Raw genomic sequence first — 56,960 nt, 5'->3', positions numbered from 1 at the left:
CCAGCTGGCCGAACGCTTCGGGGCGGTGTCGATGACGCTGGAAATGCCCTTCAAGGACCACGACGACGCCGCCGACCCGCGTCAGGGCTGGAGCCCCGAGCGTTCGGCGCAGCTTGGCAAGGACTGCATGGGGGCCTTGCTCGAGTGGTTTGTCGAGCGAGAGAAGAAGTAAGTTAAGGGAAATGCAGGGGTTATTACCCCTGCACCCCGGTACTGTCGGCGTTGCGCCCTGCACTATCGGTTGGCGCGCCCCTTGCGCCGGGAGACAAAATGGCTGCGCCGCAGGGAGCGCACTACGGATAGGTGGTGCGCGACGACGACATTCCGAGGGTCCGGGGGATCATCCCCCGGGCCTTCTCTTCTCTTAAATCCCAGCCCACTGCCGCAAAGCCTGCCTTACGGCCAAATTCTCATCATAGCTCCACGCCGGAGCCACCGAAGCCGCGGGCACTTCGCCCAGCAGGTCCTGGAGCATCATCCAGCCCCCGGCCCAGTCCCCGCGCGTATCGTCGCAGACCGGGGATGAACCCCAGTCCTTGGCAAGCCGGATCATCGAGCGTTGCTGCGATGCGGACGCGTCGAGGTCCCCGACCATGAACGACATGAACGGCAGCGTCTGGCGCGGACAGGCGCCGAAGCGGGAGAGGCGGCGGTCGGCGCCGGGCAGGTCCATGTTCGGCGGGTTGACGACGATGGCGCCGAGCACCGGGTTTTCCGGCCCCACGCCTTCGAATTCCACCCACCAGGCCAGCGCCAGAGCGGCGATATCGTCGGTGACGATCGCCACCGGGCGGTCAGCGCGGCGGATGGCGAGGTTGAGCTTGTTGACCCAGGTGTTGCGGTGCGGCTCGTCCCAGAGGCCGAGTTCCAGCACGCGGCAATGCTCGCTCCATCCGGCCCAGCGGTTCATCCAGTGCCCTTCGGTGAGCGGAGCACCGGGGACCAGGAGAATCAGCGGCAGATGGTCCTGTGCACGGGGATAACGGTAGTGTGTCATGGGGTGCTCCAACGCTGTTGGGGGAACCGCCGGTCGACTCTGTCTACGTCCCGACTATGCGCACCATAACTCAACCATTTAAGTTGACAATACGATTTCGACGAAGCGATGCCTTGCCGCGTCGCTCCGAAACGGCGGAAACGACGCAGGCTTGGACTTTCTGAAAATTACCTGATTTTTACAGGAGGTTAGCCGGCCCGAAAGCATGGGGCAGCAGCTCCGACAGGCGCGTTTCCAACACACCCTCGGCGCCGTCGCACCAGACGACCGGGTCGGAGCCGCCGATCTGCGCGATCTCGTTGAGGATCTGGCGGCAGCGTCCGCAGGGGGTGACGGTGTCGCCCTGCCCTGCTGCGCCCGGCGCGCCGCCGGTCACGGCGACGGCCTCCAGCTTGCCGTTCTGCTCGCGGAAGGTGCCCGAGGAGAGGATGCCGGAGACCGCGACGGTCTCGGCGCAGAGCGAGAGGCCGTAGCTGGCGTTCTCGACATTGGCGCCGGTGACGACCGAGCCATCCGCCAGCAGCAGCGCGGCACCGACGTGGAATTTAGAATAGGGCGCATAGGCGCGCGTGGCGGCCTCGCGGGCGGCGGCGATCAGGGCGTCGCGCTGCTGGGTGCTGAAAGTCATGGCTGCACCACTACCCAGCGCAGGCCCCCTTGCGCAATCTCGCTCGCAAGCGATTGGTTGGCCGTCCACAGCGACCACGGGCGGCCACCATAGTCGGGCAGCAGGCGGTCGCGGACCAGCCAGAGATTGCGGTCGAGCTTGGCGGCGATGCGATAGCGCTGCTCGAAGGCCCGACTGACCTTGAGGATCACCGGCTTTCCGGCGTGGGTCTCGATCTGGTTGATGAAAGTCATCAACTCGCTTTCGACTTTGGCGTCGGAGACATTGGTCGGGCAGCCGTCGGCGAGGATGTCGAGGTCGATCGCGGGCGGCAGCAGGGCCGCGTCGCGCGGGACGGTGGTGACGAAGTTGGCCGACTGCATGTCGGCAGGCTGGCAAGGGTCGTAGCGGTGGACGGCGCCGACTTGCAGGCCCGCCGCTTTCGCCGCCACGAAGTTCGCGACGAAGCGCGGATCGCGGGCGAAAGCGCTGACGCTTGCGCTGGCATCGATATAGGCGAAATCGACGCCCACGGCCTTGAGCGACTTCCAGTTCACCTCGCCGTCGGCGGCGCCGATCTCCACGCCCTGCACGGGATAGATCGCGCGCTCGGGCGTCCAGTGGCGCAAGTACCACCAGCCCCAGGCGCCAGCCAGCATCGCCAGGAGCAGCAGCACGGCGGCGATTCGCCAGAGGATGCGCCCGCGCGCCCTGGCCGCCGAGCCTTTCCCAGAACTGCGTGCCATTCGAAAAGCCCCCTCAGCCGCGAATGTGCAGGACGCAGATCAGCGTGAACAGCCTGCGTGCGGTGGGATGATCGGTCTCGACTTTGCCGTCGAGCCGTTCGAGGAGGAGTTCCGCCGCCTGATCGTGGATGCCGCGCCGGGCCATGTCGATCGTCTCGATCTCCTGCGCGGAGGCCTTGCGAATCGCCTGGTAGTAGCTCTCGCAGACGGCGAAATATTCCCGCACCGGCCTGCGGAACCGGGCGAGGCCCAGCACCATCGTCTCCAGCGCCTGCCCCTCCGCATCGCCAAGGTCGAGCGAGAGGCGACCGTCACGAACCGACAGCTTCAGGCGGTAGGGTCCCTCGTGCCCCGCCTCGAAGGCGCGAACCGGCTTGAAGACATTGTCCTCGATAAGATCGAAGATGGCGATGCGCCGTTCCTGCTCGATATCGGCGTTGCGCCACAGGATGGTCGCTTCGTCCAGCTCGATATGGGAGATGCGCGGATCGGACATGTTCCCTTGCCCTTTACGCGCTCGCAGCATGGGGTCGCAAGGGAGAGTCTTCGCGAAAATCCGGTAAAAGCCCGATTTTCGGCGTTCCCTGCCGCCCTATTGCACCCCGGCAACACGGCATGGCGGCAGGTGCAGGCGCATGCGGGCACCGTTCCGGCCCGATTCCGGCGGCATGTTCTCCAGCACGAGCTGCGCTTCCAGCTGGCGGCTAAGCACACGGGATATGCGCAGGCCAATCGATTCGGCCCGTTCCGGCTCGAAACCGGGCGCGAGTCCGACCCCGTCGTCCTCTACCGTGAGCGCGATCCCTTCGCCGTGGCGGCGCACGTCGATGCAGATCAGGCCGCTTTCGCGCGCGGCCAGCCCGTGCTCCAGCGCATTGGCGATCGCCTCGGACAGGATCAGCGCCACCGGCACCGCCGCGTCCGGGCGCAGGACGATGCCCGATTCGACCGCGACATGGCAGGCGATGCTCTCCCGCCCGCCGGACTCCATGACTTGCTCCGAAAGATCCTGCACGAAGCGGCCCAGCGGAACAAGTTCCCCATCCGACTTGTAGAGCCGGCGCTGGATGCGACCGATGACCTGAAGCCGCCCGGCGGCATTGGCGATGGCGCGGCGCGCGATGGGTTCCTCCAGCCCCCGCATCTGCAACGAAAGCACCGCGCCGATCATCTGGAGGTTGTTGCCGACCCTGTGCTGAAGCTCCTGGAACAGCAGTTCGGTGCGCTCGGCCAGCACGCCGCGCTCTTCCGCCAGCTTGCGCACTTCTGCCTGCGCGATATGCAGCCGGGCATTGGCGCGCTGCATCAGGTGGACCAGCGCGATATCGACCGCGACGACGCCGATATAGAACGCCAGCGACACCAGCGTCCTGTCGTCCAGCGCGAAGCCATAGCGCGGCGGGATGAACAGATACCACGCGAACAGACCGCAGATCAGCGCCGCCGCCATGCCGGGGCGCGGGCCGAACAGGAACGAGGACAGGATCACTGCCGGAAAGAACGTCAGGTAGGGATAGCCCGGCGGAAAGGCGTCATCGAGAGTCCAGCGTAGCCACAACGCCAGCAGGCACAGCAGCACCGTCGCGCCATACCTCACTACCGGACGCTCGGGAATCAGCGGAAACCGTTCGAGAAACCGGGTCTGGAAACGGGCGGATCGGTTCACGTCGGGCAAGTCTTTCGCTGCGCGGGGACAGTCGGCATCTCCCCGTCAAGGCAAAGACGCGCGATCCCGGCGGCGGTTCCCGGACGATGTCCTCGCGTCTTGCCCTCTGGCCCGGTTCGTCCAAAGTGGAAGCGACACCGAGAACGAAGGCAATCGAATGAAGACAGCAGGCCGCATCCACCCGGTCTACGCGGACATGGAACGCACCGTGTTCGACCGCATGTCGGCGCTCGCCCGCGAGCACGGCGCGATAAACCTCGGGCAAGGCTTCCCCGACGGCCCGCCGCCGCCCGCCCTGATCGAGGCGGCGAGCCGCGCCCTGCACGAAAGGTCCAGCCAATATCCGCCGGGCGCCGGACTTCCCGAACTGCGCGAGGCGATCTGCGGCTACTATGCCCGGCGGCAGGGACTGGCGCTCTCGCCCGAGCAAGTGACGGTCACGTCCGGCGCTACCGAGGCGCTGGCCGCCGCCGTCTTCGCCCTGGTGAAGCCGGACGACGAAGTGATCCTGTTCCAGCCCGCCTACGATGCCTACGCACCGCTCGTGCGCCGGGCAGGCGGCATCCCCGTCTCGATCCCGCTCTCACCGCCCCACTTCCGCTATCCGACAGAAACGCTGGCAGCTGCCGTCACACCGCAGACCCGTGCGGTGATGCTCAACGATCCGCTCAATCCCGCAGGTACGGTCGCCAGCCACGAGGAACTCTCCGCGCTCGCAGAGGTCTGCGCCGCGCACGACCTGATCGCGATCTGCGACGAAGTCTGGGAAGACGTGCGCTTCGATGGCATAGCCCACCGCTCGCTCATGAGTTTCCCCGGCATGGCGCAGCGGACGGTGAAGATCGGCTCCGCAGGCAAGATTTTCGGCCTGACCGGCTGGAAGATCGGCTGGATGATTGCGACGGGAGACCTCGCGACAGCCCTCTCCCGCGCGCACCAGTTCCTGACCTTCTCGACTGCCGTGCCGCTGCAATGGGCCGTCGCCGAGGGCCTCTCGCTCCCCGATGCAGTGCTGGACGAACAACGCGCCGAATGGGCCGCCTCGCGCGCGCGCCTGAAGGCCGGGCTGACCGAGGCGGGCTACATGGTGCTTCCGAATGCGGCGACATGGTTCCTGACCGTCGATCTCGCGGCCTCGGGCCTTGCCCTCAAGGACAACGACTTCAGCGAACGCGCCGTGCTGGAGGCCGGGGTGGCGACAGTGCCGGTCTCCGCGCTTTATCAGGGGGATCAGGTGCCCGAGCATCTCGTGCGGTTCTGCTTTACCAAGCCGGACGCCGTGCTGGATGAGGCTGTTCAGAGGCTTGAGGCGTTCAGGAAGAGAATAAGTCCTAGGGGATGATCCCCCAGACCCTCGGAATGTCGACCTTGCGCGCCACCGATCCGTTATGCGCTCCCTGCGGCGCAGCCAATAAGTCTCCCGACGCAGCCGTGGGCGCACAACGGATTTGGTCCGCGTAACCTAGACAGTTTTGGGGGTGCAGGGGGGCTTAGCTCCCCTGCTTAACCTTCTCCCCCCTTCAAGCATTCAACCCACCATTCACACTGATAACCTGCCCGGTAATCTTCGCCGCCCCGTCCGAGCACAGGAATAATGCCAAGGGCGCGATATCGTCCGTGCTCGGCAGCCCCAGCCCTGCTTTCCGCGCCGCGCGGGCCATGCGTTCGGCGCCCATGCGGACGGCGCTTTCGCTGCCTTCGACAAAGCTGGTGGAGATCGCGTGGGCGCGGATGCCGTCGCGCGCGGCTTCGAGGGCGAAGTTGCGGATGAAGCCGATCGTTCCCGCCCGCGCCGCGCCGATCAGGCTCTGGCGCGGTGCCGCGTAGATGCCCGCGTCCGAAACCAGCGCGATGAACGTGCCGCCCTGCGTCGCGAGGAAGCCGTAGCTGGCCAGCGCGAGCCGTTCCACCCAGCCCACCGAGACATTGAGGAAGTCCCCGAAGGTCTCGGGCGCGGTTTCCGGGAGGAGGCCGGTGATGCCGAGCGGCCCGGTGGCCACGCAGTCGATCACCGCGTCGATCCGGCCGTACTGCTCGCCCACTTCGGCGATCAGCGTCTCGGCTGCGTCCTCTTCCCAGGCGTCGGCGATGAAGCCGTCGATGGTGCCGAGGTAGGACAGCCCGGTAACGAGCGCGGCGACCTTTTCCTGCGTGCGACCGTGGAGAGCGACCTTCCAGCCATGGGCCAGCGCCTGTCGGGCCACGGCGCTGCCGATGGAACCGCTGCCACCGGCGAGGAGCAGGACTTTCTGGTCGCTCATCCTTGTCCTTTGATAGGGAAGATCAGTCGCTTTCGAAGGCCGCGCGCATGTCGTCGTCGGCAAGGTCGGAGAACTTGGTGATCCGTGCCTCGAAGCGCAGGCGCACTTTGCCGGTGGCGCCGTGGCGCTGCTTGGCGATGATCAGTTCGGAGAGCCCGGTGACGCGCTCCATGTGCTCGCGCCATTCGTTCCACTTGGCGTGGACGTCGGGCGGATCGTTGTCGCCGGGTTCGCGCGGCTCGGCGCCCTTGGCGTAGTAATCCTCGCGGAACACGAACCAGACCATGTCCGCGTCCTGCTCGATCGAGCCCGATTCGCGAAGGTCGGAGAGCATCGGGCGCTTGTCCTCGCGCGATTCCACCGCACGCGAGAGCTGCGAGAGCGCGATCACCGGAACGTGGAGTTCCTTGGCCAGCGTCTTGAGGCCGCGCGAGATTTCCGAGATTTCGTTCACGCGGTTGTCGGTGGCGCGACCGGAACCTTGCAGCAGCTGCAGGTAGTCGATGATGACGAGGCCGATGTTGTGGCGGCGCTTGAGGCGGCGGGCACGGGTGCGTAGACCAGCGATGGTGAGGCCCGGCGTATCGTCGATATAAAGCGGCAGTTCGGCCAGGCGCTGGCTGGCGAAAGACAGCTGCTGGAAGTCCTCACGGCTGATCTTGCCCATGCGCAAGGCTTCCGAGCTGATGCCCGACTGCTCGGCAAGGATACGCGTCGCGAGCTGGTCGGCGCTCATTTCGAGGCTGAAGAAGGCCGTCGCCGCGCCGACCGATTTCTCGACCGGGATGCCATCGGCCAGATCGCGCTGGAGCCGGTCGGCGGCATTGAACGCGATGTTGGTGACGAGCGAGGTCTTGCCCATGCCGGGACGTCCGGCGAGGATGATAAGGTCGGAATCGTGCAGGCCGCCGATCTTGCCGTTGACCGAGTTGAGGCCGGTAGTCTTGCCCGAGATGTGACCGCCCGAATTGAACGCCTTCTCGATGGCGCTGATGGCGGTGCGGGTGGCGCTGGCGAAGCTCTTGGCCTCGTTCGCGGTGGAGGCGCCTTCGGCCACCTTGTAGAGTGCGGCTTCGGCGCGTTCCACCTGCTCCATCGGCTCCACCGATTCGGAGGTGTCCATGGCCTCGGCCACGAGATTGCGGCCCACCGAGATCAGTTCGCGCAGCAGGGCGAGGTCGTAGATCTGGTCGGCGAGTTCGCGCGGGGCGAGCAGGCCCTGCCCGTCGGCGGTCAGGCGGGCGAGGTAGGACACGCCGCCCAGCGCCTTCAGCGCCTCGTCCGATTCGAAATAGGGGCGCAAGGTAACCGGCGTCACCACCGCCTTGCGATCGAGCAGCTGGAGAATGCGCTCGTAGATGCGGGCGTGGACCGGCTCGTAGAAATGGGTCGGCGAAAGCTGCGTCTGCAGTTCCTCGATCACCCGGTTGTCGATCAGGACGGCGCCCAGGAATGCGGCCTCGGCCTCGACGTTGGCGGGCAGGCTGCGGGCTTCGGCCTCGGGTGCGAGGGCAATGGCGGCTTGTTGGGACATGAGGGGACATAACATGCCCCATCTCGCCCCCCGCCAGCAAGCGAGCGAAGCGACGATATTAATCCACAGGCTGTTGATGCGGAAAAGCCTGTGCGGGCCGAAATCGAGCCGTTCACATTTTCGGACGGACAGGAAAGGCCGAAACGGTTACACTGACGGGCTATGCAAACTTGCGATGCAACTTGCGATTCAGGCGCCCCACCCTACATTGGCGGGCGAAAGGACGGTTATTCCTAAGATGAACGACGACCAGCCCAACGGCAATCCATGGGTCAAGAGCCTGCTCGTATGGGGCGGCATCTTCCTGGCACTCCTGATCGTGGTGTCGATGTTCAACACCCGTACGGAAGGCGGGCCGCTGATTGCCTATTCCGATTTCCGCGCCAAAGTTGCCGAAGGCAGCGTCCAGAGCGTCGAAGTCGGGCAGGACAGCATCGACGGCAAGCTGAAGAACGGCGATTCGTTCCGCACCGTCCCGGTTCCGAACGACACCACGCTGGCCCCGCTGCTCCAGCAGAGCGGCGTGCAGTACGCGGGCAAAACGCCTGAGGAAGGCAGCCTGCTGGTCTATATCCTCGCGCAGACCCTGCCCTTCCTGCTGATCGTCGGCATTGCCTTCTTCGCGCTGCGCCAGGTCCAGAAGGGCGGCGGCTCGGGCGCGATGGGCTTCGGCAAGTCCAAGGCCAAGATGCTCACCGAGCGTTCGGGCCGCGTCACGTTCGACGATGTCGCCGGTATCGACGAAGCGCGCGAAGAGCTGGAGGAAATCGTCGAGTTCCTGCGCGACCCCACCCGCTTCTCCAAGCTCGGCGGCCAGATCCCCAAGGGTGCGCTGCTGGTCGGTTCGCCCGGCACCGGCAAGACCCTGCTCGCCCGCGCCATCGCGGGTGAGGCAGGCGTGCCGTTCTTCACGATCTCCGGTTCGGACTTCGTCGAGATGTTCGTCGGCGTCGGTGCATCGCGCGTGCGCGACATGTTCGAGCAGGCCAAGAAGAACGCGCCCTGCATCGTCTTCATCGACGAAATCGATGCGGTCGGCCGCCATCGCGGTCACGGCCTCGGCAACTCGAACGACGAACGCGAGCAGACGCTGAACCAGCTGCTGGTCGAGATGGACGGCTTCGAGGCCAACGAAGGCATCATCATCATCGCGGCGACCAACCGCCCCGACGTGCTCGACCCCGCGCTGCTGCGTCCGGGCCGCTTCGACCGTCAGGTCGTGGTGCCGGTGCCCGATATCGAGGGCCGCGAGAAGATTCTCGCCGTGCACATGAAGAAGGTGCCGCTGGCACCCGACGTCAATGCCCGCGTAATCGCCCGCGGCACACCGGGCTTCTCGGGCGCGGACCTCGCCAACCTCGTGAACGAGGCCGCTCTGCTCGCCGCGCGCCGCAACAAGCGCCTCGTCGCCATGCAGGAATTCGAGGACGCCAAGGACAAGGTCATGATGGGCGCGGAACGCCGCTCCATGGTCATGACCGACGACGAGAAGAAGATGACCGCCTATCACGAGGCGGGCCATGCCATCGTCTCGCTGCACGAGGCCGCTTCGGACCCGATCCACAAGGCCACGATCATCCCGCGCGGCCGCGCGCTGGGCATGGTCATGCGCCTGCCGGAGCGCGACAGCTACTCGTACCACCGCGACAAGATGCTGGCGAACCTCTCGGTGGCGATGGGCGGCCGCGTGGCGGAAGAATTGATCTTCGGCTACGACAAGGTGTCCTCGGGTGCCTCGGGCGACATCCAGTATGCTACCAGCCTGGCGCGCAACATGGTCACCAAGTGGGGCATGTCCGACAAGCTCGGCCCGATCCAGTACGAGGAAAGCCAGGAAGGCTATCTCGGCATGGGCGGTACACAGCGCACCATGGGTTCGGGTGAGACCAACAAGCTGATCGACGCGGAAATTCGCATCTTGATCGACAACGCCCATGCCCGCGCCACGCAGTTGCTCAACGACTACAGCGAGCAACTCGAAGCGCTGGCCCAGGCCCTGCTCGAATACGAGACGCTTTCGGGTGACGAGATCAACCAGCTTATCGAAACCGGCCATATCGACCGTCCCAGCGAACCGCGCGGCCCCGGTGCCCCGCGTCCGCTGACCGGATCGTCGATCCCCAAGGCCGGTCGCCGCTTCTCGGGCAGCGTCACGCCGCAGGGCGCCTGAGCGACAATCCCGACTTCGCCAGTTCTCCTTCGGGAGAATGCAGGAGGGGGCGCAAGACTTCACGGTCTTGCGCCCCTTTGCCGTTCGCCCTCCGTTTCCGGCCCTACACGACCACCAGCACGGGATGATCGACGTAGATGTCCGCGGAACCCAGAGCGTAATGGTTGTAGACCTCTCCGCCGATAAGGGTCTGTCCCTGATAGACTGCGCCAGTGATCGTCACGCGATCATTGCCGTCGCCCAGGATCGTCAACTGGTGGGTGCCGCCTTCGGTGGTGGCGCGCAGGACGCCCGCCTCGGTCAGCACGATCTGGCGGCCGGCATCGCCAGTCCCGAGGTCGATCCGCTCGATATTGCGGATGTTCGTTGCCGTATCGAGATTGAGTACGAGTCCGGTACCGCTGTCGATCAGCAGCGTGTCGGTGCCGCTTCCGCCGTCGATGAGGAGATCGGCGGCATCGTAGACCAGCGTATCGTTGCCCGCCCCGCCGTTGAGCGTATCCGCACCCGCACCGCCCCGTAACAGGTCGTTGCCGCCATTCCCGTTGAGGACATCGTTCCCGCCGTAGCCGTAGAGCCGGTCGTTGCCCGAAGTGCCGTTCAAGGTGTTGGCGCCGGAACTCCCCTCGATGACATTGGACGATCCGGCGGCATTGAGAAGGCTCACATCGAGCAGCGAACCCGTGCCGGTGCTCGCGGTGAGCCCGGCAGCATCGGTCACGGTGATCGTGGTGGAGTTGAGTACGTCGAGACCGAGCAGGGACAGGTTCTGCTGGAAATGCACGGTATTGAGCAATTCGTTGACGGCAAGGTTATCCATGGTGCCGCCAACGATAGCGGTAATCGTGAGGGTCGAGGACGGGGCAATGATCCCCAGAATACCCGACGAGTGCGAAACCGCGATCTGCAGGCCCAGTTCGGCAGCCAGGGCGGCGGATGCGGTCAACGTATAGGCGCCGAGCGACACCGAAAGCAGCGGCGCGTAACGAACCTGGACGCTCTTGAGATTGTTGTTGGGATCGACGGCCGTCAGCGACTGGGTGCCGAGATCGATGAGGTTCAGCACTTCCAGCCCGACAAGGCCAAGCAGGGACGAACTGCTTGCCTGAACGATCGGCGCCTGCTCCGGCACCGCAGTGATCGTCACGGCATGCGACGCGCTGCTGCCGATATTGCCCGCAGCATCGACGATGCGGACCGCCAGACTATGCGAACCCGTTGCGAGTCGGCCCAGCCCGTAGAACCAGGTCGCCCCCGAAGTTCCCGCCGTGATCCAGCTACCGGCATCGACCTGGATCTGGACCTGTTCCCCCGCACCCAACGCGGCGCTGAGGGTTCCGCCGACAGTGGGGCTATGATCGTAAGTGCTCCAGTCTCCCTGGATGCCGGTATCGGTCGCCAGGGTCGTGATCGCGATCGTCGCCGTGGGCGCCGCGCGGTCGAGCGTCATCGCATAGGCATTCGAGGCCGCGCTGGCATTGCCTGCCGCATCGACGGCAACGGCGGTGAAGCTGTGCGCGCCATCCGCCAGCGACGTCGCCGGTGTGAAGCTCCAGACGCCCAGGCCGTTGGCCAGGGCGCTGCCCAGCGCGGCGCCGTTGTCGTAGATGACCACGGTAGTGTTCGCGGTCGCCGTACCCTGCAGTTGCGGGGCCGCATCGTTCGACGTGCCGCCGTCGGCAACCGTGCCGGTGTTGGGCGCCACATCGTCGACGATAGAGGTGATGACCGGCACCGCCGGCGGCGTGGTATCCACCGTGACCAGGAAGCTGTTGGAACCGCCGCCCTGATTCCCCGCCGCATCGACCGCCGTCACGCTCACGGTGGTTCCATGGGCAATGCCGGTCGCGGGTGTATAACTCCACTTGCCGTCGGCGCCTGCGGTGACCGTGGCGTCCACCGTCCCGTCGCCGTTGATATCGATCCGGACGGTCGAGCCCGGCTCCGCCGTTCCGGAGAGCGTTCTGCCGTTGCTGGGCGTAACGATCGGCGCGGCGGGAGGCGTCGTATCGATCGGCGGCGTGGGCGAGCTAACCCCGCGACCTCCACCTCCAGCGCTGGCCGCCGCAACGATGCCGCCCGCAAGCGCCAGTCCGCCGAGACCGATCAGCGCGACATGCCCGAAGCTTCCTCCCGTCGCGGCGGCGGCTGCCTGCCAGGGCATCATCTGAAACGAAACAGCTTCACTTCCGGTATCCAGCGGCGCGAAGCATCCCGTTTCGCTGATTTGCGCAAGCCACTGCCCCGCACCGTCAGGGTCGGAAAAGGCCAGTTGTCCGAGTTCGTCGGCGGGGCAGGCGAAGTACCCCTCCAGCCGAATGCTCGATCCATCCGTGAAGGCAACGATCAGATCATCCCCATCGCGCTGCATCGATATGACGGACGACGGCTTCGTCCCGATCCTGAGGACGCTCCGGCCTGCACGGGTATTGCCGAAAGCCCCTCTCCTGCAACTGTGGTGCTGACCGCCTTGCCCGTGCGACTGGTGATTTCGACACGCTTTTCCATCAGATGTCTCCCAACGGCCTTGGATGGAATCCCGCAGAAGCGCTGCTACATGCCCAGCATTTCAGGTTCTTGCAGGAACACTCGAGGATCTATTATTGAATTAAATAGAGCGATGAATTCCGATTATCGGCCAAAAATCGCGGCAATTAAGGTATTTTATTGAGTATATTTACTTATATACGTATCATTAGGAGCAAATCACTCTGGCGTTTCAAGCGGTTAATTTTCATCTTTACCAAGATACAGCACTTTAAGGCCCGTATCGGACCAAATCGTTCGCCAACAATTCGGAATGAAATCCGATATTCTGGGTATTTGGCCGCCTAATACACGCGCCTTCGCCCAAACTCCGGCGCGGCGTGCGATTGCTCCGATGGAGATGCGTCTTGAACGGACAAAAAAGAAAACCGGCCCAAATGGCCGGCTTGGAATGTCCTGAATAGACGCGCCAAAGAGGTAACCGCGCCCTGCACTGCACTCTGCGAGAACAGGACCGCAAGGCACGCAGTCCTGCCGGGCATTCACCCCGTTTCGACTGTCATCCTCAGGAGATAGACATCCATGATCCATCCGTTTTCGGCGCGAAGTTCTGCCCGGCACCGGACGATCTCGGCTGCAACCTCGCTCAGCGGTCCGGCGATAAGGCACTGCTGCGCCATGCCCAGATAGGCGCCCCACCAGATATGGACGTTCTGCGCGGGCAGTGCCGCGAAAGCACAGGCCGCATCGAGCATGACGACCAATGTATCGCTACCCTCCGGCCATCCGTCTCGGCGCAGCCTGCGGCCGGTCGTGATCGTGAGCGGCGCGGCCAGCGTATTGAGGGTTATGCCATGCGCCGCCGTCAGCGCCTGGATGCTGGTGATCCCCGGCACAACCCGCACGTTCAGCGCCATTCCTGCCGCCAGCAGCCGCTCGGCGATGCGCAGGGAGCTGTCGTAGAGCGAGGGATCGCCCCAGACGAGCAGCGCCAGCCTGCCGCCCTGGGGAAGATGCGCCTCGATCTCCCTCGCCCAGACCCCGGCAATCGCCTGGTGCCAGTCGTCCACGGCATCCAGATAGGCCGCATCGGCAGAGCGTTCGGGCAAGTCGAACTCGGCGATCCGGGTTGCGCCGGTCAGCACCGAGCCGCAAATCGTCCGCCGCAGATCGAGCAGGTCGGACTTGGCATCGCCCTTGCGCGGCAGGAGGATCAGGTCGGCCTCGTTCATCGCCCGGATCGCCGCGAGCGTCAGGTGCTCCGGATTGCCGGTGCCGATGCCGATCAGGTCGAGATCGATCATGCCCCGTTCCTCAACGCGGCCCTCAACCCGGCTCTCCGGCAAAGCGCGATTCCGCCGATTGCGGCCTGAAGCGGCGGTCGTAGTCCTGCGAATAGAGGCTGCTGCGCACCTCAGCGCCCGCATCCGGGGCCAATCCCGGTCCCACAAGGATCAGCGCGGTGCGCTCCATGCTGCCGTCGACTGCCTGCTCGACCGTGGCGAGCGTCGCGCGGACGACCCGTTCGTCCGGCCAGCTTGCGCGCCAGATCACCGCAACCGGGCAGTCCGGTCCATATTCCGGCGAAAGGTCCTCGACGACTCTCGCAAGGTTATGAATCGAGAGATGGATCGCCAGCGTGCTGCCGGTCGCGGCGAAGCGGATCAGGCTCTCCCTTTCAGGCATCGCGCTGGCACGCCCGGAAGTGCGGGTGAGCACCAGCGACTGGGCGATCGTCGGCACCGTCAGCTCGGCCTCCAGCGCGGCGGCGGCGGCGGCGAACGCCGGAACCCCCGGTGTGACGGTGAAGGGGATGCCCAGCGCGCGCAGGCAGCGGATTTGCTCGCCCATGGCCGACCAGATCGAGAGGTCGCCCGAATGGAGGCGGGCAATGTCATGGCCTTCGCCGTGGGCCTCGACGATAGCGGCGATGATCGCGTCGAGGTCCATCGGCGCGGTGTTGACGATGCGCGCGCCCGGTGGGCAATGGTCAAGCACCGCGGCGGGCACCAGCGAACCGGCATAGAGGCAGACCGGGCTGACGGCGATCAGGTCTCGCCCGCGCAGGGTCAGGAGGTCTGGCGCGCCGGGACCGGCGCCTATGAAGTGAACGGTCATGTCGAAATCCCCTGGGCGATGGCGCAAGTCGCCATGCGATCGGACGAAACCCGGCGGGCCATGAGCAAGCGGGCACCGGGACCTGCTGCGGCCATCGCTGCGGCCTCGGCCACGCTTCCGGTGCGGCGGGCGGCGAAGCTGGCGAGCGAGACGGTCGCGGTAGGCATCCGTTCGAGCACCTCCGGCGCGACGGCGATGACCGGCAGGCCGAGTTCGGCGGCAAGCGGCGCCAGCGGCTCCACTTTGTCGGTCGGCGCGACCAAGGCCGTGACCGCAAGCCCGCAATCGGCACGGGCCATCTCGAAAGCATCGCGCAGCGAGGACGGTGCCGCGCCCGTCCGAAAGCCGAAGCCCGCCACGATCACAGCGTGACGCTCCACTGCACCACCGGATAATGCGCCTTCCAGCCGCGCCTGCTGCCGAGCGGTGCCGATTGCGCCAGTTCGATACGCAGCAGGTTTCCGCCCATTTCGGACTGGCACTGTGCCAGCAGCGCTTCCGATTCCAGCGTGACGGCATGGGCGACCACCCGGGTTCCCGACCGCAATTGCCGCAAGCGCTCGACCAGCGGCAGCGAGAGGCCGCCGCCGATGAATACCGCATCGGGCTGCGGCTGCCCGTCGAGGACCTCGGGTGCCGGTCCCTCGACGACCTCCAGATGGCCCACCCCGAGCGCCTCGGCATTGCTGCGCGCGCGAAGGGCGCGCTCGGGGTCGCGCTCGAAAGCCAGAGCCTTCAGGTCCCGCCCCGACAGCAGCCATTCGATCGCGATTGAACCCGATCCCGCGCCGATATCCCACAAGGTCTCGCCGGGCCGGGGCGCGAGGGCGGAGAGCGCCAGCGCGCGCACCGGGCGCTTGGTGATCTGGCCGTCATGGGCGAACCAGTCGTCGTCGATCCCCGAGGCGCAAGGCACCACGCGGCCCGGTCCGGCGCACGTCAGCGCTACCGCCACGGGGTGAGCGATATCGGCAAGGTCGAAGCCCGCCGCCGTGGCCTGCCGTACCCGTTCGCGCGGGCCGCCCAGCGCTTCCAGTACGACGAGTGCGGATTCCCCGAAGCCCTGCTCGCACAGATAGTCCGCGAGGGCATGGACCGCCGCGCTGTCGCGTAGCAGCACCAGCGCCCGCAGGCCCGGCGCCAGATGGGGCCGCAGGCGCGCGAGCGGCGCGGCGTGGAGTCCCATGCAGAGCGTCACCTCCAGCGCCCAGCCCAGCCGCGCGGCGGCGAGCGCGAAAGTCGAAGGTCCCGGATGCGCGGTCCATTCGCCGGGGGTAAGTTCGCGCGTCACCACTGTGCCCGCGCCGAACCAGAAGGGATCGCCTGAGGCCAGCAGGACCACCCGCCGCCCCCGCAAGGAAAGCAGCGGCGCCACGCCCTCGGCAAAGGGCACTGGCCATGGCCGACATTCCGCACTAAGCCCCGACAGCAGGCCGAGATGCCGCACGGCCCCGGTCACGATTTCGGCCTCTACTAGCGCGGTTCGGGCCGCCTCGGACAGGCCGGAAACCCCGTCCTCGCCCAGGCCGACGATCGTGAGCCACGGCTTCTGGAGAAATTCAGACATGGAGCATATCCTGATCCTCGGCGGCACCGGCGAAGCGAGCGCGCTGGCCGCCGCCGTGGCCGAGCGCGGCCTCAGCGCCACGCTGAGCTATGCGGGACGAACGGCGAACCCGCGCGCCCAGCCGGTTCCGATCCGCATCGGCGGCTTCGGCGGGATGAGCGGCCTCGAACGCCATATCCGCGAGGAGGGCGTCACCCGCCTGATCGACGCCACCCATCCTTTCGCCGCGACGATGAGCGCCCATGCGGTGGCCGCCGCCGAAGCGACCGGAGTACCGCTCCTCGCCCTGACGCGCCCAGCGTGGCAGCCGCTTCCCGGCGACCGCTGGCAAGGCGTGCCGGACATCGCCGCCGCCGTGGCCGCCCTCTCCTGCCCGGCGCGCCGCGTGATGCTCGCGCTCGGGCGGATGCATGTCGAGGCCTTCGTCGCCCAGCCGCAGCACCGCTATCTGCTGCGCTTCGTGGACAGGCCGAAGGTGGCGCCTGCTCTGCCGGACCACCGCCTCGTCGTCGATCGCGGGCCGTTCACGGTGGAGGGCGACATGCGCCTCATGCAGGAGCACGGCATCGAGCTGATCGTCTGCAAGAACGCGGGCGGCACGGGGGCCGAAGCCAAGATCGTCGCGGCGCGGCGGCTGGGCCTGCCGGTGCTGATGATCGACCGCCCGTTCATTCCCCCGCGCGCGACGGTCCATGCGGTCGGCGACGTGATGGACTGGCTCGCTCATCCCGCCCATCTCGGGGTATAGAGCACCGGAGGCCGCGCGCTGCCGGGACCGCGCTCGACCAGTCGCGTGGTGCTGGAGCCGACGATCACCATCGTCCGCATATTGGCCATTTCGGGGCGGGCTTCGGCCAGGGTGACGACTTCCAGGCGCTCCTCCGCCGTGCAGACGGCGCGGGCGAAGAGGATCAGCCGCTCCGGCCCGCAAGTCTCGCGCAGGATGTCGAGCACGCGCGAGAAACCGTCAGGCCGCGCTTTCGAGCGCGGGTTGTAGAAGGCCATCGCGAAATCGGCTTCCGCAGCCAGCCGCAGCCGCCGCTCGATCAGCGCCCAGGGCTTCAGGTTGTCCGACAGGTTGATGGCGCAAAAATCGTGCCCGAGCGGCGCCCCCGCCCGCGCGCTGGCGGCCAGCATCGCGGTGATGCCGGGCAGCACGCGGATGTCGAGATCGCGCCACGCGGGCGGCCCCTGCTCCCAGGCCTCGAACAGGGCGGAGGCCATCGCGAAGACACCGGGATCGCCCGAGGACACGACGACCGCCCGCCGCCCTGCCGCCGCGAGCGACAGCGCATGGGCGGCGCGCTCCAGCTCGACGCGGTTGTCGCTGGCGTGGTGCACCAGCCCCTCGCGCGCCGCCACGCGGGCGACATAGGGCGCATAGCCGATCACATCGGTCGCCTCGGCCAGCAGGGCGGTGACTTCGGGCGTGACTTGCGCCTCGCCGCCCGGCCCGAGGCCGACCACCGCCACCCAGCCGCCGTTTTCAGCCGCGCTCATGGCCGCCGCCCCTGGCCGTGGATCAGCAGGATCGAGAAGTAGGGCGTCACCGCGCTCGCTTCGGCAAGCGGCGTGACCCGCTGCTCGGCCATCGCCGCATGCTCGACCAGCCAGGCCTCATGCTCGCGCCCGGCCAGCGCCACCGCGCGGCGCAGCTTGGCGAGGTTGCGGCCGATCTTCATCACCACCAGCGCATCGGTATCGCAGATGCGGCGGGCAAGGTCTTCCTCCGGCAAAGTCGCGGTGAGCACGGTGAGCACGTCGTCGCCCCAGGTCATCGGCGTGCCGCAGGCGGTCCAGGCGCCCGACATGCCGGTGATCCCCGGCACGACACCGACCGGCACCGATCCGGCCAGACGACTGTAAAGATGCATGAACGAGCCGTAGAAGAACGGATCGCCCTCGCAGAGCACCACCACGTCCTCGCCCGCGCGGGCCAGCGCATCGAGACGGGCGGTGCAGCGCGCGTAGAACTCGGCCAGACAGTCGTTGTAGCGCGGATCGCTGAGCGGAATTTCCGTCGTCACCGGATATTCCATCGCGAATTCGACCACGTCTTCGCGCAGCATGCCCTCGACGATCCGGCGCGCCTGCCCCGGCCTTCCGGCCTTGCGGAAATAGGCGACGTGGCGGGCGCCGCGCACCAGCCGGTCGGCGCGCACGCTGAGCAGGTCCTGCGCGCCCGGCCCCAGCCCGACGCCGTGAACGGTGCCGTGAGCGGTGCCCTGAACCGTGCTTGGGCTCATTCCGCGCTGCTCCCGATCGCGTTGACCGCCGCCACGGTGATCGCACTGCCGCCGAGGCGACCTTCGACCACGCAGCACGGCACCGGCTGCACCTCCCACAGGGCCGCCTTGGACTCGGCGGCGCCGACGAAGCCGACCGGGCAGCCGATGATCGCCGCCGGACGCGGGCAGGTCGGGTCCTCCAGCATGTTCAGCAAGTGGAACAGCGCGGTCGGCGCATTACCGATGGCCACCAGCGCCCCCTCCAGATGCGGCCGCCAGAGTTCCAGCGCGGCAGCGGAACGGGTATTGCCCATGTCGCGCGCCAGATCGGGCACTTGCGGATCGTTCAGCGTGCAGATCACCGGGTTTCCGGCGGGCATGCGCGCGCGGGTGATCCCCTCGCTGACCATGCGCGCGTCGCAGAGGATCGGCGCCCCACGCTCCAGCGCCGCGACCGCCGCCTCGGCAAAGCCGGGCGAGAAGCGGATATGCGCGGCAAGCCCGACCATTCCCGCCGCATGGATCATGCGCACGGCGATGCGCTCCTCCAGCGGCGCGAAGCGCGCGAGATCGGCTTCGGCCCGGATCGTCCTGAACGATTCCCGGTAGATCGCCGCGCCATCTTTTTCGTAGAGATAGGCCATCAATAAGCTCCGAAATGGGCGAGCAGGCGCTCCGGGGTCAGGCCGGAGAGGGTCGGCGGATCCCCGGCCCGCGCCTGAAATGCAAGGTCGAAGGCGCCGTCGCGCCCGGTGATCGCGACATCGGCGGCGCGGCCTCGCGCGCAGCCCTTGGCGCAGCCCGAGACGTGAAGGCGGCCGGAAACATGCGGCGCCAGACGCTCGGCCAGCACGCGGGTCTCGACGGTGGCTTGCGGACAGGCAGGCGCGCCGGGACAGGCATCGGCAGCGAGGCGGGGGTCGGCGGGATCGGTGAGGAAACCCTCGACAGCGTCCGTATTGCCCCCCTCGGTCACGAGGATGCGCCACGGCGTCACCTGCAAGGCCTCTGCGCTGGTCGCGGTCATCAGCCGGGACAAGGCCGGTGCATCGGTCCGCCCGAACGGAAGACCCCAGACATGCGCTCCGGACAAGAGCGGCGCCCGCGAAACCGCAGGGCGCAAAATGCCGTTCGCCCAGTCCGGCAGCGGCCCTTCGTAGCGTCGGGCGCGACCGGCGGCCACGGCACCACTGACGGCAAACCAGCGCGCCAGTTCCAGCATGCGGTCGACGGCTTCGTCCGCGCAGACGGGCACGCCTGCTTCTCGGCCATCGAAACGCAGCAGCAAGGCGCCGTCCGAGGCCCGCTCCAGCCGGAAATCGGCGGAAACCTCGGTGAGGACCGGCGCCGCGCCGAGGTCTATCGCAAAGCCGATCTTGCCCGGAAGGTCCGGCAATTCGTGCAGCCGCGCCATGAGTTCATCGGCCAGCCGTCCTGTCTCGTCGCCCGGCGTCCAGTCCGGCGCGACCAGCACATTACGCCGCCTTTCGCGCTCGGGGTCGGCATCGACCAGTCCATGCTCGACCAGCAAAGCCAGCGCCTGCGCCATATCCGCCTCGCGAAGCCCCCGGATCTGCAGATTGGCGCGGTTGGTGAGGTCTATGGCGCCGTTGCCGAACCGGCTCGCGATATCGCACAGCAGTGCCACCTCCCCGCGCAGGAGCCGCGCATGGCGGGGCTTCACGCGCAGGATCAGCCCGTCGCCCGCCAGCATCAGACGCCAAGCATCGGGGCACCAGCCGCGCACGGCGAAGGAGGACCTCTGGAAAGCGGGCACCACGGCATCCTGCCACGCGAAGGCGACGAAAGCCGGGGCTTGCCGACCAAAGGCCGGTCCGCGCGCAGCGACGGGCCAGCGCGGCAAGCGCCCGTCCTGAACGCCGGTGCAGCCCCAGCCGCACGGCTTCGTCGCTCACGCGGAGTACCGAGCCTTGGCCTATCCCTGGACCAGGGCAAGAGCGACCGATGCGCCGGCAGGTCTCCTGGCTCACGGGTCAAAGCGCGATGCGCGACCTTCCCGGCTTTCGCGCCTCCCGGCGCAAGGTCCAGTGGTCGGCCTGCCGAAGCAGGCCATGGCATCTTGCTCGCCGCTTACAGTTGCAGGGACAGCCGCGGATTCGAGGGCAGCCCCTCTCACCGCGTTCCCTATTAAGCCTCGATCGAGGCACCGGCGCGATCTTCCCGCAAGTCGCCCGGAAGGCGGCCCCGCAGGAACGGCTGCGCTAGCCGCTGGCGCAGCCGCCCGCAAGAGGGATCGGCCCGCGAGATCACTGAGGGGAAATCCCACTTAAAGGAATTGCGTTTCACTTCTGCCGATCTTCCGGCTAGGCTCAGCCATTGGCTTCAGGCAAACCACTGGCGGAAAAGGAAGAAGACGGCGTGCCTTACGGTCTGGGAAAGCATCGGCCTTTCATGGCCTTGGCGCTGGCCATCATGGCTCTGGCAGCACCCGGCGTGGCAGCACCGGAAAAAACGCGCGAGGATGCGGTTCTGGCGTTGCCGTCCATGCCGCTCCACGATCCCTGGATCGTCGCCGACCGGAAAAGCCGCACTTATTACCTCTTCACCGGCAATGACAGGGCCATGACCGGCAATGCCCGGCCGGGCACGATGGTCTACACCAGCCGCGACTTGCAGCACTGGACGAAACCGCGCGTGGTCTTCACCATTCCCGAGGACATCTGGGCCGATGCCGGGGCCTGGGCGCCCGAAGTCCATCATTGGAAAGGCAAGTGGTATCTCTTCACCACGCTTCACAACGAAGCCCTGCCGCTTCCGGGAGAGACGGCAGGGAAAGCCCGTCGCTCCACCCACTATCGCCGCGGCACCGTGCTTGCCGTGGCCGACCGGCTGGAAGGGCCTTATCGACTGCTGAACGAGGGCGCGCCGATCATCCCTCCTGCCGCCATGACGCTCGATGGCACCCTCCATGTCGAACCGGACGGCAAGCCCTGGCTGGTCTATGCCCACGAATGGCTGCAGACGACCGACGGCACGATGGAAGCCGTGCCGCTGACCGAGGCCCTTTCCCCCGCAGGCCCCGCGCGCACCCTGTTCCGTGCCAGCGATGCTCCCTGGGCCGCGGGCCAGAAGCAGCCGGGAGGCAAGATCGCCTATGTCACCGACGGCCCGCAGCTTTACCGAAGCCGCACCGGCAAGCTGCTGATGCTCTGGTCCAGCTACGATGCGAAAGGCTATGTCGAAGGGCTGGCCCGCTCCACCTCGGGCCGGGTCGAAGGGCCGTGGGAACAGCTCGGCACCCTCGTCGAGCGCGACAGCGGCCATGGCATGCTGTTCCGCGCTTTCGACGGGCGCCTGATGATGATCGTCCACCGCCCGTTCCGCAACGCGCGCGGCAAACTCTACGAGATGCGCGACGAGGGCGATCGCCTGACCGTTCTGCGCGAGGCCACGGAACTCGACGGCGAACGCGATCCGACCCACAGCTCCCGGACCACGGCTCCCTGATCTTCGCCTTGCGGTCTGCGCGCCCTGCGGCATAAGGCGCGCATGATCGCAGCGACCGTCACCCGCGAAACTCTGCTGGAAGCCGACGCCGACGCCCCCCGCACGCTTACCGACTGCACGCTCGACGAAGGCGACTTTTCCGGTCTCGATCTGGGCGACACGACATTCGAACGCTGTTCGCTGCGCCGCGCCCGGTTCGACGGCGCCAATCTCACCGGCGCCCGCTTCCGCCGCTGCCGTGGGCCGGAAGCGAGCTTCGTCCAGACCGACCTCAGCGATGCGGTGCTGACGGGATGCGATTTCAGCAACGCCCTGCTCCGCCGCGCCCGGCTGACTTCCGCGCGCGTCGAAGGCACCAAGCTGACCGGCGCGGACCTGACCGACGCCGGAGTGCTCGGCGCCTCGTTCGCCGAAGTCCTGTTCGCTTTCGCCCGCCTGCCCGGCCTGTCGCTGCGCAAGACGAAGCTGGTGCGGATCGACTTCTCCGATGCGGACCTCCGGAAATCCGACTTTCGCGGTGCCCTGTTCGAGGATTGCTCGCTGCGCAATGCCACGCTGGAAGGCTGCCGCTTCGAGCAGGCAGACTTGCGCGGTGCCGACCTCGGCGGCATCGAACTGCGCGATGCCTGCCTGTTTCGCGGCGCAGTGATTTCCCGCCTCCAGGCTGCCGAACTGCTTTCCCAGCTTGGCCTCGAAGTTCGCTGACAGGCGCAAGGCATCGCCCTCGCAGCGCTTCAACCGACTTGCACCGCGTCCCGCCCGGCGCTAACGAACCGCATCCGCCGCACTCGAAGGAGCGCAGCGGGCAATGATCGCGCCGGTGTTCCGAAAGGAACTTAAAAGGGAACGCGGTGAGAGGGCTTGCCCTCGAATCCGGGGCTGTCCCTGCAACTGTAAGCGGTGAGCGCGATGCACATCACGCGGCGGGCCAGACGCCCATGCCGCAGCCACTGGGCCGGACGCTAAATCCTGCGAGGCCTGGGAAGGCCGTGCATCAAGCGATGACCCGCGAGCCAGGAGACCTGCCGGCGTCCGGTCGCTCTTGCTTTGGTCCAGGGGATGGCCGGGGCACGGTGATTTCTCCGTCTGAGCGACGAACCCGCGGCAGGGGCCGCACGGTGCGCCGAACGGTCGTCCCAGTCACGGGCGCCCGGTCGCTCGGTGCGCCGGTCATTCGTTCGCGAACGGCAGTCCCCGGCCTAGAGCTCGCTTGGCGCCCGACAGGGGAATGAAATGAAGATCGCAACCGTTTCACACGCGGCGCTTGCCGCGGCGCTGGCGCTCGCCTGCACCGTGCAGGCCCATACTGCGCAGGCTCATGCCGAAGAGACTGATGATGCCGCCTCGATCGTCGTCACCGGGAAAAGCCTGGAGGAGACTCTGCCGCAGGAACTCTCCCGCTACGGCAACGACGTGGCCACCGTCAGCGAGAAGCAGATCAAGGACAGTGGCGCCGTGGACGTGACCAAGGCGCTGGAACAGGTGCCCGGCCTCTACGTGCGCGGCCGCAATGGGCCGTTCACCTATGTCGACGTCTCGCTTCAGGGATCGCGCACGCAGGACGTGCTCTGGACGATGGACGGCATCCGCCTCAACAACCGCCTCTACGGCGGCACTTCGCCCAACGATACCCTGCCCGCCAGCATGATCGAGCGGATCGAGGTGCTGCGCGGCGGCGAAAGCCTGTTCTACGGCACCCAGGCCTCGGCAGGGGTCATCAACGTGGTGACGCGCGGCTTCACCGACGATCTGAACGGCCAGGTCAATGCCTCGGCGGACAGCTGGGGCGGCACCACGCTGGACGGCTATCTGCGCGGCGCCGTGGGCGACCATCGCTTCGTGGCCTATGCCTCGCACAATCGCTCCGAGGGCTACCTGCCCTTCAGCGCCTACCAGCCGAGCCTGACCGACCGGCACCTCGGCTACGACCTCTGGTCGGCCGGTCTCAAGTACCAATACGAGATCGCTCCCGACCTCGCGCTCAATGCCCAGTACCAGCATACCGAGGCGAAGCTCGACAACCTCTCTCCCACCCGCATCCGCGAAAGCCGCAATGACCGCAACGAGGAGATCGCCAGCCTGCGGCTCGACTATACCGGCAGCGACACCGTGCAGTTCTTCCTCAAGGGCTATTTCCACGACTGGAGCACGGCCTATGTCCAGATTCGCAACTCGCTGCCCGATCATGATCCCCAGGTGATCTATCCGGCGGGCACGTTCTGGGGCTACCGCGACTGGGGCGGCAGCGCGGTGGCGAAGCTGCACCTGCATCCCGGCCTCGAATACCTGCTGGGCTACGACTTCCAGAACTTCAGCGGGCGAGACGACGTGCTGCTGATCGCCCCCACCAGCGAACAGGTCCATGCCGGGATTTTCCAGGTCCGCACTACCGACGAGATTTCGTCGAAGGGCCGCCTCGCCGCGGGCCTGCGCTACAACCGCACGGACGGCGCGAAGAAGACGATCTGGAACGTCTCGGGCCGCTACGATTTCGCCGATGCCTTCTATGTGGAGGCGAATGGCGGCACGTCGTTCGTGCTGCCCGACGCCTCGCAGCTCTACGGCAACGATCCCTGCTGCGAGACCGGCAATCCCAACCTCAAGGCCGAGCAGAGCCTCAACCTGAACCTCTCGGGCGGCGGCGTGCTGCCGCTGGGTGCTGCGCAGCTGCGCTGGAAGACGACTTACTTCAACCGCCGCATTAGCGACATGATCGATACGACTTACGACGACCCGGCCTTCCCGAACGGCACTTACGCGAACCTCGACGGCAAAGTCCGCTCGCAGGGCGCGGAACTGGAACTGGGCGCCGAGCTGCCCGGCGGCTGGAATCTCTCGGCCAGCTATACTTACGCCCGCGTGCGCGAGAAGGGCACATCGACCCAGCTCAACCGCAACCCGAAGCAATATGCCAAGGCTAGCCTTGCCTATGCTCCGGAGGACAGGCCCTTCGGCGCCAGCCTCAACCTGAACTGGATCGGCGATGTCTGGTCGACCGCTTCGGGCTTCGGCCGCCGCAACTACGGCAATTACGCGCTCGTCGATTTCGGAGCCTATCTCTACCTCGACGGCGCAGCGCGGCGGAACCGCTTCGGCGTCAATGTCGAGAACCTGTTCGACAAGGAATATGCGACGCGCGGCTATTCTTCCGCCGTGACCGACCAGGGCGCACTCGACGGCAGCAACAGCCGGTTCCTCTACTTCAACCGGGGCGTGCCGCGCACGCTGCGGATGAGCTACGGGCTGAGCTTCTGAGGCCATGACCACGCTCCAGCCTCGGGTGCCTGCGCCCCCGCCAAAGCGCTCTCGCAGCCTTTTGCCGCGCCCCGTCCTCGTGCTTCATCGCTGGCTCGGCGTCTTCGTCGGCCTGCTGATGACGATCTGGTGCCTTTCGGGCTTCGTGATGATCTACGTGGACTATCCGAGGCTGGAGCCCGCCGCGCAGTTGCAGGGGCTTGCTCCCCTGCAACTGCCGCCGGTGGAGACCTGGAGCGCGGTAACCTTGCCGTCCGACCTGCCGATCACCTCCGCCCGCGTCGAGATGCTGGCAGGCAGGCCGGTCCTGCGTGTGGTCCCCGCAAGCGCACCCGACCGTCCGATCCCGCAGATGCGCGCGATCCCCGATGCGATCGACCTCGCGACCGGGCAGCCGCTCGCCCCGCCCGGAACCGCGCAAATCCGCCGGATCGCGGCCGACTTCGCGCAGGGCCACGCCGTCGCGGGCGCGCCCGCCGTCCCCGCCGAGACCGGCATCGACCAGTGGACCGTCCAGACCTACCGGCGCAATGCCCCGCTCTACCGCGTCGATTACGACGATGCGGCGGGAACCGAGATCTACATCTCGGGCAAGTCCGGCGAAGTCGTGCAGCAGACCATCCGCTTCCAGCGCTTCTGGAACTGGCTGGGCGCGGTGCCGCACTGGCTCTACCCGACGATCCTGCGGCAGGACGGTGCCTTGTGGAACGAAGTCGTCGTCTGGACCTCGCTCGCCGGATGCTTCCTCACCGCGACCGGCATCTAGGCGGGCCTCGCCCGTCTGCGCCGCAAGCGCGACGGCAAAGTGGGATCGCCCTATCGCGGTCTCTGGTGGTGGCACCATGTCTTCGGCCTGTTCTTCGGCCTGCTGACCCTGGCCTGGGTGGCCAGCGGCCTGTTCTCGATGAACCCCTGGGGTTTCCTCGATTCCCAGGCCGGTCTTGCCGAACGCGAAAGACTGGCCGGACCGATGCACTGGGACGACGTGCGGCAGGCCCTGTCTGCCCTGAACCACCTCCCCGCCGAGACCCTGCGCATCGAGACCGCGCCGCTCGGCGGCCGGACTTTCCTGCTCGCTACGGATGCCCCCGGCGGAACGCAGCGCTTCGACATCCAAGGGCGGCCCGCCCCGCTCTCCGAACGGGAACTGCGCGCCGCGCTTTCCGGCAAGCCGCCGCTCGCGGCGCTGGAACTGATGGAGGAAGAGGACGCCTATTATTACAGCCACCGCGCCCCGGCCCCGCTGCCGGTCTGGCGGGCGAGGCTGGCCGATGCGGAGACGACGCGGCTCTACATCGATCCGGTCAGCGGACGCCTGCTACGCGCTTTCGACCGTAACGGACGCGGCTTTCGCTGGCTACAGGACGGCCTCCACAGCCTCGATTTTCCCCTGCTGCGCAAGCGCCCCTGGTGGGATTTCCTCGTCCTGCCGCTGCTGGCGGCGGTTACGCTGGTCTGCGCCACGGGAACCTGGATGGCCTGGAACAAGGCCAGCCGCGATCTGCGCAAGTTCCGGCGAAAACTGGGCCGCCGCCTGCCGCGTTGAGGGGCTGGAAAGGAGGCAAGGAAAAAGGACCGCCCGGGGGGCCGAGACGGTCCTTTCCTCGAGGACGGCACCGCTCATTTGGGGCGAAGCGGAGCCGCGAGGGCGCCCTTAGCCTTCGTGCAAATTTGCACAATAGGGGCATTCGACGACTTGGTACTGGGGCGCGGCGAAACGTCCTACCCCTCCCTCGCCCCATCTAGCGGCGGCTCTCCAGCGCCGCCGCGATCATCCGCACGAGATCGCCGATCGGCTCCTGCTCCTCACGCGCATAGAGCGAGACGACCATCGGCGGCGCCTCGCCCATGCCGGTCAGCCGCCGCACCCCGTGGCCCTGCGTGACCGCCAGCGGCAGCAGCGACACCCCCATGCCCGCGGAAACCGCCGCCAGCACGCTTTGCAGGCTGCTGCCGGAGAAGGCCACGTACCAGCGCCGCCCGACCGCTTCGAGTTCGCGGAACATCGTGTCGCGGTAGAGGCCGCCGGTCGGGAACGTCACCAGCGGCAGCGGATCGCGCGTCTCGACTTCATGCGCGGGCGCGGCGAACCAGCCCAGCGGCTCGGGAAAATTCGCGCGGCAATCGGGATCGGGCTGGTCCTCTTTGACCACGACGATATCGAACTCACCCTGCCGGTAACGCGAAGCGAGATCGCGGCTAAGTCCGGTCACGACATCCAGCCTGATCCGGCTGCTCCCCGCCGCGAACCGTGCCAGCCCCTGTGCGAGCGCGAGCGTCGCGAGGTCCTCCGGCAGGCCGATGGAGATCGCCGCCGTTCCCGCCGGATCGCGCAGCAGGCTCTGCGCTTCCTCGTCGAGCTGGAGGATACGGCGGGCATGGCCGAGCAACCGTTCGCCCAGCGGGGTCGGGCGGACCGGACGGGCGGCGCGGTCGATCAGCGGATGGCCGGACAATTCCTCCAGCCGCCCCAGCTGCTGGCTGATCGTCGATTGCGTCATGCCCAGCCGCTCGGCGGCGCGAGTGAAATGGCCGGTATCGGCAATGGCGACGAAACTGCGGAGAAGCCGGGGGTCGAGCATGATTCATTCCTATATCGAATAAATATCATGCCGACATCTAATTTGTGAATGACTCTGCATCCGGGGTAATACGGCCCTCGAAGGAGCACCGCCGATGAAGTTTCTCGCCCCGCTGATCGCCACTTTCATGGCTACCACCACGCCCGCGCTCGCCGCAGAACAGGGCGACGTGATGATCCGCCACGTCACCGTAATCGACGTCGAACATGCTCGCGCGATCAGGGAACAGGCGGTCGTCCTGCGTGGCAAGGATGTCGTGGCGGTCGGCAAGGACGGCGAGATCGCCCGCGCATGGCAGGCGCAGAATGTGGTCGAGGGCAAGGGCCGCTTCCTGATCCCCGGCCTCTGGGACATGCACGTCCACTTCGGCGGCGGCCCCGACCTGATCGAGGAGAACAAGGCCCTCCTGCCGCTCTATGTCGCTCACGGCATCACCACGATCCGCGACTGTTCGGGCGACCTGCCCGAACAGGTCCTGCAATGGCGCGGCGAAATCGCCGGCGGCACCCTGTTCGGCCCGCGCCTGCTGACATCCGGCGCGAAGATCGAGGGCATCAAGCCGGTCTGGAAGGGCACGATCGAAGTCGGCAGCCAGGCCGATGTCGATGCCGCGCTCGCCCGCCTTCAGGAGCGCGACAAGGTGGACTTCGTGAAGATCACCGACAGCACGCTCGACCCGCAGCTGTTTCTCTACGCGGTCTCGCAGGCCAAGGCGCGGGGCCTGCGGACCTCGGGGCATATCCCGATGGACCTCACCGTCGCCCAGGCAGTGGATGCCGGGATCAGCTCGATCGAGCACCTCGACTATGCCTACAAGGCGGGTGTGAAGGACGAAGCCGCGATCGCCGCCGACTTCGCTGCCAAGCGCATCGACCGTGCCGAAGCCAATCGCCGCCTCGACACCGGGTTCGATACGGCAACCGCCATGGCCTCCTATCGCCGCTTCGCCGAGAAGGGCGTCTTCGTCACCCCGACGCTCAACGGCAGCCGCGTGCTCGCCTGGCTCGATGCCGACGATCATGCAAACGATCCCTACCTTGCCTATATCGGCCCGAAGCTGCGCAAGACTTACGACTGGCGCATCGAGCGTGCCGCCAAGGCCGATGCCGCCGCCGTAAAGGCGCGCCACGAACACTTCGATCGCATGGCCGCCGTGCTGCCGCTGCTCGAAAAGGCCGGCGTCACGATCATCGCGGGCACCGATGCGGGCTTCCTCAATTCGTTCAATTATCCCGGCATCGGGCTACATGACGAACTCAGCCTGTTCGTCGCCAAGGGCCTCACCCCGGTGCAGGCGCTTTCGGCGGCAACCCGCGCCGGTCCCGCCTGGTTCGGCACGCTCGACCGCTACGGCGCGGTGGAGCCGGGCAAGGCGGCGGACCTCGTGCTGCTCGACCGCGATCCGCTGAAGGACATCGCCGCGACCCGCGCCATCCGCGCCGTGGTGATGAACGGCAAGCTCTACGACCGCGCCGCGCTCGACGCGATGCTCGCGGAAACGAAGAGCAAAGTCGCGGCCTGGAATGCCGCCGAGAAAGGCGCCGCGCAATGATCGAGACCCTGTTCACGAAGGCGCTGCTGCCCGACGGCAGCGCCGCCGATCTCGCGGTTTCGGGCGGGCGCTTCACGGCGATCGGGCGCGATCTCGCGGCCGATGAAGGCACCGAACGCGTCGATCTCGGCGGCAGGCTGGTGCTGCCGGGCTTCGTCGACGGGCATATCCACCTCGACAAGAGCTTCTTCGGCGAACCCTGGCAGCCCCACCGCCCTGCCGCCAGCCTGCGCGAGCGGCTCGCCGTCGAGAAGGCGATGCTGGCCGACGTGCGCCCCGCCGCCGTCCGCGCCGACGTGCTGATCGGCCAGGCCGCCGCTCTCGGCACGGTGGCAATGCGCAGCCATGTCGATGTCGACGCCACGACCGGGCTTTCGCACCTTCACGCGGTCATGACGGCGCGGGAGAAATGGCGGGACCGCGTGGATATCGAACTCGTCGCCTTCCCGCAGGCAGGCATCCTGACCTGCCCCGGCACGGCGGACATTCTCGACGCCGCGATCCGCGAGGGCGCCGAAGTGGTCGGCGGCATCGACCCCGAGGACATGGACGGCGATTCCGAAGGCCATCTCGATGTCGTCTTCGGAATCGCCGAAAGGCGCGGCGCGAAGATCGACATCCATCTCCACGAGGCTGGCTTTGCCGGGATCGCGCAGTTGCACCGCATCGCCGCGCGCACCCAGGCCTTGGGCCTCGGCGGGCGCGTGTCGGTCAGCCATGCCTATGCGCTGGGCGACGTGAAGGAGCCGGTGCTCGACACTGTGGCCCGCGCGCTGGCCGATGCCGGGGTCGCGATCATGACCAATGCGCCGGGTGACCGCGCCTTCCCGCCGGTCCTGCGCCTGCGCGAGCACGGCGTCCGGGTCTTTGCCGGAAACGACAATATCCGCGACGCCTGGTGGCCCTACGGCAATGGCGACATGCTCCAGCGGGCGATGTTGATCGGCTATCGCTCGGGCTTCTACCGTGACGAGGACCTCGCCGTCGCACTGGCCATGGCAACGACGGAATCGGCGCTCGCACTCGGTCTCGAAGGACAAGGCCTCGCCGTGGGCGCGGAAGCGAATTTCGTGGCGCTGCCCGCCGCGAATGCCGCCGCAGCGGTTGCGGCGCCGCCCTCCGACCGGCGCGTGTTCCGGCGCGGCAAACCGCTGACCGCGGTGATCTGAAAAACGAAAACCCCGCATCGCCTGAGCGATGCGGGGTTTTCTCATGAACTTACCAGGTGAAGCCGATGGTGCCCTGCACGGTGCGGCGGTTGCCGTACCAGCACCAGCTATAGGCGGCGAAGCAGCTCGTCAGGTACTTCTTGTCGAAGATGTTGGTGGCGTTGACACCCAGGGTCACGTTGGCGAGATCGGGGCTGAGCTTGCCGAGATTGTAGCGCAGCAACCCGTCGAACACCGTGTACGAAGGCGAATAGATCGACGTCGTACCGTCGAGGCTGCCCGCGTAGACCTTGTCGACATGGCGCACCGCGCCGCCGATCGTGAAGCCTTCAAGCGATCCGGACTTCGGCGCCCAGGCAAGGTTGGCCGAAATGCCGCCCTTGCCGACCGTCGCGAGGCCCTTGCCGACATTGGCGGCATTCTCGTCCTTCAGGGTCTTCACGCTCTGGGTGCTGAAAGCGACGCGGAAATTGAAGTCATAGGGCAGCGAGCCGCTGGCCTCGACCTCGACGCCGCGCGAGCGCACTTCGCCGGACTGGAAGGCGGCGAAAGTGAGCGGGTTGTAGACGACGACATTGGTCTGGTTGATCTGGAACCACGCGCCGCTCAGCAGGATATCGGTGCCGGGGACCTGATACTTGGCGCCCGCCTCGATCTGCTTGCCGAGCGAAGGCTTGGCAAGGCCGCCGCTTTCCAGCGTGGCCGACTGCGGCTCGAACGAGGTCGAGTAAGTCACGTAAGGCGCGATGCCGAGGCTGGTCTTGTAAAGCGCAGCCGCGCGCCAGGTGAACTTCTTGTCGTGCTGGACCTGGCCATACTGTTCGAGACGCGCCCAATCCTGGCGGCCGCTCAGCGTGACGTCGAGATCGCCGACCGAGATGCGGTCCTGCGCATAGATACCCTGCTGGCGCTGGCGCGTGGAAACGTAGCTGGGCGTCTGGAAGTTGTTCGGGTCGTAATTGCCTGCCGCATCGTAAGCCGGAACTTCATACGGGTTCGCAGGCGTGGCAATCGTCCCGTAAACGGGGTTGTAGGCGTCGATCGTATTGGCCGAACCGAACGCATAGAGTTCGTTCGAGTGCGCAACCTGGCGATCCACGCCGAACAGCACCGAGTGATGCACCGGGCCGGTGGTGAACTCGCCCGAGAGCTGGTTGTCGAAAGTCCAGTTGTTGAGATGCTCGTTGGTCGCATAGGAAGCGCGGTTATAGACCGTGCTGTCCGTCGCCACCGGCGTACCCGAGGTATAGACGATGCCCAAGCGGCTCTTCACGTACTGATAGCGGCCCGAGGAGCGGAAGGCCCAGCCATTGCCGAAATCGTGGCGGAAGATGAAGGTTCCGGCGGCCTGCTCGCGCTTGAAGAAGTCGCCCGGCTCGCCGCCGTAGAACTTGGTCGAGATCTTGCCGTTGGCATTGTCGAACAGGGTGCCGCTGGCCGGGAACACGCCGTAGTTGCCGTTGAACGGATCGTGCGAATAGGCGCCGAGCACGGTGAAGGTCGTGGACGAACCCGCACCGAGCGTCACCGCGCCCGAGACGGTCTGGCGGCGGCGCTTTCCGTAAGTCTGCTGGGCATCGGCGCCGTTCACGCTACCGTAGATGCGCCAGAGCACGCTCTCGCCCGCCTTGCCGCCGACATCGCCGTCAACCCGGTAATTGCTGTAATTGCCGTAAGTGCCGGATACGGCGCCGTAGAACTCGCGGTCGATCGGCAGCTTGCTCTGCTCGTTGACGAAACCGCCCGGGCTTGAGGAGCCGTAGAGCGCGGAGGCCGGGCCCTTGACCACTTCGATACGATCGAGACGCGACATGTCGACTTGCGGGACGGCGTAGCCGCTGGCGCTGCCGAACATCTTCAGCCCGTCGAGATAAGTCGGCGCATCGAAGCCGCGCAGCTTGAACTGGTCGTAGACCTCGGCCGAGGAACCGCGCGTTTCCGGGGTTACGCCCGCGACGTAGCGCAGCGCCTGGTTCAAGTTCTGAATACCGAGGTCAGCGATCGTTGCGGCATCGATCACCGAGATCGACTGCGGCGTCTCGGCGATCGGCGTGTCGCTCTTGGTGCCCGACGAAGCGACGGTCGCGGGGCGATCACCCTTGACGACGATCGTATCGTCCGAATCGGCTGCCGCAGCCTCAGCGGAAATCGGCAGGAGCGAGATTGCCGCCATGCCGGTGGCTGCTCCCAGGAGAAGGCGGCCGCGGACCGTCGTTCTGAACATGATGAACCTTTCGAGAATGAGTCGCAGTCGCGCCACTAGTGATAGTGCGACTGACTCGCAAGATTGCCAATCCGTTGCCAAACATTTAGCCGCGATGTGACGCGCAGTGTGGGAAAACCGCCACATTCCGCCATTCTTGCACTTTTCCCGCCTGCCTGGTCACCCCGCACAAGCCACGGAAATATTTCTGAAAACCCCGATTTCCAGTGATGGATCGCACGGGGACACTTCATGCCGGGAACAAAGGAGAAAGGCTCGCCGCCGCGCCGCTTGCGATCTATAGAAGCCGGTTCATGGCCGATATGCGCGACATCCGATGCTGAACCTGACGACGCTGCAACTCTTCATCCGGGTTTCCGAGCTGGGCAGCCTGTCGCGCGCGGCGGACGATGCCAACCTCGCGATCGGCGCGATCAGCCGCCGTCTGACCCAGCTAGAACAGGACCTCGGCGTCCAGCTTTTGGTCCGCAACGGGCGCGGGGTCATGCCGACGGCGGCGGGCAATGCCCTGCTCGCCCATGCCCAGCGGATCATGCGCGACGTGGGGCTGGCGGTCTCAGACCTCTCGGACTACGCCAACGGCCTCAAGGGCAGCGTCGATATCCTCGCCTGCACGGCGGCGATCACCCAGTTCCTGCCCGCCGACCTCGCCGCCTTCGGCCATGCCAACGACAAGATCCGGCTCAATATCCAGGAGGTCTATTCCTCCGAGATCGTCGGCCGCGTGCGCGCGGGCGAGGCGCAAGTCGGCGTCATTCTGGAGGAACCCGGCACGGTCGGGCTGGATACCTGGAAATACCGCTGCGACCGGCTCGCCGTCGTCGCCCCGCCGCATCTGCTGTTCGGCACCCATTCGGTGCGGTTCCAGGACCTCGCCGAACACGAATTCGTGCAGATGGGCTATGACACCGCCAATACCCGCCTGCTCGCGCGCGCTGCCGAGGAACAGGGCTGGTCCTTCCGCCTGCGCGCCGCGGTGGACAGCTACGACGCGGTGTGCCGGATGATCCAGGCGGGCTTCGGCATCGGCGTGCTCCCCAGCGAGGCGGCGAAGAACTTCATCGTGCCGATGGGTCTCAAGCTGGTGGAACTCGACGAGGCCTGGGCCGAGCGCCAGATGCTGCTGACCGCCAACAGCACCAGCCTCACTGGCCCGGCGCGGCTGCTGATCGACTTTCTGGTGGAGCGCTGCGCCGGACGGTAACGCACATCTCCAACCCGCTCATCCTGAGCTTGTCGAAGGATGGGAAGCGTGGCGCCCCGCGGCAGGGGGCTTCGACAAGCTCAGCCTGAGCGGGATGAAGAGCAACAGCCCGCCAACCCCGAAAAACAAATGCGGACCGCACGCTTGCGCGCGCGATCCGCATTCCCGGTCAGGTAGCTCCTCCTCCCCGACGCGGTTGTACTTACTTCCCGGCGAGAGCCGCCTGCGCAGCCGCCAGACGGGCAATCGGCACGCGGTAGGGCGAGGCCGAGACGTAATCGAGACCGATCTTCTCGCAGAAGGCGATCGAGGCCGGATCGCCGCCATGCTCGCCGCAGATGCCGAGCTTGATGTCCGGACGGGTCTTGCGACCGCGCTCGGCGGCCAGTTCGATCAGTTCGCCCACACCGTCGACATCGAGGCTGACGAAGGGATCGCGGGCGAAGATGCCCTTGTCGACGTACTGCGTCAGGAACTTGCCCGCATCGTCGCGGCTGATGCCGATGGTGGTCTGGGTCAGGTCGTTGGTGCCGAAAGAGAAGAACTCGCCCAGTTCCGCGATTTCACCCGCCTTCAGCGCTGCGCGCGGCAGTTCGATCATGGTGCCGACGAGGTAGTCCACCGTGGCGCCGCGTTCGCTGAAGACTTCGGCGGCGACGCGGTCGACGATCGCCTTCATCAGCTCCAGTTCCTTGGCGGTGGCGACCAGCGGGATCATCACTTCGGGGATCGGCGCCTCGCCGGTCTTGTCCTTGACGATGAGCGCCGCCTCGAAGATCGCGCGGGCCTGCATCTCGTAGATTTCCGGGTAGGTCACGCCCAGACGGCAGCCGCGATGACCGAGCATCGGGTTGACCTCGTGCAGCTCCGAGGCCCGGCGCTTGAGCGTGTCGACGCTGACATTGGCAGCGCGGGCCACTTCCTCGAATTCCGCTTCGGCATGGGGCAGGAACTCGTGGAGCGGCGGATCGAGCAGGCGGATCGTCACCGGCAGACCGGCCATGACCGTGAAGATCTCCGCGAAGTCATCGCGCTGCTCGGGGAGCAGCTTGGCAAGCGCGGCGCGGCGCTCGGCCTCGCCCTCGGCCAGGATCATCTCGCGCACGGCGGTGATGCGGGCGGCGTCGAAGAACATGTGCTCGGTGCGGCAGAGGCCGACGCCCTCGGCGCCGAATTCGCGCGCGGTGCGGCAGTCGAGCGGGGTCTCGGCATTGGCGCGGACCTTGAGGCGGCGCACCTTGTCGGCCCATTCCATCAGCGTGCCGAAGTCACCCGCGAGTTCCGGCTGCACGGTGGCCACTTCGCCCGCCATGACTTCGCCGGTGGCGCCGTCGATGGTGACGGTGTCGCCTTCCTTCAGCACGCGGCCGTCGATGCGCATGGTGCGGGCGACGTTGTCGATCTGGAGGCTGCCCGCGCCGGAAACGCAGGGGCGGCCCATGCCGCGCGCCACGACGGCAGCGTGGCTGGTCATGCCGCCGCGGGCGGTGAGGATGCCGCGCGCCGCATGCATGCCGTGGATGTCCTCGGGGCTGGTCTCGACGCGGACGAGGATTACCGCCTTGCCCTGTTCTGCCAGCTTCTCGGCGGTGTCGGCGTCCAGCACGATCGCACCCGAAGCGGCGCCCGGCGAGGCAGGCAGGCCCTTGGTCAGCACGTCGCGCGGCGCCTTGGGGTCGAGCGTCGGGTGCAGAAGCTGGTCGAGCGCGGCGGGATCGACGCGAGCGACGGCTTCTTCCTCGCCGATCAGGCCTTCGCGCGCCATGTCGACGGCGATCTTCAACGCCGCCTTGGCAGTGCGCTTGCCCGAGCGGGTCTGGAGCATCCAGAGCTTGCCCTGCTGCACCGTGAACTCAATGTCCTGCATGTCTCGGTAGTGCTTTTCGAGGATCTCGAACACACCGGCGAGTTCGGCATAAGTCTCCGGCATCGCCTCTTCCATCGACAGCGGCTTGGCCCCGGCGCGCTCTCGGGCGGCCTTGGTCAGATACTGCGGGGTGCGGATGCCGGCGACGACGTCTTCGCCCTGGGCGTTGATGAGGTATTCGCCGTAATAGGCGTTCTCGCCGGTCGCCGGGTCACGGGTGAAGGCCACGCCCGTGGCCGACGTCTCGCCCATGTTGCCGAAGACCATGGCCTGCACGTTGACCGCCGTGCCCCATTCGCCGGGGATCGAGTTGAGGCGACGATAGACCTTGGCACGGTCCGACTGCCAGGAGCCGAACACGGCGCCGATCGCGCCCCAGAGCTGGTCGTTCACATCCTGCGGGAACGGCTTGTTCCAGAGCTTCTCGACGATGGCCTTGTACTCGGCGACCAGCAGCTTCCAGTCGGCAGCGGTCATCTCGGTGTCGAGGTCGTAGCCGCGATCTTCCTTGGCGATGTCCAGCGCTTCCTCGAAGGCACCGTGATCGAGTTCGAGCACGACGTCCGAATACATCTGGATGAAACGGCGATAGCTATCCCAGGCGAAACGCTCGTCGCCCGAGGTCGCAGCAAGACCCTCAACAGTCTCGTCGTTGAGGCCGAGGTTGAGCACGGTGTCCATCATGCCCGGCATCGAGATACGCGCACCCGAGCGGACCGAAACCAGCAGCGGATCGGCGGTGTTGCCGAAAGTCTTGCCGGTTACCTGCTCGACATGGGCGAGGCCCTGCGCCACTTCGGCCTTCACGCTTGCGGGATAGACGCCGCCATCGGTGTAATAGCGCGTGCACATCTCGGTGGTGATGGTGAAGCCCGGAGGAACCGGCAGGCCGATCGCCGCCATGCCGTCGAGGTTGGCGCCCTTGCCGCCCAGCAGGTTCTTGTCGCCCTTGCCGCCGTCGTCGACGCCGCCACCGAAGCGATAGACGTAGCGCGTTTCAGTCAAAGCCGTCATGGATCGAAATACCTCTTTACTGGCAGGAGCGTTACTGGACGCCAAACCGGATTCGGCGCTTTTCCGCGATGCAAAAGTGTAAATGCCGCGATTTGATAGCGGCGACCATCGACAAATGGCAAATCCGGATTTCACATATCGTGAAATCATCGCCATGCCTGATAGGGAGGGCAGTTCGTCGCTCCGACCGCAAGGCCTGCCGAAAGCTTCGCTCCGATTTGTGCATTTTCAAACGCATGTCCCCTAATATCGCGCGCGGGGATCGACGGAAGGAGGGCCGATGCGATAGCCTATTCCAGGATCCGGCGGCGATGCTGCCTCGGTTGGTGCTCCGAGGTTTCACGGCAGCGATGTACCGGAACACCGTATGAGAGTGTGGCAATTAGGGCAAAACTGATGATGGCAGCCGCACTGGGGCTCTTCGGCATGCTCACGTCGTCGGCGGCGCCTGCCAAGTCCGACGACGAGCAATGGACGACCTGGCACAACGCCCGCTTCGCCTACGAGATATGCTACCCTGCCGCGGTCTTTCCGGAAAATCGGGAATCGCCGCAAGGTCACGGCATCGTCATGGAATCGAGCGACAGTGCGCAACTGATCGCGGCAGCCGTTCGCTATCCCCGCGAAACCCTGGCCGAGCCGATCCGCATGGAGCGTGAGCGGCTGACCCACATCAGTCTGGTGGCAAGAGGAGAGAACTGGTTCGTGGTGTCCGGGACCCGCGTCGATCAAATTCTCTATACCAAGGCGATCCTCGTCGAGGGCCGACTTGTGGCTTTCCGCTTCCGCTATCCCGAAAGCCTTGCCGCCAAGTATGCCCCGATCGTCGAGAGGATTTCGGATTGCCTGCAAGTGTCTCACCTTCCATCGTGAACCCGCCTGGCCTTCAGTTCCGTTCGGAATGCGCGGGCACCATTTCGCCTCTCGCGCAGACCGGCGAACAGGCGTGTCGAAGCCATCGATCTGGAGAAGTCCGATGAAATCGCCGGTAACTGCGCCCTTGCTTGCCGTTCCCCTCTCCCTTGCCGCATGCCTGCCCTCATCGGCCGAGGCGCGCTCCTCGCAATGGTGGTATGTGGCACAGGCCGCCGACAAAGTGCTGTTCGTGGATGTGGAAACGATCCAGCGAGAAGGCGACACCGTGCGCTACGAAGCCAGCCAGATCCTGCGCGAGCCCGAAAACCCCGCCGCCTCGATCCGCGCCTACATGCGGACCGATTGCCGCGAGCGAACCGAAAACTTTGACATGGTCATGCGCTACGGCCCTCATGACGAGCGGCTCGACGAAACCGCACTGGCCTACGACGATCCCGAGCCGGTCGGCACCGGCACGCTTGCCGAGGCGGAACTGGAATTCGTCTGCGCATCCGACCCGGCGCAAACCGGCGGTTTCCCATCGCCATCGACGAGGTCGCATTTGCGGAAGCGCTGATCGCCGACACCGAAGCGGCGGAAAGCCCTCAGGCGATCCACGACAGGATGCGCGCCGATCCGAAAGTGCCGGTGATCCGTTCCACCGCGCCTTCGCCCGACACTTTCGGCACCGAACAGAGCACCGCGGCAGGCGATGCCGTCGTTCCTCCTCGCGACTATGCCAAGGGCACGCAAGTTCCCGAGGCAAAGGCGTACGATGCCGATGAAAGCGGAACCATCTACGACATCGCCTATATCGGGATCGACGAGGGCGAGATGATCTTCGAACGTCGCGGCTACAGCATCGGTGACCTTGCCCGCGCCAGCAGTGCCCAGACGATGCGCTTCCCGCTGGCACAAAGGAAGATCGACATTCTCGATATCGATATCGACGTCATCGAGGCGACCCCGCAGGCCCTGCGGTTCCGCGCGAGCCGCGTTTCGAGAGACGATGGCGGCGGCGACGCGGAATTTTCCTGTTCGGACCCGGCATGCGCGCCGCAATGATCCTGTTCACGGCGAAAAGCGGACCCTCTATCCGCAACGGATTGAGAGTTGCGGTTCTGGCCCTGGCGCTAACCTGGCTGATCGGCACCGCTGCCGCGCAGGTTTCCTCGTCTGCCGAATCCCCGCCCGATGACGAAAGCGCGCTCGTCAGGGACCTGACCTCGGAGTGCGCAAGGGAAGACGGCGCCGATGCTTGCGTCCGGCTCGGCTATATCCACGCCGAGGGCAACGGCGTCCCGCAGGACCAGAGCCGTGCGACGCCGTTTTTCGCAAGGGGCTGTCATCTCGGCAATGTGAAAGGCTGCACCATGGCCGGGCTTGCCTATGGCAACGGACAAGGGGTGGAGCGATCGCCGGACCATGCCGCATCCTACTATGCCCTTGCCTGCAGCGGCGACGAGCCGACGGGGTGTTCGAACCTAGGCCTTGCCTATGTGCACGGCGAAGGCGTCGATCGAAACGAGGCTTATGCCGCCACGCTGTTTAGCCAGGCCTGCGAGGCAGGCGGCAGAGCCGGTTGCGCCAATCTCGGCGCTTCCTATTCGCTGGGCAAAGGCGTGCCGCGCGACCAGCGCCGGGCGGCACGCCTGTTCAGACAGGCCTGCGACAAGGACGATCAGCACGCCTGTTACAATCTCGGCGTGCTCTACCGTGACGGTCTGGGCGTGCGGCGCGATCATCGACGCGCCGTCTCGCTGTTCGAGCAGGCCTGCGCGGTGCCGGATTCCAGCGCATGCGGCAATCTGGCCATGATGATCGATGACGGACGCGGTATCCGCAAGGACCGCCAGCGGGCGCTCGACCTGTTCGAGAAGGCCTGCGACCTTGGCGAGGCCGAAAGCTGCTTCTCGCTCGGCAGGGCCTATCAGACCGGAAACGGCCGCACGCGCGACGATCGCCGAGCCGCCGCCCTGCTCGAACGGACCTTGGCGCTCGATCCACATACCCCCTCCGCAGAGGACGCCCGGAAAGCCCTTGCCCTGGCCCTCTCCGCGATCGGCAAGGAACCGGCGGACGAGGCGGCAGCGGGCACCCCGTGAAGCCCATCTGCCGCCTCTGACGCAAGCGCGACCTCCCGACCGGGAAGACGCGCTATTCCGTCACCGCCATCGTCTCGCTTCCCCTGCGCGCCGCCAATCTGGTCAGTTCCACGAACTCCTGCCTCCAGTAATTCGTCTGATGCCCCGCCAGGTTCGCGATGTCGGTGTAGCCGAAATTGCCCAGCCGCGTGTCGTTCCGCAGCTTCTGCCCGAATGCGGCCACGGCGATGGCAAAGGCGGCATCGCCCCTCGGCGCCGTGGCCGCTGCCAGGCGACCTGCCGCCACGGGTGCCTCGATAAGCCGACTCTCGGTCCCATCCGGAAGCTTGTAGCGCAGCCGCACGGTCGCCGCCTCTGAGACATCGCCGGACGGCACCGGTGCCGCGACGGCGTTTGCAGCATATTTGCGCGCGGGCAGCCATCCCTGCCGATCGGCGGGTACGATCTCGTAGATTGCGGTCACCTGATGACCGGCGCCGATCTCGCCGGCATCCACTTTGTCGTCGGCGAAATCCTCTTCGCGCAAGGCGCGGTTCTCGTAGCCGATCAGCCGGTATTCGCCGACCACCGCCGGATTGAATTCGACCTGGACTTTCACGTCCTTGGCAATCGTGAACAGGGTTGAGGACAGTTCCTCGTCCAAGACCTTGCGGGCCTCCATGGCGCTGTCGATATAGGCGTGGTTGCCGTTGCCGAGATCGGCGACCGCTTCCATCATCGCATCGTTGTAATTGCCCTGCCCGAAGCCAAGGGTGGTCAGCGTGATGCCGTCCTCCCGGTTCCGGCGAACCATGTCCTCAAGCCCGTCCTGGTCGGACAGGCCCAGGTTGAAGTCTCCGTCGGTAGCCATGACGATCCGGTTGATGCCGCCGGAAATGCGGTGCGCGCGGGCAAGGTCGTAAGCCATCGACAGCGCCGGACCACCCGCGGTTCCGCCCCCGGCCTGCAAGCCGGACAGCGCCGCCCTGATCGCCGCGGGATCGTGACTGCCCTCGATCAGCGTCTCCACCGATCCCGAATAGGTAATGATGGAAATGCTGTCGTCCGCCCGCAGACCCTCCGCCAGGGTCGACAGCGCCTGCTTGACCAGCGGCAGCTTGTCCGGCGCGTCCATGGAACCAGATACGTCGACCATGAACACGAGGTTTGCCGCAGGCCGTTCTGAACGGGCGACATCGTATCCCCGCAAGCCGATACGCAGCAAACGGGTCTGCGGGTTCCACGGTGTGGTGGAAAGATCGGTGGTGACGCTGAACGGCGTGCTCCGGTCCACCGGCAGAGGATAGTCGTAGCGGAAGTAGTTGATCATCTCCTCGGTCCGCACCGCCTCTGCCGGAACCGCCTGACCGCCCATCAGCATGCGCCGCACATTAGTGTAGGAGCCGGTGTCGACATCGACCGCGAACGTCGAGACCGGCTCGCTCGCCGCGCGGTGGATCGGGCTGACCTCCCGGCCTGCGTAGCGCTCGCCGCTGTCGGCCTTCGGCGCGCTGCCTTCGTAGCCCGCATCGCCCCCCGGCCTCTCGCCCCCGCAGGCCGAGAGCATCAGGGCAGAGATCACGGGGAAGGACATGATCGCACGCAAACGCATATGTGTTCTCCACTGTATTGATGGAGAAGACGTAGTTCTGCAAAGACAGACAATACAAGCGCGCGATTACTGCCGACCGGACGCCTGCATTTCAGTTGAACCGGAACTATAGGCCCATCACGGCAGGTTCTCGCGCGATCTTTCCGTTCCTGCACGGCTTCTGCACCGCCCCTGCGCCGACAATTGACGGCCATGCCACGATGAACTGCGCCGCCCGCCGCGCAGGATAGTCCCCGTCATCCAGGGAGATACGCAAATGCACTTCGCCGCCGCCTTGGGCGCAAGCTTTCGCTGGAAGCTGGCAGTGGGCCTCACCTTCGTCGCCGTGGCGGACTGGCTCTGCTATCAGCGCGGCCTTGCCAACGGCGCGCTCGGCGTCCTTGCCCTCGCCCTTCTGGCGAGCATGCTGGCGGGGAGACCGGCGCTCCGCAAGAACAGGGCCGGGCTGGTTGCAGTCCTTGCCGCAACCGTCTTCGCGCTCGCGCTGGTCTGGGACCCGAGCGCGCTTTCCTGGACGCTGTTCTGGCTGGCTGCGGGAATGGCCACACTGCTTCCCAGGACGGGCCAGTTCGACGACGGCTGGCGCTGGATGCAGCGGCTCCTCTGGCAAGGTCTGCGCGCGCCTTTCGTTCCTCTGATCGATCTGCGGCGCCTCGCGAAAGTCCGTGCGGCGGGCCGCGGCAACCGCATCGGGCTGCGCCGTGCCGCTTCGCTGCTGACTTTGCCGCTGCTGGGCGGCGCGGTGATCGTAACCCTGTTCTGCATGGCCAATCCGATCCTGGCACAGGCAATCTCCTCGCTGTTCTCGATCGAGGCGACTTTCATGAACGCCTTGCGTGCGCTGCTCTGGACCCTGTTCTTCGTCATGGCCTGGAGCCTGCTGCGCCCCGGCCTGCTGAAACATCCCCTGCCCCTGTTCGACGGACGCGGCGAGGTGAGCCTGCCAGGGGTATCGCCCGCTTCGATTACGATCTCGCTGGTGCTGTTCAACGCGATCTTCGCGGTACAGAACGTGCTGGATGCGGCCTATCTCTGGGGCATGGCCACTCTGCCAGACGGCATGACTCTGGCCGACTACGCCCATCGCGGCGCCTATCCACTGATCGCCACCGCACTGCTGGCGGCGCTCTTCGTGCTCATCGCGCTGCGCCTCGGCTCCGAAACCGCACGATCGCCCGTGATCCGGCGACTGGTCACCTTGTGGATCGCGCAGAACATCGTGCTCGTCGCCTCGTCGATCCAGCGCACGGCCGACTATGTCGAGGCCTATTCGCTCACCCGGCTCCGGATCGCCGCGCTGGCGTGGATGGTACTCGTCGGCTTCGGACTCGCCACGATCTGCTGGCGCCTGCTGCGCGATCGCAGTTCGGCATGGCTGGTCAACGTCAATCTTGCCGCGACGGTGCTCGTGCTGACAGCTTTCTGTTTCCTTGACCTCGGCACGGTGGCGGCCCGCTGGAACGTGCGGCATGCCCGCGAAGTCGGCGGCGAAGGCGCCGCGCTGGACTTGTGCTACCTTGGTCAGCAAGGCGAATCCGCCCTGCTGCCCTTGCTCGAACTCGAACGGCGCCGCGATCTCCGGCCCGACTTTCGCGAGCGCGTCCACGCCGTCCGCGAGCAGGTGGAATACGACAGGCCGATGAACGGCAGCCTGCTCCATGCCCGCCGCCGCGAACAGGCCGCTGCCCTCGCCGCAATCTTGCCGCCGATCGATCTCGGCGACTTGGGCCGCCGATGCGACGGATCGCCGATCCCCGATCCCGTTCCCGTTCCGCCGGCTCCCTTCCCGGCCTCGGTCCCGCCTCTCCAACCCCAGCCGCAATCCCCGTTGCAAAGCGCTGCGCCGCGTTGACACGCGCCCCGAGGAAATGAACATGTCCGCCATGCCCGGCACGATCCTACTCGTCGACGACGACCCACATATCCGCCAATTGCTCGTCTTCGCCTTCGGCAAGGCCGGTCTCGACACCATCGAGGCCGGAGACGGCGAGGAAGCGCTGGCCCAGGTCGAACGCCATGACCCCGATCTGGTGGTCCTCGACATCAACATGCCGCGCATGGACGGGCTGGAGGTCTGCCGCCGCCTGCGCGCGACCAGCCAGGTGCCGATCTTCTTCCTGTCCTCGCGCGATGACGAGATCGACCGAGTGCTGGGCATCGAACTGGGCGGCGACGATTATGTGGTGAAGCCCTTTTCCCCGCGCGAAGTGGTCGCCCGCTCGATGGCGATCCTGCGCCGCACCGGCGCGCGGCACAGTTCATCCACGGGTCCTGCCGAAACCGTCGCGGTGTTGCGCCACGGCCTGTTGAGCCTCGATCCGGAAAGCTGGACCGCCCAGTGGCACGGCCATGACGTGGGCCTGACGGTCACCGAGTTCACCATCCTGCGCACCCTGCTCTCCGGCCCGACGCGCATCTTCTCGCGCGATCAGATCATCGACCGCCTGCGCGGCCCCGGCTTCGCGCTGACCGATCGCACGATCGACAGCCACGTCCGCAACTTGCGCCGCAAGTTCGCCGAGGTCGGCGGCAGCGATCTGGTCGAGACCCGTGCGGGGATCGGCTACCGTCTCGGCGCCTGCACCGGAGCGGCTGCGCAGGGATGATCCACAGGCGCTGGGCACGAACCAAGGCTTTCCTCGCCGGCCGCTGGCCGATCCTGCGCCTGCGCACGGTCCTGCTGGGAACGCTGCTGTTCGTCGCTGCGCTACCGGGATTCGGCGCGATATTCCTGCGCATCTACGAGAATGCACTGGTCCGACGGACCGAAGCCGAACTGGTGGCGCAAGGCGCCGCTCTCGCCGCCAGCGCCGCCGTCGTCGGCAGTGACATAGCCCTGTCGGCCGTTCCGCCCGCGCCCCCCGATCGCTACCACGACCGCATGACCGAAGTGGACTTGCGCTCCTCCCCGATCCTGCCGCCGCGCCCGCATGCACGGCCCGCCTCGTTCCGTCCCGATCCCGCCGCATTGGCAGTCGCCCGGCGCATGATGCCCGCCTTTCAGGAGACCAAGGTGACGACGCTCGCCTCGATCCTGGTGCTGGACCGGCAGGGCATCCTGCTCAACGGACGCGAGGCAGGCGGCAGCCTGGCAGCGCTGCCTGAAGTCCGTGCCGCGCTTGCAGGCAAGCCGACCACCGTTCTACGCGAAAACGAGGGCACTCCGACACGCCATGCACTCGACTGGCTGAGCCGCGCCGCGAACATCCGCCTCCACCATACCCGCCCCATCGTGGTGGACGGCAGGGTCGCAGGCGTCCTGCTGCTGTCCCGCTCACCCCGCGCCCTGGCGCTCGGCCTCTACGAGGATCGCGGCAAGATCGCGCTGGGAGTGGCGGCGATCTTCGCGATGCTGCTGATGCTTTCCGCCGTGCTGTCGCGCGCCATCGTGCGGCCGATCGAAGGTTTGAGCCGCGCCACGCGCGCGCTCGCATCCGGCCGCCGCGTCTCCACCCGCCAGCCGAGCCTGCAAGTCGTCGAGATCCGCGCGCTTTACGAAGATTTCGAGCAAATGGCCGATGCCATCGAGAAGCGCTCGCGGTACTTGCGCGATTTCGCCGCCTCGGTAAGCCACGAGTTCAAGACGCCGCTGGCAGGCATTTCCGGCGCCATCGAACTGCTCCAGGATCACGGTGCGCAGATGTCGCCGGCAGAGAGCGACCGCTTCCTGGCCAACATGGCCGCGGATGCCCGCCGATTGTCGCGCCTGGTCGGCCGATTGATGGAACTGGCCCGCGCCGACGTACTGGTCGGCGCGGCGGATGCGGCGGTCCTGCCCCATGCGGTGCTGCTGGCGGTCGCCGATGCGCTCTCGGCCGAGGATTTCGCAATTTCCGTGCATGTACCGGAAGGCGAAACGGCGGTTTCGATGGACGGCGATGCGCTGGAAGCCGTGCTGACCACGCTCGCCGAAAACGCCCGGCAGGCAGGCGCAACTCATCTCGACATCGCGCTGCGAAGCGGGTCGAGGATATCCTGCATCGACCTCGTCGATGATGGCCCCGGCGTTCCCGAGGCCGACCGGCTGCGTATCTTCCTGCCGTTCTTCACCAGCAGGCGGGAGTTGGGCGGCACCGGCCTCGGCCTGTCCATCGCCCGTTCCCTGCTGCAAGCCTACGGCGGCGAACTGGAACTCGTTGCTTCCGCGAAGGGCGCCCATTTCCGGATCACCTGCCTGAATCCGTTGGACCGATCGACGGGCACATCCGGCCATTAGGACCTGCCCGGTTCAAGACTGAAACCGGGTCAATCGTCGGGAACGATGGGCGCCCGGCAGGTCCCAAACGGCAAGCGCGCTCTGATCGCGGCGATGGGTCTCAATCTTGCCGGGGCGAGGCAATCCGCACACAACAGTGTTGCGATTAACTCGCAATAGTGTTTAAGCGCAGCCGATATGTCGCACGCTGCAGCAACCGGAATAGGCGCACCTGAGGGACGGAGCTGGGTCGCCATCTCGCGATTGACCTCCCTTGCCATAACGATTGCGCTTCACATCGCCGGGCTTCTCTTCGTGATCTATAGCCAGTTTCCGCGGGGTTCGGAGACGGCCTCACCGCGCAAGGAGCCGGTGATTACGCTTTACGACGTCCCCGCCCGCGCAGCACCGTCAAACCTACGACAGGTGGACGCAGCGACCGTTTCCGCCCGGATCGAAAGGCGCCCGCCCGCACAGCCGCCGGAATCGCAACGCATCGAAACGCCCATTACGGCAATGCCGCCCGTAACGCCGATAGCGCCCGGCGGAGCGGACATCGAAAGCCCGGCGCCCGGCGACCTCCCCCATGGCCGCGAAGCGGGCGACGCCGTTCAGGATTACCGCCAGGCCCTGTTCGCGCGGCTGGCCGAGCACCGGGACTATCCGGAAGCGGCGCGCCTAAGGAACTATCAGGGTGACGGCGCCGTGTCGTTTCGCATCGATCGCAGCGGCAACCTGCTGCACGCTTCGATGGAGCGTTCCACCGGCCGGGCCGTGCTCGATCGCGCCGCGCTGAGACAAGTTCGCCGCTCGGCGCCCTTTCCGCAGATTCCGGCGGAATTGCCCGACGAGCTTGTCGTCGCCATGCCGCTGCAGTTCCTGATCCTTCCGCCCGGCAGGCAAATGGCCGCGCGGTGACACTCAAGGCGCTTTCCCTGCTTGCCCGGCATCGCGCCGCGCTGCTGGCCAGCGTGCGGCGCCGGGTCCGACCTCCCGTCGAGCCTGCCGACATCGTGCAGGAAGCGCTCACCCGCGCCATTCCCGCGATCGAGGCCGGGCGGGTCGTCGATGTTTCCGCTTTCGTTCACGGGATCGCCCGCAACCTCAGCGCGGAAGCGATGCGCCAGCAGCAGCGGTGGTCGCGCTGGCTGGTCGATGCCGACCATACGGAGCATGTCGCAGACGACGCCCCCTCGCCCGAAGTCCATGCCGCCGGTCGCGACGAACTGGACCGTCTGCATGGGGCGATGGCGACACTGCCCCCGCGCTGCCGGGAGGTCTTCGCGATGCGCCATGTCGAGCTTCTGGAAAAGGCGGAGATCGCGGAGCGCCTCGGCATTCACGTAAAACAGGTCGAGAAGCAGTTGCGGCATGCCCTCGTGCTCTGCGCGCGCATTCTGGCCGAGCCGGGACAGGAAGATTAAAAATGCGAAGGCAGGGCGCCAAAACCGCGCGAACTCCGACTGAGCTTATGAAACGGCAAAACCGGATCATGATCCTGGAAGGCAGACGAGAGGTGAGCGATGTCGAGTGAAGACGACGGAGACGCCCCGCTCGGGACACCCGAGGAACAGGCGGCGGACTGGATCGTACGGCAGGACGGCACCGTGCTGGGCGAGGCGGAGCAGGCCGCTTTCGCAGCATGGTTCGCCGTGCCGGAACACCGCCGCGAATACGACCGGCAGAGCGCGGTCTGGCAGCGCTATCGCCGCATGGCCTCGCTGCCGATCCGCGAGGAGGCTCCCGAACGCCTGCCCCGGACCAGCCGCTGGCGGGTCGCGCGTACCGCAATCGGTGTTCGATTTGCCCTGCCTGCCGCCGCCGCGTTCCTTGCGGTGATCCTCATCGGCAGTGCCGAAGACTGGCCGACGCGGCTGCGCGCCGACTATTCCACCGGCATCGGGGAGCGGCGCAGCGTCACCCTTTCCGACGGCTCAGTCGCGACATTGGGGGCAGGTTCTGCCCTCAGCTTCGACAAGTCGGGCGAAGCGCGCGTGGCGACGCTGCTGAGCGGCGAAGCGCAATTCGAAGTGGCACGCGATCCGCGCCGTCCTTTCCGGGTCGAGACGGCGGAGGGCAGCGTGACGGCGCTCGGCACCGTGTTCACGGTGGCGGAATCCGGCGGGAATCCCGAAGTCGCCGTGCTGGAGCATAGCGTCGCGGTCCGCACCTCTGGCGGCGCCGAGGCGGTGGTGCGGGAAGGCGAAAGCACGTCCTTCACCGCGCGAGCCGTCGCCCGCCCGGTACGGTCGGACGTCCTGGCGGCTGCGGCCTGGACCCGCGGCAAGCTGATCGTCTCCGACCGGCCGCTCGGCGAAGTCGTCGCCATCATCGGCCGGCAGCGGCGCGGTTACTGGACCGTACGCGGCGATGCGGCGAAGCTGCGGGTGAACGGGGTCTACGATCTCGACCAGCCGCTCGCCGCATTGAACGCGCTCGAAAAGACGCTTGGCCTGCGGTCTATCCGCATTTCCAATCGGTTCATCATCGTCACGCGCTGAGGCCTTTCGGAACCGTCGCCGCAAATTTTTTCCCGCCGGGTAGGCGCCAAATGCCTCCTGCCTCCGACCTACCAAATGAGAGTGCGTCGCATCCGCATTAACACACTCGATTCATTCAGGGGTTTTCAGACATGAGGCAATTTTCCGCGCGGTCGCTGCTGGCTGCGGCATGGGCCGGCACGACGATGTTGACGGCAGTGGGGTTCACAGCAACCGCCGCGCAGGCACAACAGGCAGAGACCATGCGCCGCTACGAGATTCCGGCCGGATCGCTGGCGCAGGCACTGAACCGTTTTGCGGATCAGAGCGACGTGCAGATTTCCTATGAAGGTAAGCTGACGGAAGGCCGCGCGACACCGGGGCTGCGCGGCACGTTCCTGCCCCGCGAGGCGCTCTCCCGCCTGTTGGCGGGTTCCGGACTGGTCGCCCGCGCGGCGGATACCGGCACATTGACGATCGTACCGGCCACGGTCGGACGGCTGAAACTCGACCCGATGCGCATCCAGACCGTGGGCTATACGAACGAGGATGAGGACGACGAGACCAGCCTGGGTCGGCAGTCGGCCCGCGACAACGGGCCCATCGTGGTCAACGGCCAGCATGTCTCGCCCAATCTGGAAGCGGGTATCGGCCCCTGGGGCTCGCGCAGCATCGCCGACACGCCCTATTCGGTCACGGTGATGTCCAGCGAGCAGATCGAGAACACCATCGCCCGCGATCTCGACCAGCTCTACAAGATGAACCCGGTGGTGCAGACCAATGCGCCGACGACGATCTTCGGCTATCCCAACGTCCGTATCCGCGGTTTCGACAGCAGCACCGGCATCGTCGATGGCGTGCGGCTTTCGTCCTACACTTATGGCCTCTCGACCGAGGAGATCGAGAAAGTAGAGGTCATGAACGGCCTCTCCGGCTTCCTCTACGGCTCGGGCAATGTCGGCGGCGTCTCGAACTACGTGCTCAAGCGGCCGACTTACGAGCCGCTCGCCAATGTGGCGGTGGGCAATTACGGCGGCAGCCAGTACTTCGGCCATGTCGACCTCGGCGGCAGGATCACCAGCGACGAGACTCTGGCCTTCCGCTTCAACGGCGCCTACGCCGACGGCGGCACTTCCAAGGACGACCAGCACCTGAAGAAGTGGCTGGTGAGCGGCGCGCTCGACTGGAACGTCACCAGCAAGCTGCTGGTCCAACTGGAAGCCGCGCATACCTACTGGCATCTCGACCGGGTGGACACGCGCTTCTACACCAACGGCCTCGGCTACTGGCCCAATGCCTACGACAACTCGAAAACCTACACGCCGGGCTGGACCTACAACCAGACCACCTCCAACCGCATCGGCGCCAACGTGAAGTACCAGATCAGCGAAGCGGTCTCGCTGCGCTCGGCCTACATGTACAAGGAGGATGAGCGCGATTACGTGATCATCTATCCGATCGACACGCCCAATGGCTGGTCGACCTACAGCATTACCAAGACCTTCCCGTACGACACGATTTCGCAGGGCGCCTATACCTACCTCGATGTCGCGTTCGACACCGGCCCGATCGGCCACAAGCTGACGGTCGGCGGCTCTTGGGACACCTACAAGGAAGTGCGCCACGTCATCGGCAACGTGCCGGGCACTTATGCCGACGACACGCCTTATCCCCCCGGCGCCAATCTGACGCTGGACGAATTGCTGAACATGCCGACGCCGGTGTTCGACGGCGATCCGGGGCCGAAGTACAAGTCGACCGATTCGACCAACTTCAACGCGATCGTCGGCGACGACATCGCCTTCACCGACAGCCTGAGCGCGCTGGTCGGCTTCAATTACAGCACGATCCGCACCCGCAGCTACACGACGGCGGGGGCCAGATCGTCCGGCTACAAGAAGTCCGCGATCACGCCCACGGTCTCGCTGATCTACAAGCCCGTGCCCGCACTGACCACTTACGCCAGCTACATGGAGGCGATGGAGGCGGGGACGATCGTACCCAACGATCCCACGCTCTACACCAACCCCGGCGAGGTGATGGACCCGATCATCTCCAAGCAATACGAAGTCGGCGCCAAGTACGCCTTCTCCGACAAGCTGCTGGTCACCTCGGCGCTGTTCCGCATCGAGAAGGCGAACAGCTACAACGAGATCGCCTCGACCGGGATGATCACCATCAACCAGGATGGCAGGCAGGTCCATCAGGGCCTCGAACTGACGCTGGACGGCCATGTTACCGATCATCTGCGGATCGTGGCAGGCGGCACCTGGATGGAGCTCGGCATCGAGAAGGCCACCAATGCCGCGCTCAAGGGCAAGAAGCCGATCGGATCGTCCGCGCTGATGGCCAAGGCTTCGCTGGAATATGCGATCCCCGCGGTGGACGGCCTCGTGCTTTCGGGCGGCGCCTATTATTCCGGTTCGAAGTACCAGGACGCTGCCAATGCCAATCGGATCGACGGCTACACCCTGTTCGACGCCGGTATCCGCTACCGCACCGAAGCATTGGGGCGGCCGACCACCTTCAACCTCTACGTCAGCAACCTGACCAACAAGGACTACTGGTCCTCGTACTGGCAACTGGGCTTGCCGCGCACGATCGCGTTCTCGGCGCGGACGGAATTCTAAGGGGGCCGAGGGAGCGAGGATGCGATCATGAAGCAGGGTTTCCGCCAGTCGATGGCGTGGCTGCACACCTGGGTCGGACTGATCCCGGGCTGGATACTCTACATCGTCTTCCTGTTCGGGACGGTGGCGTTCTTCCAGTACGAGATCGATGCCTGGATGCGGCCCGAACTACCGTCCGGCACGGCGGTGACCCCGCGCGCGCTCGACGCCGCCGACGCGCTTCTGCGCCGACGCGGCGCGGGCGCGGAAAGCTGGAACGTATCCTTGCCCCATGCACGCGGCGGGACCGGCCTTTCCGTGTCCTGGCGCGTCGCGGGACAGGACCGGCACGACCGCAAGGAGATCACGCTCGATCCCCAGACCGGGCGCGAACTCGGCGTGCGCGAGACGCGCGGCGGGTTCTTCCTCTACCGCATGCATTTCGACCTGCATTACATCTCTGTGCGCTGGGCGCGCTATCTGGTCTGCGTGGCGGCGCTGGCGATGCTGGTGGCGATCCTTTCGGGCGTGGTGACGCACAAGAAGATCTTCACCGACTTCTTCCAGATGCGTTTCGGCAAGGGGCAACGCTCCTGGCTCGACGCGCATAACGCCACCGGGGTGCTGGCGCTGCCGTTCCATGTGATGATCACTTACACCGGTCTCGTCACCTTGCTGTTCACGCTGATGCCCTGGGCGATCAGTGCGAACTTCGCGGACCGCGAGGCCTTCTACGCCGCCTCCAGCCCCCGCCCGGACGAGCGCGAGGCCAGCGGCACTCCCGCGCCGACAATGCCGCTGGCCCGGATGGTCGCCGTGGCCGAACGCCAGTGGCAGGGCGTCCGGCCCGCCTACATCACCATCGAGCACCCCGGCGACCTGAACGCCACCGCCCGCCTCTACCCCGAGCGGACCGACTGGGGCAGCGGCCGTCGCAGCGCGATCTACATCGACGCCGCGCAGGCCCGCGTCATCCCGCTTCCCGAGCCTGTGGAAGGCGGCGCGGGCAAGACCCGCGAGGTCATGGTCGACCTGCACACCGGCTGGTTCGCCGGGATCGGCCTGCGCTGGCTCTACTTCCTTTCCGGCATAGGCGGCACCGCGATGTGCGCCACGGGCCTTGCCCTGTGGTGCGTCAAGCGCCGCACCAAGCTGCCCGACCCGGCCCGCCCGCATTTCGGCTTCCGGCTGGTCGAGCGGCTGAACATCGGCTTCATCGCCGGAGCGCCGGTCGGCATCGCCGTCTACTTCCTCGCCAACCGCCTGTTCCCGACCGCGATGGCAGAGCGCGCAGAGTGGGAAGTCGACGGCCTGTTCATCGCATGGGGGGCGATCTTCGCCTGGACTCTGGCCCGGCCCGCCAAGCGCGCCTGGGTGGAAGCGCTCGGCAGTGGCGCCGTGCTGTTCGCGCTGGTGCCCATCGTCAACGCCGCGACCACCTCGCGCGGTCTCGGTCCGAGCCTCGATCGCGGCGATTGGGTCTTCATCGGTTTCGACCTGACGATGATCGCGGTCGCCGCTGCCCTCGCCTACACCGCGCGAAAAGTGCTTCGCCACCAACCCAAGGCCGTACCGGCCCGGCGCAGACGCAATACGGCGGAGGCTGCAGCATGATCCATCTCGCCATCGCCCTGCCCGCACTGCTGGGCTTTGCCCTGCTACTGCTGGCCATGGCCCGCCAACAGCAGGACTGGCTCCGCCGCAAGCTCTCTCCGCCGAAGTCCAGGGCGCTGCGCCGAGGCGGTTTCGTTGCTCTCACGCTGGCCTTCGCCGCCGCCGGGTTCGGACTCGGCTGGGCTTACGGCACGGTGGTCTGGTGCGGATGGCTGAGCATGGCCGCCGCGCTCGTACTGACCGCCCAGACCAACCGCGAACGCATCCTGCGCCTGTTCTCCTGATCCTCATGTCCCCGCAATCGAAAGAGCCTGCCATGACCCCTCCCGCGACGCCAAGGTCGTCCCCTTCGTCCGGCGTCGCGGCCGGTGCGCGCCGTCATCGTCTGGCTGTGACGGCGCGCACTCTGGCGGGCACGCTCGGCGCCTATGGACTGACAGTGCAGATCACCGTCGTTCTGTCCTTCCTCCTCGCGCTGGCGGGTATGGACCGCGCCGAAGCGGTAGTGGCGACCACGCTCGCCAGCTTCGCGGTGTTCGCCGCCATATCCATGGCGGTCTTCCATGCCCGCAGCGCATGCCGCGCCTGCCTCTGGCTGATGGGCGCCGCCGTCCCGCTTTTGCTTCTCCAATGGGTGCTGAGTCCGCTTTGATGAATGCCTTTTCCGTGATGCTTGCAGGCGTGGCCGCCACGACCTCGCCCCTCGATGACACCCGCCCCCCGGAGCGGCTCGGCCAGGAAGCGCCGCCCGCCATCGTCCCGGTCGGCCCCGACCCGGTCTATCCGGCCGAATTCTACAAGCCGTTCCAGCCCCAGACCGCGCTCGACATGCTCGAACGCACCCCCGGCTTCCTCCTCACCGAGGGGACTTCGGTGCGCGGCTTCGGCGGGGCTGCGGGCAATGTCCTGATCGACGGCCAGCGCCCGACTGTGAAGGGCGGCGGCATCACCGAAGTCCTGCGCCGCATCGCCGCATCGCGCGTGGAGCGCGTGGTCCTGCTGCGCGGCACCGACGCCGCCGAAGCGCAGGGCCAGACGCTCGTGGCCAACCTGATCCTGCGCGCCGATGCCGGGGGATCGGGCAATGCCTCGCTCACCCTGAGCCACACGGCAGACGGCCGCATTTCGCCTTCCGCGCGCATCAGCCACGCCCGGCGCATCGCCGGGTGGCAGACCAATATCGAGCTTTCCGGCGAACTGGTGCGCTTCCCCACCGACGGCACTTATCTCGACCGCGACGCCGCGGGCAGCCTCACCCGCACCCGGCAGGAGCATATCGCGGGCAAGGCGCCCGAATACGGACTGGCGCTCAGCACTTCCGGCGCGCTGGCGGGCGGCACGCTGACAGTGAACCTGCGGCTCAACAAGGACGGCTATTCCTCCAGGCGCGGCATCGACATCTTCGAAGGCCCCGCAGATGAAGCACCCGATGCCCGGCGCGACATCGCCTACGACGAAAAGGGCCGCAGCGGCGAACTCGGCCTCGACTGGACCCGCCGCCTCGGCTCGGGCTGGTCCGCCAAGCTCGTCGGTCTCGGCCGGATCGAGCGCTACACCACCGACGAGGACTATATCGAGGCCGACTATCGCGGCCTCTCCTCGCGCCTCCAGAAGCCGAGCGAGTTCGTCGCCCGCACTACTGTCACCCGCGAGGGCAACCATCCCGTCCGTCCCGAATTCGGCGGCGAGATCGCCTACAACCGCCTGTCGAGCCGATTGGACTATGCGGAAGACACCGGCAGCGGCCTGATCGCCATCCCGCTCGCCAACGACCGCACCCGTGTTTCGGAAATGCGCGGCGAGGCTTTCGCCAACCTCACCGTCCGGCTTACCGGCCATCTCAATCTCGAATCCGGCATGGCCGTGGAGTTCTCCCGCATCCGGGTGACGGGAGAGGCGGCGCAGGAGCAGAGCCTGTCCTATCTCAAGCCCTCGGCAGCGCTGGTCTGGTCGCCTTCGGGCAGCACCCAGCTTCGCCTCGGCGCCCGCCGGACCGTCGACCAGCTGGACTTCGGCGATTTCGCGGCTTCCGTAAACCAGGCCGACGGGCGCCCGCTCGGCGGCAATTCGGGGCTGCGCCCGGCCCGCGTGACGCGCGCCCTCGCCCGCCTAGACCACCGCTGGGGCAAGGGCGGCGCGATCGCGCTGGAAGCCTATCACCAATGGCACACCGGCCTGCTCGGCTATCTGGTCCTTCCCAGCGGCGACGAGGCGCTCGGCACGATCGGCAATGCCCGGCAATGGGGTATCACCGCGCAAGGAACGCTGCCGCTCGACCGCCTACTGAAAGGCGCCCGGCTCACCGTTGACGGCACCTGGCGCGGTTCCCGCCTGCACGATCCGGTGACGGGCCGAAACCGGGTGATGGACGATATTCCCAAGCAGAGCCTGACGGCCGAATTCCGCCACGATCTTCCCAGGCTGAAGTCGTCCTGGGGCCTGACCTGGACCGCACCGGAAGAAGCCAGAATCTTCTACACCGGCGAAGTCCTGCACTGGCGCGATCATGCCCTGTGGGGCGCCTATGTCGAGACGACGGCGCTGGCCGGTTTCAAGATGACCTTGCGAGCCGCCGCCTTCAACGGCCAGGACGACGAACGCCAGCGCCGGTTCTATGCCCCAAGCCGGGCAGGCGCGATGAGCGGCAGCGAAGGCCGCGCGCAAAAATCAGGCGCCGTGCTGTCGCTGACGCTGGCGCGTGCCTTCTGAGGGTTTCATGGGGCACATCACGGTTAGAACCGCGCGCGCAAGGTCCCCATCACCCGGCGCGGCGTGCCTGGATAGAGGTTGTTGTCGCCCTGCACGGCCTCCACGAAGAAGCGATCCGTCAGGTTCTCGGCATTGACGGCCAGTTCCCAATGCGGGTCGAAGGCGTAGCGGATGGAGGCGTCGTAAGTCTTGTAGCCGGCGATGGCGAAGCGGTTTTCCAGATCGACCTCGCGCTTGCCGACCACGCGGATGCCGCCGCCCAGCGTCAGCCCCGCAAGCGCACCGGCCGAGAAGCCGTAGGACGTCCAGAAACGCCCGCTGAACCGGGGCACGCCGGTTAGGCGATTGCCCACGGCATAAATGTTGTCCCGCGCGATCTCGGCATCGAGGTGGCTGGCATTCGCGATCACGTTCCAGCCGGGCAGGATTTCGCCGGTCACGTCGATCTCCAGGCCGCGCACGCGTTGTTCGCCGGTGAGCACCGAGAAGTCCGGATCGTCGCGATCTTCGGTGGCGACATTGCGCTTGGCAATCCGGAAAGCCGAGGCCGAGATCGACAGGCGATCCAGCAGGTCCAGCTTCACCCCTCCCTCGAACTGCTCGCCACGTTCGGGAGCAAGCGGCCTGCCGTCGGCAAGCCGGCCCTGCTGCGGATGGAAGCTCTGGGTATAGCCGAAGTGGAATGCCAGCGAAGGGCCAGGCTGGTAGACAAGGCCGGTACGAACCGTCAGCGCGTCATCGTCCGTCGGGGTCTCACCGCCGCCCAGCCGGTCCCAGGTATGCGATTTCGTGCGGTCGCGGCGTAGCCCGGCCAGCGCCTTCCAGTGCTCCCCCAAAGCAATCTGGTCCTGAAGGTAGAAGGCCCAATTGCGCAGTTTGTAATCGTAAACGCTGTTCACCGCCGCGACTGGCACCGCGGTCAGACCGCGAACCGGCTCGGCCATGCCGATCGCAGCGATATCGGCGCGGGCCGACCGGAATGCGAAATCGCCCCGGTCATGCGCCGCGCCTGCCATGATGCGATGCTCCAGCGGCCCGGTGAATGCATCCACCAGCGCCTCGAAACGCATCGCAAGGTCCTGCGATTTCTCGCTGCGGTTGGTGATGCGGCGGCGGACTGCGGCGTCCGCCACGCCCTGAAGGTCAACCGCATTGCGATCCCGCACATGCGCGGCGCTGCGACGCCCGGCGAAGCGCAGCACCAGCCACGGATTGACCTGGCGCTGCGCGGCAAGGCCCAGCATCAGCTTTTCCGCGCCGGTAACGGACCATCGTTCGCCATAGTAGCTACGGGCATCGTGGACGTAGTTCCCGTCCTCGCCGGCAATCAGCCCGCGGTCGAACGGCACTTTCTGATCCACGTGATCGGCCGTAAAATCGACGCGCGTCAGGCTGTCCGGCTGCCAGCGCAGCGCCGCCGCGCCGAAGGCACGTTCGCTCCTGCGGGCGCCGTCGCGAAAGCCGCCCCCGGTCTGGATCGCACCCGTCACGCGCGCGGTCAGCCTGGACGCAGCATCGAGCGGGCCGCTCACCGACATTTCGCCGCGCCAGAAATCGAAGCTGCCGCCCTGGACACTGCCGTCGAAGTGGAATTCATCGGACGGCGCACGGGTGACGATGTTGATGATACCGCCCGGCTCGCCAAGGCCGACCATGACCGACGCAGGCCCCTTGAGAACTTCCACCCGCTCGACATTGGCAAGGTCGAGGAAGGCTTCGGGGCGGTCCATGGTGCTGGTCAGGGGAAAACCGTCGATAGCATAGCGCCCACTGACGAAGCCGCGAATGCTGTAGCTTTCGGAACGGTTTCCCGCTGTTCCGCTGAGCTGTACGCTGGAAACGTTCTGGATCACATCGGTGAGGCGCACGGCGGACTGATCCTCGATCACCGCGCGCGGGACGATCTGGATCGACTGGGGAACATCGCGAATGGCCGTTTCGGTGCGCGTGGCAGTGGCGCTGAGGGTGACGCGATAGCCGCGAGCCAAGCCGGTGGCGGCGCCCGTCTCGCCCGCCTCGGCGCGCGCGTGCGAGGTTATCGTCCCCTGCACCCGCACCGGGCCGAGAACGGTCGTGCCCTCGGTTT

50 protein-coding genes, 1 pseudogene and 2 riboswitches (2 of these 53 running past the window's edge) are annotated in these 56,960 nt (G+C 66.5%); of the genes and pseudogenes, 28 read left to right on the top strand and 23 right to left on the bottom strand.

Features of this window, described 5'->3' with window-relative positions; all coding sequences use genetic code 11:
• A protein-coding gene (locus ACZ1II_RS02375; RefSeq protein WP_465144202.1) for a M14 family metallopeptidase crosses the window boundary here: on the top strand, positions 1 to 172 show its final stretch. 986 nt of this gene lie to the left of the window's left edge; the window shows 172 of its 1,158 coding nt (coding positions 987-1,158); the start codon falls outside the window, past its left edge; its stop codon occupies positions 170 to 172.
• Between the two features lie 192 nt (positions 173 to 364).
• On the opposite strand, the gene ACZ1II_RS02370 is transcribed toward ACZ1II_RS02375, so the two are convergent.
• The 5 genes from ACZ1II_RS02370 to ACZ1II_RS02350 form a co-directional block, all read right to left on the bottom strand.
• Complete coding sequence (locus ACZ1II_RS02370; protein WP_465144201.1) at positions 365 to 997, bottom strand: RBBP9/YdeN family alpha/beta hydrolase; 633 nt, start codon at positions 995 to 997, stop codon at positions 365 to 367.
• A 178-nt stretch (positions 998 to 1,175) separates the two neighbouring features.
• Positions 1,176 to 1,625: a cytidine deaminase gene (locus ACZ1II_RS02365; RefSeq protein ID WP_465144200.1), complete on the bottom strand. Its 450-nt coding sequence runs from the start codon at positions 1,623 to 1,625 to the stop codon at positions 1,176 to 1,178.
• Complete coding sequence (locus ACZ1II_RS02360) at positions 1,622 to 2,350, bottom strand: glycoside hydrolase family 25 protein (protein ID WP_465144199.1); 729 nt, start codon at positions 2,348 to 2,350, stop codon at positions 1,622 to 1,624. The genes ACZ1II_RS02365 and ACZ1II_RS02360 overlap by 4 nt, the downstream gene beginning before the upstream one ends.
• A 13-nt stretch (positions 2,351 to 2,363) precedes the next feature.
• On the bottom strand, positions 2,364 to 2,846 hold the full coding sequence (locus ACZ1II_RS02355) for a UPF0262 family protein (protein ID WP_465144198.1): 483 nt from the start codon (positions 2,844 to 2,846) through the stop codon (positions 2,364 to 2,366).
• Between the two features lie 96 nt (positions 2,847 to 2,942).
• Complete coding sequence (locus ACZ1II_RS02350) at positions 2,943 to 4,016, bottom strand: sensor histidine kinase (RefSeq protein WP_465144197.1); 1,074 nt, start codon at positions 4,014 to 4,016, stop codon at positions 2,943 to 2,945.
• 157 nt (positions 4,017 to 4,173) lie between these two features.
• Here ACZ1II_RS02350 and ACZ1II_RS02345 point away from each other — a divergent pair, with 157 nt between their 5' ends.
• Positions 4,174 to 5,358 (top strand): aminotransferase, encoded by a 1,185-nt coding sequence (locus ACZ1II_RS02345; protein WP_465144196.1) that lies wholly within the window; start codon positions 4,174 to 4,176, stop codon positions 5,356 to 5,358.
• A 178-nt stretch (positions 5,359 to 5,536) separates the two neighbouring features.
• Here ACZ1II_RS02345 and ACZ1II_RS02340 read toward each other — a convergent pair whose 3' ends face one another.
• Positions 5,537 to 6,277 carry an SDR family NAD(P)-dependent oxidoreductase gene (locus ACZ1II_RS02340; RefSeq protein ID WP_465144195.1) on the bottom strand — a complete coding sequence of 247 codons (741 nt, stop codon included), beginning with the start codon at positions 6,275 to 6,277 and terminating at the stop codon, positions 5,537 to 5,539.
• A 22-nt stretch (positions 6,278 to 6,299) separates the two neighbouring features.
• Positions 6,300 to 7,811: a replicative DNA helicase gene (locus ACZ1II_RS02335; RefSeq protein WP_465144194.1), complete on the bottom strand. Its 1,512-nt coding sequence runs from the start codon at positions 7,809 to 7,811 to the stop codon at positions 6,300 to 6,302.
• Between the two features lie 238 nt (positions 7,812 to 8,049).
• Here ACZ1II_RS02335 and ftsH point away from each other — a divergent pair, with 238 nt between their 5' ends.
• Positions 8,050 to 9,981, top strand: a complete 1,932-nt coding sequence (gene ftsH / locus ACZ1II_RS02330) for an ATP-dependent zinc metalloprotease FtsH (protein ID WP_465144193.1) — start codon at positions 8,050 to 8,052, stop codon at positions 9,979 to 9,981.
• A gap of 103 nt (positions 9,982 to 10,084) precedes the next feature.
• Here the strand turns inward: ftsH and ACZ1II_RS02325 are convergent, their stop codons facing one another.
• A complete protein-coding gene (locus ACZ1II_RS02325; protein WP_465144510.1) occupies positions 10,085 to 12,145 on the bottom strand; it encodes a calcium-binding protein in 2,061 nt (686 codons plus the stop codon).
• Between the two features lie 120 nt (positions 12,146 to 12,265).
• Positions 12,266 to 12,352, bottom strand: a pseudogene (locus ACZ1II_RS02320) (hypothetical protein); the annotation flags it as partial.
• A 429-nt stretch (positions 12,353 to 12,781) separates the two neighbouring features.
• Here ACZ1II_RS02320 and ACZ1II_RS02315 point away from each other — a divergent pair.
• Positions 12,782 to 12,928, top strand: coding sequence for a hypothetical protein (locus tag ACZ1II_RS02315; RefSeq protein WP_465144192.1), 147 nt, complete (start codon positions 12,782 to 12,784; stop codon positions 12,926 to 12,928).
• 82 nt (positions 12,929 to 13,010) lie between these two features.
• Here the strand turns inward: ACZ1II_RS02315 and cobF are convergent, their stop codons facing one another.
• Genes cobF through cbiE form a run of 4 tightly spaced genes read right to left on the bottom strand, consistent with a single transcriptional unit; the run spans position 13,011 to position 16,153 of the window.
• On the bottom strand, positions 13,011 to 13,772 hold the full coding sequence (gene cobF, locus ACZ1II_RS02310) for a precorrin-6A synthase (deacetylating) (protein ID WP_465144191.1): 762 nt from the start codon (positions 13,770 to 13,772) through the stop codon (positions 13,011 to 13,013).
• A 22-nt stretch (positions 13,773 to 13,794) separates the two neighbouring features.
• Positions 13,795 to 14,586, bottom strand: a complete 792-nt coding sequence (gene cobM / locus ACZ1II_RS02305) for a precorrin-4 C(11)-methyltransferase (protein ID WP_465144190.1) — start codon at positions 14,584 to 14,586, stop codon at positions 13,795 to 13,797.
• Positions 14,583 to 14,966 carry a cobalamin biosynthesis protein gene (locus ACZ1II_RS02300; RefSeq protein WP_465144189.1) on the bottom strand — a complete coding sequence of 128 codons (384 nt, stop codon included), beginning with the start codon at positions 14,964 to 14,966 and terminating at the stop codon, positions 14,583 to 14,585. Before ACZ1II_RS02300 ends, cobM begins: the two co-directional genes overlap by 4 nt.
• Positions 14,948 to 16,153, bottom strand: a complete 1,206-nt coding sequence (cbiE, locus tag ACZ1II_RS02295) for a precorrin-6y C5,15-methyltransferase (decarboxylating) subunit CbiE (RefSeq protein WP_465144188.1) — start codon at positions 16,151 to 16,153, stop codon at positions 14,948 to 14,950. The genes ACZ1II_RS02300 and cbiE overlap by 19 nt, the downstream gene beginning before the upstream one ends.
• Here cbiE and ACZ1II_RS02290 point away from each other — a divergent pair.
• The gene (locus tag ACZ1II_RS02290; protein ID WP_465144187.1) at positions 16,152 to 16,901 is read left to right on the top strand and encodes a cobalt-precorrin-6A reductase; all 750 of its coding nucleotides are present in this window, start codon (positions 16,152 to 16,154) and stop codon (positions 16,899 to 16,901) included. The two genes, cbiE and ACZ1II_RS02290, sit on opposite strands and share 2 nt — an antisense overlap.
• Here the strand turns inward: ACZ1II_RS02290 and cobJ are convergent.
• The 5 genes from cobJ to ACZ1II_RS02265 form a co-directional block, all read right to left on the bottom strand.
• Complete coding sequence (gene cobJ, locus ACZ1II_RS02285; protein ID WP_465144186.1) at positions 16,877 to 17,653, bottom strand: precorrin-3B C(17)-methyltransferase; 777 nt, start codon at positions 17,651 to 17,653, stop codon at positions 16,877 to 16,879. The genes ACZ1II_RS02290 and cobJ overlap by 25 nt on opposite strands.
• Positions 17,650 to 18,399 carry a precorrin-2 C(20)-methyltransferase gene (gene cobI / locus ACZ1II_RS02280; protein ID WP_465144185.1) on the bottom strand — a complete coding sequence of 250 codons (750 nt, stop codon included), beginning with the start codon at positions 18,397 to 18,399 and terminating at the stop codon, positions 17,650 to 17,652. Before cobI ends, cobJ begins: the two co-directional genes overlap by 4 nt.
• Positions 18,396 to 19,025: a precorrin-8X methylmutase gene (locus ACZ1II_RS02275; protein ID WP_465144184.1), complete on the bottom strand. Its 630-nt coding sequence runs from the start codon at positions 19,023 to 19,025 to the stop codon at positions 18,396 to 18,398. Before ACZ1II_RS02275 ends, cobI begins: the two co-directional genes overlap by 4 nt.
• Positions 19,025 to 20,245, bottom strand: a complete 1,221-nt coding sequence (locus ACZ1II_RS02270) for a cobalamin biosynthesis protein CobG (protein ID WP_465144183.1) — start codon at positions 20,243 to 20,245, stop codon at positions 19,025 to 19,027. The genes ACZ1II_RS02275 and ACZ1II_RS02270 overlap by 1 nt, the downstream gene beginning before the upstream one ends.
• Before the next feature lie 91 nt (positions 20,246 to 20,336).
• Positions 20,337 to 20,568: riboswitch (cobalamin riboswitch) on the bottom strand.
• Complete coding sequence (locus tag ACZ1II_RS02265; protein WP_465144182.1) at positions 20,530 to 20,688, bottom strand: hypothetical protein; 159 nt, start codon at positions 20,686 to 20,688, stop codon at positions 20,530 to 20,532. It overlaps the preceding riboswitch by 39 nt.
• 30 nt (positions 20,689 to 20,718) lie before the next feature.
• Here ACZ1II_RS02265 and ACZ1II_RS02260 point away from each other — a divergent pair, with 30 nt between their 5' ends.
• From ACZ1II_RS02260 to ACZ1II_RS02240, 5 genes are all read left to right on the top strand, one after another.
• Positions 20,719 to 21,849 carry a glycoside hydrolase family 43 protein gene (locus ACZ1II_RS02260; RefSeq protein ID WP_465144181.1) on the top strand — a complete coding sequence of 377 codons (1,131 nt, stop codon included), beginning with the start codon at positions 20,719 to 20,721 and terminating at the stop codon, positions 21,847 to 21,849.
• Between the two features lie 42 nt (positions 21,850 to 21,891).
• Entirely contained in the window at positions 21,892 to 22,554 is a 663-nt protein-coding gene (locus tag ACZ1II_RS02255) for a pentapeptide repeat-containing protein (RefSeq protein WP_465144180.1), read from the top strand.
• Positions 22,555 to 22,652: 98 nt separating this feature from the next.
• Positions 22,653 to 22,893, top strand: a riboswitch (cobalamin riboswitch).
• 189 nt (positions 22,894 to 23,082) lie between these two features.
• Positions 23,083 to 25,104, top strand: a complete 2,022-nt coding sequence (locus ACZ1II_RS02250; protein ID WP_465144179.1) for a TonB-dependent receptor plug domain-containing protein — start codon at positions 23,083 to 23,085, stop codon at positions 25,102 to 25,104.
• A gap of 61 nt (positions 25,105 to 25,165) precedes the next feature.
• Entirely contained in the window at positions 25,166 to 25,870 is a 705-nt protein-coding gene (locus ACZ1II_RS02245) for a hypothetical protein (protein ID WP_465144178.1), read from the top strand.
• Positions 25,871 to 25,909: 39 nt separating this feature from the next.
• On the top strand, positions 25,910 to 26,650 hold the full coding sequence (locus ACZ1II_RS02240) for a hypothetical protein (RefSeq protein ID WP_465144177.1): 741 nt from the start codon (positions 25,910 to 25,912) through the stop codon (positions 26,648 to 26,650).
• Between the two features lie 196 nt (positions 26,651 to 26,846).
• Here ACZ1II_RS02240 and ACZ1II_RS02235 read toward each other — a convergent pair whose 3' ends face one another.
• Positions 26,847 to 27,686 carry a LysR family transcriptional regulator gene (locus tag ACZ1II_RS02235; RefSeq protein WP_465144176.1) on the bottom strand — a complete coding sequence of 280 codons (840 nt, stop codon included), beginning with the start codon at positions 27,684 to 27,686 and terminating at the stop codon, positions 26,847 to 26,849.
• Positions 27,687 to 27,780: 94 nt separating this feature from the next.
• Here ACZ1II_RS02235 and ACZ1II_RS02230 point away from each other — a divergent pair, with 94 nt between their 5' ends.
• The gene (locus ACZ1II_RS02230; protein ID WP_465144175.1) at positions 27,781 to 29,238 is read left to right on the top strand and encodes an amidohydrolase family protein; all 1,458 of its coding nucleotides are present in this window, start codon (positions 27,781 to 27,783) and stop codon (positions 29,236 to 29,238) included.
• Positions 29,235 to 30,407 carry an amidohydrolase family protein gene (locus tag ACZ1II_RS02225; protein ID WP_465144174.1) on the top strand — a complete coding sequence of 391 codons (1,173 nt, stop codon included), beginning with the start codon at positions 29,235 to 29,237 and terminating at the stop codon, positions 30,405 to 30,407. Before ACZ1II_RS02230 ends, ACZ1II_RS02225 begins: the two co-directional genes overlap by 4 nt.
• A gap of 49 nt (positions 30,408 to 30,456) precedes the next feature.
• On the opposite strand, the gene ACZ1II_RS02220 is transcribed toward ACZ1II_RS02225, so the two are convergent.
• Positions 30,457 to 32,631 carry a TonB-dependent siderophore receptor gene (locus ACZ1II_RS02220; protein WP_465144173.1) on the bottom strand — a complete coding sequence of 725 codons (2,175 nt, stop codon included), beginning with the start codon at positions 32,629 to 32,631 and terminating at the stop codon, positions 30,457 to 30,459.
• Positions 32,632 to 32,947: 316 nt separating this feature from the next.
• On the opposite strand from ACZ1II_RS02220, the gene ACZ1II_RS02215 reads away from it, so the two are divergent.
• The gene (locus ACZ1II_RS02215; protein WP_465144172.1) at positions 32,948 to 33,835 is read left to right on the top strand and encodes a LysR family transcriptional regulator; all 888 of its coding nucleotides are present in this window, start codon (positions 32,948 to 32,950) and stop codon (positions 33,833 to 33,835) included.
• A gap of 202 nt (positions 33,836 to 34,037) precedes the next feature.
• On the opposite strand, the gene ppdK is transcribed toward ACZ1II_RS02215, so the two are convergent.
• Positions 34,038 to 36,716, bottom strand: coding sequence for a pyruvate, phosphate dikinase (ppdK, locus tag ACZ1II_RS02210; protein ID WP_465144171.1), 2,679 nt, complete (start codon positions 36,714 to 36,716; stop codon positions 34,038 to 34,040).
• A 396-nt stretch (positions 36,717 to 37,112) separates the two neighbouring features.
• Between ppdK and ACZ1II_RS02205 the strand changes: the two genes are divergently transcribed.
• The 4 genes from ACZ1II_RS02205 to ACZ1II_RS02190 all read left to right on the top strand — a co-directional run bounded on the left by ACZ1II_RS02205 (position 37,113) and on the right by ACZ1II_RS02190 (position 39,676).
• Positions 37,113 to 37,589, top strand: a complete 477-nt coding sequence (locus ACZ1II_RS02205; RefSeq protein WP_465144170.1) for a hypothetical protein — start codon at positions 37,113 to 37,115, stop codon at positions 37,587 to 37,589.
• A gap of 103 nt (positions 37,590 to 37,692) precedes the next feature.
• Entirely contained in the window at positions 37,693 to 38,148 is a 456-nt protein-coding gene (locus ACZ1II_RS02200; RefSeq protein WP_465144169.1) for a surface-adhesin E family protein, read from the top strand.
• A 47-nt stretch (positions 38,149 to 38,195) separates the two neighbouring features.
• Positions 38,196 to 38,636: a hypothetical protein gene (locus ACZ1II_RS02195; RefSeq protein WP_465144168.1), complete on the top strand. Its 441-nt coding sequence runs from the start codon at positions 38,196 to 38,198 to the stop codon at positions 38,634 to 38,636.
• A complete protein-coding gene (locus tag ACZ1II_RS02190; RefSeq protein WP_465144167.1) occupies positions 38,621 to 39,676 on the top strand; it encodes a tetratricopeptide repeat protein in 1,056 nt (351 codons plus the stop codon). The genes ACZ1II_RS02195 and ACZ1II_RS02190 overlap by 16 nt, the downstream gene beginning before the upstream one ends.
• Before the next feature lie 52 nt (positions 39,677 to 39,728).
• Here the strand turns inward: ACZ1II_RS02190 and ACZ1II_RS02185 are convergent, their stop codons facing one another.
• Positions 39,729 to 41,267, bottom strand: coding sequence for a vWA domain-containing protein (locus tag ACZ1II_RS02185; protein WP_465144166.1), 1,539 nt, complete (start codon positions 41,265 to 41,267; stop codon positions 39,729 to 39,731).
• A gap of 256 nt (positions 41,268 to 41,523) precedes the next feature.
• Between ACZ1II_RS02185 and ACZ1II_RS02180 the strand changes: the two genes are divergently transcribed.
• The 11 genes from ACZ1II_RS02180 to ACZ1II_RS02130 all read left to right on the top strand — a co-directional run bounded on the left by ACZ1II_RS02180 (position 41,524) and on the right by ACZ1II_RS02130 (position 54,874).
• Entirely contained in the window at positions 41,524 to 43,119 is a 1,596-nt protein-coding gene (locus ACZ1II_RS02180) for a DUF4153 domain-containing protein (protein WP_465144165.1), read from the top strand.
• 22 nt (positions 43,120 to 43,141) lie between these two features.
• Positions 43,142 to 43,873: a response regulator transcription factor gene (locus tag ACZ1II_RS02175; RefSeq protein ID WP_465144164.1), complete on the top strand. Its 732-nt coding sequence runs from the start codon at positions 43,142 to 43,144 to the stop codon at positions 43,871 to 43,873.
• Complete coding sequence (locus ACZ1II_RS02170) at positions 43,870 to 45,483, top strand: sensor histidine kinase (RefSeq protein ID WP_465144163.1); 1,614 nt, start codon at positions 43,870 to 43,872, stop codon at positions 45,481 to 45,483. The genes ACZ1II_RS02175 and ACZ1II_RS02170 overlap by 4 nt, the downstream gene beginning before the upstream one ends.
• Before the next feature lie 405 nt (positions 45,484 to 45,888).
• Positions 45,889 to 46,380, top strand: a complete 492-nt coding sequence (locus tag ACZ1II_RS02165) for an energy transducer TonB (RefSeq protein ID WP_465144162.1) — start codon at positions 45,889 to 45,891, stop codon at positions 46,378 to 46,380.
• Complete coding sequence (locus ACZ1II_RS02160; RefSeq protein WP_465144161.1) at positions 46,377 to 46,886, top strand: RNA polymerase sigma factor; 510 nt, start codon at positions 46,377 to 46,379, stop codon at positions 46,884 to 46,886. Before ACZ1II_RS02165 ends, ACZ1II_RS02160 begins: the two co-directional genes overlap by 4 nt.
• A gap of 99 nt (positions 46,887 to 46,985) precedes the next feature.
• Entirely contained in the window at positions 46,986 to 47,963 is a 978-nt protein-coding gene (locus ACZ1II_RS02155) for a FecR family protein (protein WP_465144160.1), read from the top strand.
• Between the two features lie 131 nt (positions 47,964 to 48,094).
• Complete coding sequence (locus ACZ1II_RS02150; protein ID WP_465144159.1) at positions 48,095 to 50,572, top strand: TonB-dependent siderophore receptor; 2,478 nt, start codon at positions 48,095 to 48,097, stop codon at positions 50,570 to 50,572.
• 27 nt (positions 50,573 to 50,599) lie between these two features.
• The gene (locus tag ACZ1II_RS02145) at positions 50,600 to 52,165 is read left to right on the top strand and encodes a PepSY-associated TM helix domain-containing protein (RefSeq protein ID WP_465144158.1); all 1,566 of its coding nucleotides are present in this window, start codon (positions 50,600 to 50,602) and stop codon (positions 52,163 to 52,165) included.
• Entirely contained in the window at positions 52,162 to 52,449 is a 288-nt protein-coding gene (locus ACZ1II_RS02140) for a DUF3325 domain-containing protein (protein WP_465144157.1), read from the top strand. Before ACZ1II_RS02145 ends, ACZ1II_RS02140 begins: the two co-directional genes overlap by 4 nt.
• A gap of 32 nt (positions 52,450 to 52,481) precedes the next feature.
• A complete protein-coding gene (locus ACZ1II_RS02135) occupies positions 52,482 to 52,817 on the top strand; it encodes a hypothetical protein (RefSeq protein ID WP_465144156.1) in 336 nt (111 codons plus the stop codon).
• Positions 52,817 to 54,874, top strand: a complete 2,058-nt coding sequence (locus ACZ1II_RS02130; protein WP_465144155.1) for a TonB-dependent receptor plug domain-containing protein — start codon at positions 52,817 to 52,819, stop codon at positions 54,872 to 54,874. Before ACZ1II_RS02135 ends, ACZ1II_RS02130 begins: the two co-directional genes overlap by 1 nt.
• Before the next feature lie 23 nt (positions 54,875 to 54,897).
• Here ACZ1II_RS02130 and ACZ1II_RS02125 read toward each other — a convergent pair whose 3' ends face one another.
• On the bottom strand, positions 54,898 to 56,960 hold the 3' portion of the coding sequence (locus tag ACZ1II_RS02125) for a TonB-dependent siderophore receptor (protein WP_465144154.1). 331 nt of this gene lie beyond the right edge of the window; the window shows 2,063 of its 2,394 coding nt (coding positions 332-2,394); its start codon lies off the right edge, out of view; its stop codon occupies positions 54,898 to 54,900.

The sequence above is a fragment of the Novosphingobium sp. BL-S-20 genome, assembly GCF_055521635.1.
This window is presented reverse-complemented; position numbering and strand designations above follow the sequence as displayed.

Bases quoted from the DNA above. Each gene is read 5' to 3' on its own strand.
- ACZ1II_RS02205 (WP_465144170.1), top strand. From the start codon at position 37,113: ATGATGGCAGCCGCACTGGGGCTCTTCGGCATGCTCACGTCGTCGGCG.
- ACZ1II_RS02275 (WP_465144184.1), bottom strand. From the start codon at position 19,025: ATGGCCTATCTCTACGAAAAAGATGGCGCGGCGATCTACCGGGAATCG.
- ACZ1II_RS02155 (WP_465144160.1), top strand. From the start codon at position 46,986: ATGTCGAGTGAAGACGACGGAGACGCCCCGCTCGGGACACCCGAGGAA.
- ACZ1II_RS02225 (WP_465144174.1), top strand. From the start codon at position 29,235: ATGATCGAGACCCTGTTCACGAAGGCGCTGCTGCCCGACGGCAGCGCC.
- ACZ1II_RS02360 (WP_465144199.1), bottom strand. From the start codon at position 2,350: ATGGCACGCAGTTCTGGGAAAGGCTCGGCGGCCAGGGCGCGCGGGCGC.
- ACZ1II_RS02195 (WP_465144168.1), top strand. From the start codon at position 38,196: ATGCGCGCCGATCCGAAAGTGCCGGTGATCCGTTCCACCGCGCCTTCG.
- ACZ1II_RS02230 (WP_465144175.1), top strand. From the start codon at position 27,781: ATGAAGTTTCTCGCCCCGCTGATCGCCACTTTCATGGCTACCACCACG.
- cobF (WP_465144191.1), bottom strand. From the start codon at position 13,772: ATGATCGATCTCGACCTGATCGGCATCGGCACCGGCAATCCGGAGCAC.
- ACZ1II_RS02175 (WP_465144164.1), top strand. From the start codon at position 43,142: ATGTCCGCCATGCCCGGCACGATCCTACTCGTCGACGACGACCCACAT.
- ACZ1II_RS02290 (WP_465144187.1), top strand. From the start codon at position 16,152: ATGGAGCATATCCTGATCCTCGGCGGCACCGGCGAAGCGAGCGCGCTG.
- ACZ1II_RS02185 (WP_465144166.1), bottom strand. From the start codon at position 41,267: ATGCGTTTGCGTGCGATCATGTCCTTCCCCGTGATCTCTGCCCTGATG.
- cobM (WP_465144190.1), bottom strand. From the start codon at position 14,586: ATGACCGTTCACTTCATAGGCGCCGGTCCCGGCGCGCCAGACCTCCTG.
- ACZ1II_RS02190 (WP_465144167.1), top strand. From the start codon at position 38,621: ATGCGCGCCGCAATGATCCTGTTCACGGCGAAAAGCGGACCCTCTATC.
- ACZ1II_RS02345 (WP_465144196.1), top strand. From the start codon at position 4,174: ATGAAGACAGCAGGCCGCATCCACCCGGTCTACGCGGACATGGAACGC.
- ACZ1II_RS02170 (WP_465144163.1), top strand. From the start codon at position 43,870: ATGATCCACAGGCGCTGGGCACGAACCAAGGCTTTCCTCGCCGGCCGC.
- ACZ1II_RS02340 (WP_465144195.1), bottom strand. From the start codon at position 6,277: ATGAGCGACCAGAAAGTCCTGCTCCTCGCCGGTGGCAGCGGTTCCATC.
- ACZ1II_RS02180 (WP_465144165.1), top strand. From the start codon at position 41,524: ATGCACTTCGCCGCCGCCTTGGGCGCAAGCTTTCGCTGGAAGCTGGCA.
- ACZ1II_RS02235 (WP_465144176.1), bottom strand. From the start codon at position 27,686: ATGCTCGACCCCCGGCTTCTCCGCAGTTTCGTCGCCATTGCCGATACC.
- ftsH (WP_465144193.1), top strand. From the start codon at position 8,050: ATGAACGACGACCAGCCCAACGGCAATCCATGGGTCAAGAGCCTGCTC.
- ppdK (WP_465144171.1), bottom strand. From the start codon at position 36,716: ATGACGGCTTTGACTGAAACGCGCTACGTCTATCGCTTCGGTGGCGGC.
- ACZ1II_RS02135 (WP_465144156.1), top strand. From the start codon at position 52,482: ATGACCCCTCCCGCGACGCCAAGGTCGTCCCCTTCGTCCGGCGTCGCG.
- cobI (WP_465144185.1), bottom strand. From the start codon at position 18,399: ATGAGCCCAAGCACGGTTCAGGGCACCGCTCACGGCACCGTTCACGGC.
- cbiE (WP_465144188.1), bottom strand. From the start codon at position 16,153: ATGTCTGAATTTCTCCAGAAGCCGTGGCTCACGATCGTCGGCCTGGGC.
- ACZ1II_RS02220 (WP_465144173.1), bottom strand. From the start codon at position 32,631: ATGTTCAGAACGACGGTCCGCGGCCGCCTTCTCCTGGGAGCAGCCACC.
- ACZ1II_RS02365 (WP_465144200.1), bottom strand. From the start codon at position 1,625: ATGACTTTCAGCACCCAGCAGCGCGACGCCCTGATCGCCGCCGCCCGC.
- ACZ1II_RS02315 (WP_465144192.1), top strand. From the start codon at position 12,782: ATGAAATCCGATATTCTGGGTATTTGGCCGCCTAATACACGCGCCTTC.
- ACZ1II_RS02370 (WP_465144201.1), bottom strand. From the start codon at position 997: ATGACACACTACCGTTATCCCCGTGCACAGGACCATCTGCCGCTGATT.
- ACZ1II_RS02140 (WP_465144157.1), top strand. From the start codon at position 52,162: ATGATCCATCTCGCCATCGCCCTGCCCGCACTGCTGGGCTTTGCCCTG.
- ACZ1II_RS02325 (WP_465144510.1), bottom strand. From the start codon at position 12,145: ATGCCCTGGCAGGCAGCCGCCGCCGCGACGGGAGGAAGCTTCGGGCAT.
- ACZ1II_RS02255 (WP_465144180.1), top strand. From the start codon at position 21,892: ATGATCGCAGCGACCGTCACCCGCGAAACTCTGCTGGAAGCCGACGCC.
- ACZ1II_RS02335 (WP_465144194.1), bottom strand. From the start codon at position 7,811: ATGTCCCAACAAGCCGCCATTGCCCTCGCACCCGAGGCCGAAGCCCGC.
- ACZ1II_RS02215 (WP_465144172.1), top strand. From the start codon at position 32,948: ATGCTGAACCTGACGACGCTGCAACTCTTCATCCGGGTTTCCGAGCTG.
- ACZ1II_RS02200 (WP_465144169.1), top strand. From the start codon at position 37,693: ATGAAATCGCCGGTAACTGCGCCCTTGCTTGCCGTTCCCCTCTCCCTT.
- ACZ1II_RS02145 (WP_465144158.1), top strand. From the start codon at position 50,600: ATGAAGCAGGGTTTCCGCCAGTCGATGGCGTGGCTGCACACCTGGGTC.
- ACZ1II_RS02150 (WP_465144159.1), top strand. From the start codon at position 48,095: ATGAGGCAATTTTCCGCGCGGTCGCTGCTGGCTGCGGCATGGGCCGGC.
- cobJ (WP_465144186.1), bottom strand. From the start codon at position 17,653: ATGAGCGCGGCTGAAAACGGCGGCTGGGTGGCGGTGGTCGGCCTCGGG.
- ACZ1II_RS02130 (WP_465144155.1), top strand. From the start codon at position 52,817: ATGAATGCCTTTTCCGTGATGCTTGCAGGCGTGGCCGCCACGACCTCG.
- ACZ1II_RS02355 (WP_465144198.1), bottom strand. From the start codon at position 2,846: ATGTCCGATCCGCGCATCTCCCATATCGAGCTGGACGAAGCGACCATC.
- ACZ1II_RS02250 (WP_465144179.1), top strand. From the start codon at position 23,083: ATGAAGATCGCAACCGTTTCACACGCGGCGCTTGCCGCGGCGCTGGCG.